This is a genomic window from Marinobacter lutaoensis (assembly GCF_001981305.1).
GTDB classification, from domain to species: Bacteria; Pseudomonadota; Gammaproteobacteria; order Pseudomonadales; family Oleiphilaceae; genus Marinobacter; species Marinobacter lutaoensis.
Window position 1 is genome coordinate 1 of the sequence record NZ_MSCW01000010.1, and the last position, 57,187, is coordinate 57,187.

General features: G+C 64.0%; 52 protein-coding genes and 1 tRNA gene (1 of these 53 cut by a window edge). 18 read left to right on the plus strand and 35 right to left on the minus strand.

Annotated elements, in window-relative coordinates:
• Positions 1-105 precede the first annotated feature (105 nt).
• The 4 genes from BTO32_RS15625 to alaS form a co-directional block, all read right to left on the minus strand.
• Positions 106-196 (minus strand) — tRNA-Ser (locus BTO32_RS15625).
• 125 nt (positions 197-321) lie between these two features.
• Entirely contained in the window at positions 322-519 is a 198-nt protein-coding gene (gene csrA, locus BTO32_RS15630; RefSeq protein WP_076725594.1) for a carbon storage regulator CsrA, read from the minus strand.
• A gap of 191 nt (positions 520-710) precedes the next feature.
• Positions 711-1,946, minus strand: a complete 1,236-nt coding sequence (locus BTO32_RS15635; protein ID WP_076725595.1) for an aspartate kinase — start codon at positions 1,944-1,946, stop codon at positions 711-713.
• A gap of 108 nt (positions 1,947-2,054) precedes the next feature.
• A complete protein-coding gene (gene alaS / locus BTO32_RS15640) occupies positions 2,055-4,685 on the minus strand; it encodes an alanine--tRNA ligase (RefSeq protein WP_076725596.1) in 2,631 nt (876 codons plus the stop codon).
• Between the two features lie 142 nt (positions 4,686-4,827).
• On the opposite strand from alaS, the gene BTO32_RS15645 reads away from it, so the two are divergent.
• A complete protein-coding gene (locus BTO32_RS15645; protein WP_076725597.1) occupies positions 4,828-5,367 on the plus strand; it encodes an RDD family protein in 540 nt (179 codons plus the stop codon).
• Positions 5,368-5,380: 13 nt separating this feature from the next.
• On the opposite strand, the gene lptG is transcribed toward BTO32_RS15645, so the two are convergent.
• Both lptG and lptF read right to left on the minus strand, forming a co-directional pair.
• Positions 5,381-6,442 (minus strand): LPS export ABC transporter permease LptG, encoded by a 1,062-nt coding sequence (gene lptG / locus BTO32_RS15650; RefSeq protein WP_076725598.1) that lies wholly within the window; start codon positions 6,440-6,442, stop codon positions 5,381-5,383.
• A complete protein-coding gene (gene lptF / locus BTO32_RS15655; RefSeq protein WP_076725599.1) occupies positions 6,429-7,535 on the minus strand; it encodes an LPS export ABC transporter permease LptF in 1,107 nt (368 codons plus the stop codon). Before lptF ends, lptG begins: the two co-directional genes overlap by 14 nt.
• Before the next feature lie 219 nt (positions 7,536-7,754).
• On the opposite strand from lptF, the gene BTO32_RS15660 reads away from it, so the two are divergent.
• From BTO32_RS15660 to BTO32_RS15680, 5 genes are all read left to right on the plus strand, one after another.
• The gene (locus tag BTO32_RS15660) at positions 7,755-9,236 is read left to right on the plus strand and encodes a leucyl aminopeptidase (RefSeq protein ID WP_076725600.1); all 1,482 of its coding nucleotides are present in this window, start codon (positions 7,755-7,757) and stop codon (positions 9,234-9,236) included.
• A complete protein-coding gene (locus tag BTO32_RS15665; protein ID WP_076725601.1) occupies positions 9,236-9,709 on the plus strand; it encodes a DNA polymerase III subunit chi in 474 nt (157 codons plus the stop codon). Before BTO32_RS15660 ends, BTO32_RS15665 begins: the two co-directional genes overlap by 1 nt.
• 93 nt (positions 9,710-9,802) lie before the next feature.
• Positions 9,803-12,655 (plus strand): valine--tRNA ligase, encoded by a 2,853-nt coding sequence (locus BTO32_RS15670; protein WP_076725602.1) that lies wholly within the window; start codon positions 9,803-9,805, stop codon positions 12,653-12,655.
• 5 nt (positions 12,656-12,660) lie between these two features.
• Positions 12,661-13,560 (plus strand): ketopantoate reductase family protein, encoded by a 900-nt coding sequence (locus BTO32_RS15675; RefSeq protein WP_076725603.1) that lies wholly within the window; start codon positions 12,661-12,663, stop codon positions 13,558-13,560.
• Positions 13,561-13,569: 9 nt separating this feature from the next.
• Positions 13,570-14,127 carry a cob(I)yrinic acid a,c-diamide adenosyltransferase gene (locus tag BTO32_RS15680; protein WP_076725604.1) on the plus strand — a complete coding sequence of 186 codons (558 nt, stop codon included), beginning with the start codon at positions 13,570-13,572 and terminating at the stop codon, positions 14,125-14,127.
• Between the two features lie 26 nt (positions 14,128-14,153).
• Here the strand turns inward: BTO32_RS15680 and BTO32_RS15685 are convergent, their stop codons facing one another.
• The 4 genes from BTO32_RS15685 to BTO32_RS15700 form a co-directional block, all read right to left on the minus strand.
• Positions 14,154-16,136 (minus strand): methyl-accepting chemotaxis protein, encoded by a 1,983-nt coding sequence (locus tag BTO32_RS15685; RefSeq protein ID WP_217904954.1) that lies wholly within the window; start codon positions 16,134-16,136, stop codon positions 14,154-14,156.
• Between the two features lie 174 nt (positions 16,137-16,310).
• Positions 16,311-17,198, minus strand: coding sequence for a histidine kinase (locus BTO32_RS15690; RefSeq protein ID WP_076725606.1), 888 nt, complete (start codon positions 17,196-17,198; stop codon positions 16,311-16,313).
• A complete protein-coding gene (ampD, locus tag BTO32_RS15695; protein WP_175618682.1) occupies positions 17,198-17,818 on the minus strand; it encodes a 1,6-anhydro-N-acetylmuramyl-L-alanine amidase AmpD in 621 nt (206 codons plus the stop codon). Before ampD ends, BTO32_RS15690 begins: the two co-directional genes overlap by 1 nt.
• A gap of 82 nt (positions 17,819-17,900) precedes the next feature.
• Positions 17,901-20,210: a DUF1631 domain-containing protein gene (locus tag BTO32_RS15700; RefSeq protein ID WP_076725607.1), complete on the minus strand. Its 2,310-nt coding sequence runs from the start codon at positions 20,208-20,210 to the stop codon at positions 17,901-17,903.
• A gap of 229 nt (positions 20,211-20,439) precedes the next feature.
• Between BTO32_RS15700 and nadC the strand changes: the two genes are divergently transcribed.
• Complete coding sequence (nadC, locus tag BTO32_RS15705) at positions 20,440-21,279, plus strand: carboxylating nicotinate-nucleotide diphosphorylase (protein WP_076725608.1); 840 nt, start codon at positions 20,440-20,442, stop codon at positions 21,277-21,279.
• Positions 21,280-21,284: 5 nt separating this feature from the next.
• Here the strand turns inward: nadC and BTO32_RS15710 are convergent, their stop codons facing one another.
• Genes BTO32_RS15710 through BTO32_RS15730 form a run of 5 tightly spaced genes read right to left on the minus strand, consistent with a single transcriptional unit; the run spans position 21,285 to position 25,017 of the window.
• Positions 21,285-21,620, minus strand: a complete 336-nt coding sequence (locus BTO32_RS15710) for a YqcC family protein (protein WP_076725609.1) — start codon at positions 21,618-21,620, stop codon at positions 21,285-21,287.
• A gap of 4 nt (positions 21,621-21,624) precedes the next feature.
• Positions 21,625-22,428: a ParA family protein gene (locus tag BTO32_RS15715; RefSeq protein WP_076725610.1), complete on the minus strand. Its 804-nt coding sequence runs from the start codon at positions 22,426-22,428 to the stop codon at positions 21,625-21,627.
• Between the two features lie 49 nt (positions 22,429-22,477).
• Positions 22,478-23,176 (minus strand): DnaA regulatory inactivator Hda, encoded by a 699-nt coding sequence (gene hda, locus BTO32_RS15720; protein WP_076725611.1) that lies wholly within the window; start codon positions 23,174-23,176, stop codon positions 22,478-22,480.
• On the minus strand, positions 23,173-23,733 hold the full coding sequence (locus tag BTO32_RS15725; protein ID WP_076725612.1) for a CDP-alcohol phosphatidyltransferase family protein: 561 nt from the start codon (positions 23,731-23,733) through the stop codon (positions 23,173-23,175). Before BTO32_RS15725 ends, hda begins: the two co-directional genes overlap by 4 nt.
• 21 nt (positions 23,734-23,754) lie before the next feature.
• Positions 23,755-25,017: a DUF2066 domain-containing protein gene (locus BTO32_RS15730; protein WP_245820365.1), complete on the minus strand. Its 1,263-nt coding sequence runs from the start codon at positions 25,015-25,017 to the stop codon at positions 23,755-23,757.
• Positions 25,018-25,147: 130 nt separating this feature from the next.
• Between BTO32_RS15730 and purM the strand changes: the two genes are divergently transcribed.
• From purM to BTO32_RS15745, 3 genes are all read left to right on the plus strand, one after another.
• The gene (purM, locus tag BTO32_RS15735) at positions 25,148-26,212 is read left to right on the plus strand and encodes a phosphoribosylformylglycinamidine cyclo-ligase (protein WP_076725614.1); all 1,065 of its coding nucleotides are present in this window, start codon (positions 25,148-25,150) and stop codon (positions 26,210-26,212) included.
• Positions 26,209-26,871, plus strand: coding sequence for a phosphoribosylglycinamide formyltransferase (purN, locus tag BTO32_RS15740; protein ID WP_076725615.1), 663 nt, complete (start codon positions 26,209-26,211; stop codon positions 26,869-26,871). Before purM ends, purN begins: the two co-directional genes overlap by 4 nt.
• 72 nt (positions 26,872-26,943) lie before the next feature.
• On the plus strand, positions 26,944-27,678 hold the full coding sequence (locus BTO32_RS15745; RefSeq protein WP_076725616.1) for a DUF3108 domain-containing protein: 735 nt from the start codon (positions 26,944-26,946) through the stop codon (positions 27,676-27,678).
• Here BTO32_RS15745 and BTO32_RS15750 read toward each other — a convergent pair.
• The 4 genes from BTO32_RS15750 to apbC all read right to left on the minus strand — a co-directional run bounded on the left by BTO32_RS15750 (position 27,675) and on the right by apbC (position 31,352).
• The gene (locus BTO32_RS15750; protein ID WP_076725617.1) at positions 27,675-28,943 is read right to left on the minus strand and encodes a valine--pyruvate transaminase; all 1,269 of its coding nucleotides are present in this window, start codon (positions 28,941-28,943) and stop codon (positions 27,675-27,677) included. The two genes, BTO32_RS15745 and BTO32_RS15750, sit on opposite strands and share 4 nt — an antisense overlap.
• Before the next feature lie 60 nt (positions 28,944-29,003).
• A complete protein-coding gene (locus BTO32_RS15755; RefSeq protein ID WP_076725618.1) occupies positions 29,004-29,606 on the minus strand; it encodes a YjaG family protein in 603 nt (200 codons plus the stop codon).
• Positions 29,603-30,169: a dCTP deaminase gene (gene dcd, locus BTO32_RS15760; RefSeq protein WP_076725619.1), complete on the minus strand. Its 567-nt coding sequence runs from the start codon at positions 30,167-30,169 to the stop codon at positions 29,603-29,605. Before dcd ends, BTO32_RS15755 begins: the two co-directional genes overlap by 4 nt.
• Positions 30,170-30,251: 82 nt before the next feature.
• On the minus strand, positions 30,252-31,352 hold the full coding sequence (apbC, locus tag BTO32_RS15765) for an iron-sulfur cluster carrier protein ApbC (RefSeq protein WP_076725620.1): 1,101 nt from the start codon (positions 31,350-31,352) through the stop codon (positions 30,252-30,254).
• A 192-nt stretch (positions 31,353-31,544) separates the two neighbouring features.
• On the opposite strand from apbC, the gene metG reads away from it, so the two are divergent.
• Genes metG through nth form a run of 8 tightly spaced genes read left to right on the plus strand, consistent with a single transcriptional unit; the run spans position 31,545 to position 39,691 of the window.
• Positions 31,545-33,578: a methionine--tRNA ligase gene (gene metG / locus BTO32_RS15770; RefSeq protein ID WP_076725621.1), complete on the plus strand. Its 2,034-nt coding sequence runs from the start codon at positions 31,545-31,547 to the stop codon at positions 33,576-33,578.
• Positions 33,579-33,602: 24 nt separating this feature from the next.
• Positions 33,603-34,184, plus strand: coding sequence for an electron transport complex subunit RsxA (gene rsxA, locus BTO32_RS15775; protein ID WP_076725622.1), 582 nt, complete (start codon positions 33,603-33,605; stop codon positions 34,182-34,184).
• 16 nt (positions 34,185-34,200) lie between these two features.
• Complete coding sequence (rsxB, locus tag BTO32_RS15780) at positions 34,201-34,779, plus strand: electron transport complex subunit RsxB (RefSeq protein WP_076725623.1); 579 nt, start codon at positions 34,201-34,203, stop codon at positions 34,777-34,779.
• A complete protein-coding gene (rsxC, locus tag BTO32_RS15785) occupies positions 34,779-36,581 on the plus strand; it encodes an electron transport complex subunit RsxC (protein WP_076725624.1) in 1,803 nt (600 codons plus the stop codon). The genes rsxB and rsxC overlap by 1 nt, the downstream gene beginning before the upstream one ends.
• A 22-nt stretch (positions 36,582-36,603) precedes the next feature.
• Positions 36,604-37,656, plus strand: coding sequence for an electron transport complex subunit RsxD (gene rsxD / locus BTO32_RS15790; protein ID WP_076725625.1), 1,053 nt, complete (start codon positions 36,604-36,606; stop codon positions 37,654-37,656).
• Between the two features lie 7 nt (positions 37,657-37,663).
• Positions 37,664-38,305: an electron transport complex subunit RsxG gene (gene rsxG, locus BTO32_RS15795; RefSeq protein ID WP_076725626.1), complete on the plus strand. Its 642-nt coding sequence runs from the start codon at positions 37,664-37,666 to the stop codon at positions 38,303-38,305.
• A 2-nt stretch (positions 38,306-38,307) separates the two neighbouring features.
• Positions 38,308-39,027, plus strand: a complete 720-nt coding sequence (locus BTO32_RS15800; RefSeq protein ID WP_076725627.1) for an electron transport complex subunit E — start codon at positions 38,308-38,310, stop codon at positions 39,025-39,027.
• A 25-nt stretch (positions 39,028-39,052) separates the two neighbouring features.
• Positions 39,053-39,691, plus strand: coding sequence for an endonuclease III (gene nth, locus BTO32_RS15805; RefSeq protein ID WP_076725628.1), 639 nt, complete (start codon positions 39,053-39,055; stop codon positions 39,689-39,691).
• A gap of 273 nt (positions 39,692-39,964) precedes the next feature.
• On the opposite strand, the gene BTO32_RS15810 is transcribed toward nth, so the two are convergent.
• The 16 genes from BTO32_RS15810 to dnaE all read right to left on the minus strand — a co-directional run.
• Positions 39,965-40,540, minus strand: a complete 576-nt coding sequence (locus BTO32_RS15810; protein WP_076725629.1) for a chalcone isomerase family protein — start codon at positions 40,538-40,540, stop codon at positions 39,965-39,967.
• Positions 40,541-40,732: 192 nt separating this feature from the next.
• Entirely contained in the window at positions 40,733-41,722 is a 990-nt protein-coding gene (gene rpoS, locus BTO32_RS15815; RefSeq protein ID WP_076725630.1) for an RNA polymerase sigma factor RpoS, read from the minus strand.
• Positions 41,723-41,893: 171 nt separating this feature from the next.
• Positions 41,894-42,676 carry a peptidoglycan DD-metalloendopeptidase family protein gene (locus BTO32_RS15820; RefSeq protein WP_176282638.1) on the minus strand — a complete coding sequence of 261 codons (783 nt, stop codon included), beginning with the start codon at positions 42,674-42,676 and terminating at the stop codon, positions 41,894-41,896.
• Between the two features lie 223 nt (positions 42,677-42,899).
• The gene (locus BTO32_RS15825; RefSeq protein ID WP_076725631.1) at positions 42,900-43,910 is read right to left on the minus strand and encodes a DUF368 domain-containing protein; all 1,011 of its coding nucleotides are present in this window, start codon (positions 43,908-43,910) and stop codon (positions 42,900-42,902) included.
• The gene (locus BTO32_RS15830; protein WP_076725632.1) at positions 43,907-44,563 is read right to left on the minus strand and encodes a protein-L-isoaspartate(D-aspartate) O-methyltransferase; all 657 of its coding nucleotides are present in this window, start codon (positions 44,561-44,563) and stop codon (positions 43,907-43,909) included. The genes BTO32_RS15825 and BTO32_RS15830 overlap by 4 nt, the downstream gene beginning before the upstream one ends.
• Positions 44,560-45,330: a 5'/3'-nucleotidase SurE gene (surE, locus tag BTO32_RS15835; RefSeq protein WP_076725633.1), complete on the minus strand. Its 771-nt coding sequence runs from the start codon at positions 45,328-45,330 to the stop codon at positions 44,560-44,562. The genes BTO32_RS15830 and surE overlap by 4 nt, the downstream gene beginning before the upstream one ends.
• 19 nt (positions 45,331-45,349) lie before the next feature.
• Positions 45,350-46,396, minus strand: a complete 1,047-nt coding sequence (truD, locus tag BTO32_RS15840) for a tRNA pseudouridine(13) synthase TruD (RefSeq protein ID WP_076725634.1) — start codon at positions 46,394-46,396, stop codon at positions 45,350-45,352.
• Positions 46,393-46,872, minus strand: a complete 480-nt coding sequence (ispF, locus tag BTO32_RS15845; RefSeq protein ID WP_076725635.1) for a 2-C-methyl-D-erythritol 2,4-cyclodiphosphate synthase — start codon at positions 46,870-46,872, stop codon at positions 46,393-46,395. The genes truD and ispF overlap by 4 nt, the downstream gene beginning before the upstream one ends.
• Positions 46,873-46,907: 35 nt before the next feature.
• Complete coding sequence (ispD, locus tag BTO32_RS15850) at positions 46,908-47,612, minus strand: 2-C-methyl-D-erythritol 4-phosphate cytidylyltransferase (RefSeq protein WP_076725636.1); 705 nt, start codon at positions 47,610-47,612, stop codon at positions 46,908-46,910.
• A gap of 34 nt (positions 47,613-47,646) precedes the next feature.
• Positions 47,647-47,919, minus strand: coding sequence for an FtsB family cell division protein (locus BTO32_RS15855; RefSeq protein WP_076725637.1), 273 nt, complete (start codon positions 47,917-47,919; stop codon positions 47,647-47,649).
• A 186-nt stretch (positions 47,920-48,105) separates the two neighbouring features.
• Entirely contained in the window at positions 48,106-49,401 is a 1,296-nt protein-coding gene (gene eno, locus BTO32_RS15860; RefSeq protein ID WP_076725638.1) for a phosphopyruvate hydratase, read from the minus strand.
• A gap of 108 nt (positions 49,402-49,509) precedes the next feature.
• Positions 49,510-50,355 carry a 3-deoxy-8-phosphooctulonate synthase gene (gene kdsA / locus BTO32_RS15865; protein WP_076725639.1) on the minus strand — a complete coding sequence of 282 codons (846 nt, stop codon included), beginning with the start codon at positions 50,353-50,355 and terminating at the stop codon, positions 49,510-49,512.
• A 2-nt stretch (positions 50,356-50,357) separates the two neighbouring features.
• The gene (locus BTO32_RS15870) at positions 50,358-51,989 is read right to left on the minus strand and encodes a CTP synthase (protein ID WP_076725640.1); all 1,632 of its coding nucleotides are present in this window, start codon (positions 51,987-51,989) and stop codon (positions 50,358-50,360) included.
• Between the two features lie 88 nt (positions 51,990-52,077).
• Positions 52,078-53,433, minus strand: coding sequence for a tRNA lysidine(34) synthetase TilS (gene tilS, locus BTO32_RS15875; RefSeq protein ID WP_076725641.1), 1,356 nt, complete (start codon positions 53,431-53,433; stop codon positions 52,078-52,080).
• A complete protein-coding gene (gene accA, locus BTO32_RS15880) occupies positions 53,417-54,370 on the minus strand; it encodes an acetyl-CoA carboxylase carboxyl transferase subunit alpha (protein ID WP_076725642.1) in 954 nt (317 codons plus the stop codon). Before accA ends, tilS begins: the two co-directional genes overlap by 17 nt.
• 190 nt (positions 54,371-54,560) lie before the next feature.
• Positions 54,561-57,187, minus strand: the 3' portion of a protein-coding gene (gene dnaE / locus BTO32_RS15885) for a DNA polymerase III subunit alpha (RefSeq protein WP_076725643.1). It continues 856 nt past the right edge of the window; only the last 2,627 of its 3,483 coding nucleotides appear in the window; the start codon falls outside the window, past its right edge — the gene reads right to left on this strand; the stop codon is at positions 54,561-54,563.

Genomic DNA, 57,187 nt, shown 5'->3' on the forward strand with positions numbered 1-57,187 from the left:
CCTGGTTCGTAGCCAGGTACTCTATCCAGCTGAGCTACAGCCGCGCATTCATCACTCTTGCGTTGAGCGCTACCTCAACCGTTCTCACTTCCCCTGATCGGAAAATGGCGGAGAGGGAGGGATTCGAACCCTCGATACGCTAAACGCGTATGGTTCCTTAGCAGGGAACTGGTTTCAGCCACTCACCCACCTCTCCGTGAGAACGGGGCGTATACTACCATAATTTTTCAGTTTTCATAGGGTTGACACGAATTTTTTCGTTTCGGGTTGCCCGGATACAAAAAAGGCCGTTCGGGGTGTTCCTGAACGGCCTTCTTGGCATCAACGGTTGCCCGGTTCCGGCTCCTCGGAGCCCTTTTCCGACTGAATCCGTTGGTAGATTTCCTCGCGATGAACGGCCACATCCTTTGGGGCGTTAACCCCGATACGAACCTGGTTTCCCTTCACCCCCAACACGGTCACGGTGATGTCGTCACCGATCATCAGAGTTTCGCCAACACGGCGGGTCAAAATCAACATATCCCTTACTCCCTATCCAGAGCGTCTACTACCTGTTCCGACAAATGGTGTGTTTGTATATTTCTTATACTTTTTATTTTTATAATGAGATCACCGACAGCCAAAAGACGCACATTCCCTTATACCTGCGAATGCACGCCCCCGGCCAGCGGGCTCACAACCCCACAACAGACCTGCGGATTATCCGCACATCAGGCCTCTTCGGTCCCGTTCCTGTCCAGTTCAAATGCGCTGTGAAGCGCGCGAACGGCAAGTTCGAGATACTTCTCGTCGATCACCACCGAAATCTTGATTTCCGATGTGGAGATCATCTGAATGTTGATGCCCTCTTTCGACAAGGCCTCAAACATTTTCGTGGCCACGCCCGCGTGCGAACGCATGCCGACCCCCACGATGCTGACCTTGGCGATCTTGCTGTCGCCGACCACCTCACCGGCCGACAACTCGTCCGCCACGCCCTGGAGCACTTCCCGGGCACGCTTGAAGTCGTTGCGGTGCACCGTGAAGGTGAAGGCAGTCTTGTTGTCCTCGCCGACATTCTGGACGATCATGTCCACTTCAATGTTGGCATCACTGACCGGCTTGAGGATACGCAGGGCACTGCCCGGGGTATCCGGCACGCCGGAAATGGTCAGTTTGGCTTCATCGCGGTTAAAGGCAATGCCGGAGACGACCGGTTGTTCCATGGTGTCTTCATCCTCAAAAGTGATCAGAGTGCCCTCGCCCTCTTCGAAGCTCGACAGCACCCGTAAAGGAACATTGTACTTACCCGCAAACTCGACGGAGCGAATCTGGAGCACCTTGGAGCCCAGGCTCGCCATTTCCAGCATCTCCTCGAAGGTGATGCGCTCGAGGCGCCGGGCACTGTCCACCACCCGCGGGTCGGTGGTGTAGACACCGTCCACGTCGGTGTAGATCTGGCATTCGTCCGCCTTCAGGGCCGCCGCCAGCGCAACCGCCGTGGTATCGGAACCACCACGCCCCAGGGTGGTGATGTCCCCCTTCTCGTCGATCCCCTGGAACCCGGCCACCACCACCACGCGGCCAGCGTCCAGGTCCGCCCGCATGCGGTGCTCGTCGATGTGCTGGATACGGGCCTTGGTGTGACTGCTGTCGGTCAGGATGCGAACCTGGGAACCGGTGTAAGAACGCGCCTCGCAACCACGCTTATGCAGGGCCATGGCCAGCAACGCAATGGTCACCTGCTCGCCGGTGGACACCAGAACATCCATTTCCCGGGGGGTCGGTTCCTCCATGATTTCCTTGGCAAGCGAAATCAGGCGGTTGGTCTCCCCGCTCATCGCGGATACCACGACCACGATGTCATGACCTTCCTTGCGAAAACGGCACACCTTGTCGGCAACCGCCTCGATACGCTCAATGGTGCCTACCGAAGTACCACCAAATTTCTGAACCAACAGCGCCATGTCTTTGCCAAACTCCGAACCAGGGACTCGCAGCGGAGCCGACGGCTCCGCCAGTCAAAAGAAAACGGGCGGGATTATAAACCCCGGCCCGCTCCCGAAAACAGTTGCTCAAGCAATATTTTTCTCGACCCACTCAGGCACCCCGGCCAGCGCCTCCGCCAACCGGGACGGATCGCTGCCGCCCCCCTGAGCCATGTCCGGGCGACCACCGCCCTTACCATCCACCTGGGCCGCCAGGTGCTTCATGATGTCGCCGGCCTTGATCCGACTGGTCGCGGACTTGGTGACCCCAGCCACCAGGATAACCTTGCCTTCCTCTACCGTGGCCAACACCACCACACCCTCGCCCAGCTTGTTCTTGAGCTGGTCGGCGGTTTCCATCAGGGCCTTGCGATCGGCACCGTCGAGCTGTGCCGCCACCACTTTGAGACCGGCCACGTCCACCGCCGATGCCGCCAGATCGTTGCCCGCGGAACTGGCAAGCCGGGCCTTGAGGGTATCCACCTCCTTCTCCAGCTGGCGATTGCGGTCCAGCAACTGCTGAACCTTCTCCGCCAGAGTGTCCCGGGTGGCCTTCACCAGTTTCCCAGTTTCGCGCAGGGCCCGCTCGGTTTCCTCGACCCAGGCCAGCGCACCCAGGCCGGTAACCGCCTCGATCCGCCGTACGCCGGCGGAAATACCGCTCTCGGAGGTAATCCGGAACAGCCCGATGTCACCGGTACGGGCCACGTGAGTGCCTCCGCACAACTCGATCGAATAGTTGTCGGTGCCCATGGTCAGAACCCGCACGGTATCGCCATACTTCTCTCCGAACAGGGCCATGGCACCTTTCTCCCGGGCCGTGTCGATGTCGGTGATCTCGATCTGCACCGGCGTGTTGGCCAGCACCTGTTCGTTGACTTCACGCTCGATCTCCCGCAGCTGCTCGGGGGTCACCGCCTCGAAGTGGGAAAAGTCGAAGCGCAGCTTGTCCGGATCCACCAGCGAGCCCTTCTGGCTGACATGCTCGCCCAGCACCTTACGCAGCGCGGCATGAAGCAGGTGCGTGGCGGAGTGGTTACGCTTGATGCGCTCGCGGCGGGCATGATCAATGCGGGCATCCACTTCCAGACCCGGAAAGATCTCCCCTTCCAGAACGGTGCCGATATGCAGATGGTTGTCCCCTTCCTTGCGGGTATCGGTCACCTGAAAGCGCCCGCCACTCCAAGTCAGCAACCCGGTATCACCCACTTGGCCGCCGGATTCGGCGTAGAACGGGGTCCGCTCCAGCACCACCACGGCTTCGTCGCCAGCCTGAGCGTTACGCGCCTCGCCGTCCACCAGTACCGCCCGGATGGTCTCGTGGCCGTCGATGCGCTCGTAGCCGGTGAATTCGGTGCGGCCGTCCAGGGACAGCCCGGTGGCGTTGTAGTCGATGCTGAACTTGCTGGCGGCGCGGGCACGCTCACGCTGCTGCTCCATGGCCGCCTCGTAGCCCTCGTAATCCAGGGTCAACCCCCGCTCCCGGGCGATGTCGTTGGTCAGGTCCACCGGGAAGCCGTAGGTGTCGTAGAGGGTGAAAATGGTCTCGCCCGGGATCACCGTACCCTTGAGCTGGGCGATATCCTGCTCCAGCAGGCGCAGGCCCTTGTCCAGAGTCTTGGCGAACTGCTCCTCCTCCTGCAGCAGCACCTTCTCGATCTGCTTCTGGCTGCTGACCAGTTGCGGGTAGGCCTCCCCCATCAGTTTCACCAAAGCGTCGGTGAGCCGGTAGAAGAACGGCTCCCTGGCACCCAGCTTGTTGCCGTGCCGGGCCGCGCGGCGAATGATGCGGCGCAGGACGAAGCCCCGCCCCTCGTTGGACGGCATGACGCCGTCGGCGATGAGGAAGGCACAGGAGCGGATGTGGTCGGCCACCACCCGCAACGAGGCCTCGGTGGTGGGCACACCGCCCAGCACCTCGGAGGCGGCGTTCAGCAGGTCCTGGAATAGGTCGATCTCGTAGTTGCTGTGCACCCCCTGCAGCACCGCCGCGATCCGCTCGAGCCCCATGCCGGTGTCCACCGACGGCTTGGGCAGTTTCAGCATTTCGCCATCCGCGGTGCGGTTGTACTGCATGAACACCACGTTCCAGATTTCGATGTAGCGGTCACCGTCCTCATCCGGGCTGCCGGGCGGGCCACCCGCCACTTCCGGGCCGTGATCGTAGAAAATCTCGGTGCAGGGACCACAAGGGCCGGTATCGCCCATCTGCCAGAAGTTGTCGGAGGCGTAACGGGCGCCCTTGTTGTCACCGATCCGGACAATACGTTCGGCCGGAACACCGATCTCGTCCTTCCAGATGTTGTAGGCCTCGTCGTCCTCGGCATACACGGTGACCCAGAGTTTTTCCTGAGGCAGGTTCAGCCACTGCTCGCCGGTGAGGAAGGTCCAGGCGTAGTGGATGGCTTCGCGCTTGAAGTAGTCCCCGAAGCTGAAGTTGCCCAGCATTTCGAAGAAGGTATGGTGGCGGGCGGTATAGCCCACGTTTTCCAGGTCGTTGTGCTTGCCGCCGGCGCGCACGCATTTCTGGGACGTCGCGGCGCGGGTGTAGTCGCGCGTTTCCCGGCCCAGGAACACGTCCTTGAACTGATTCATGCCCGCGTTGGTGAACAGCAGGGTGGGATCATCGTGGGGCACCAGGGAGCTGCTCGGGACCACGGTGTGGCCCTGCTGGCGGAAATACTCGAGAAATGCTTGTCGCAACTCAGCGGTTTTCATAGACCTTTGATACCTTTCCAGAAACCCGACGGGAGTCGCCCTCGGGTCCGCAATTGAATACGAATACTTACACGGGGGTGCAAATCCGCTACTCTAGCACACGCCGAGAACAGGAAAAACGTGAAACCTCACAGGAGACGCCATGCCCCGACGCTTTCATGACGCCGAGGAACTCTTGCCCCCAGCCACCGTGTTCAAGCGCGCCCTGGCCATCGTCTACGACGGTCTGATCAGCATCGCCGTGCTGCTGGTGGCCACCTGGATCTACACCATGATCGCCGGCTCCCTGACCGGCTGGGACCGGTACGAACAACTGGCAGAAGCCGGCCGGCTGTCCGGTGACCCTGGCCTGACTTTCGTCCTGTTCCTGGTGCTTTACCTATTCTTCGCCTACTTCTGGACCCGCATCGGGCAGACGCTGGGCATGCAGGTCTGGCGCATCCGCATCGAGAACCTGGACGGCACGGCGGTCAGCTGGACCCAGGCACTGATCCGCTATGTCACCGCCTCCGCCGTGGTGTTCCTGGCGATGCTCGGCGGCTACTACCTTGGCGCCGCCACCCTGTTCATTTCCATCCCTGCGATCATCGCCCTGTTCCTGCCCATCAACGGCCTGTCGGTGACCGACCGGATGTCCAACAGCGTGGTGGTTCAGGTCCCCAAGCCCCCCAAGTCAGCCTGAAGGCACGGCGGGCTCAGCCGGCCCGCCGCATCAGCAGCGCCCCCGCCACCGCACTGATCGCAATCGGAATCAGCACCGCCAGCATGGGGTTGAAGCCATAGACCACGCTCATCGGCCCCAGCAGGTCCTGTAGATACTTGAACACCAGCCCGACCAGCAAGCCGGTGAACACCCGAAAGCCCATGGTAACCGAGCGCAGAGGTCCGAAGATGAAGGAAATGGCCACCAGGACCATCACCGCGGTTCCCAATGGCATCAGGGCCTTTTTCCAAAACGCCAGCCAGTAGGGGTCGGCATTCAGGCCCTGCTCGCCCAGGTAGGTGGCGTAGGTATACAGGCCGCTCATGGACAGGTCTTCGGGCTTGACGATCAGGACGCTCAGCACCTGGGGCGACAGGCCGGTGTCCCAGCGCAGCAGAGGGTGAGTTTCCAGGCGCGTGTGGTCCTGCTCAACCACCGTGGTCCGGACATTCTCCAGCAGCCAGTAGTCACGCTGGTAGATGGCCCGCTCGGCAAAACTGCTGGACAGCAGCCGCATGGCGTCATCGAACCGGAACAGGGACACGCCGTGCAACACACCGTTGGGCTGCACGGCGTTCAGGTGCATGAACACATTGCCTTCCCGGTGCCAGACCCCGTACCGGGAGGCCACGTTCTTGCCGGAGCCCAGCGCCACCGCCTTCTCGCTCTGGGCGTAACGCTCCGCCGGCGGCGCCACGTACTCACCCAGAATCACCCCCAGCAACACCACCACCAGAGCCGGTTTCATGGCAGACCAGACAATGCGCCGCAGGGAAACGCCGGCGGCGCGGATGACCGTCAGTTCCGAGGCGCTGGCCATGGCACCGAGGCCGATCAGGCAACCCATGAAGGCGCCCAGCGGCAGGTAATCATAGATTCGCCGGGGTAAGGTCAGAAACACATACCATAGAGCTTGCAGGGTCTGGTACTGATTGCGGGTGTCCTCGAGTTCGCCGATGAAGGCGAAGATCATGTCCAGGGACAACACCACCACCATCACCAGGAGGATGGCGCTGCCCACCGAGCGCATGACGTAACGATCAATCCGGCGCATGACCACCCTCCCGGATCAGGCGGCGCCGGCGCAGCCAGGCCGGCCCGAACTGCAGCCACAGCCCCAGTGCCAAGAACAGCGCGTGCACCCAGAGCATGCCCAGCCATTCCGGCACCTTGCCATCGGCCAGCGCATCCCGGCCGACAATCAGTAACCCCAGATAGGTGATGTAGACCAACATGGCCGGCAACAAATGGAAAAAACGCCCCTGGCGCGGATTGACCCGGCTCAGGCGCACCGCCAGCAGGGTCACGATGGGAACGATCAGCGGCAGCGACAGCCGCCAGTGCAACAGGGCCCGATCCCGGGGATCCTCCGAGGCCCACAGATCGGCGGTGGCGACGCCTTCCTCCAGATCCACCTGGCGGCCACTGCCGCTCTGGATCTTCAGCCCGTAGGCCCCGAACTCGGTAACCTGAAAATCCAGACGTCCGGGCGTGCCGTCGATGCGCGCGCCATTCTCCAGAATCAGAAAGCGGCTGCCGGTCTCCTCGTCGATCAGCTGGGAACCCGACTCCGCGGTAATGATGCTCAGACCCTCCTCCTGGTCTCCGTATTCGGCGATGAACACGCCCTGGAGCCGGCGCTTGTCATCACTGAGGGATTCCGTGTACGTGACCCGCCCGCCGGAGAGCAGATTCTGGAAACGCCCGGGCGCCAGCATTTCGAATTCCGTGGCCCGGGACTGCTCGGCCAGAATCGTCTCCACCTGTTTCATACCCCAGGGCGAGACGTAGAGGCTCATGGCGCCCACCACCAGCATCACCGGCAGACTGCCCAGCAGAGTCTTGGTCAGCAGCTGCCGATCGCTGACCCCGCAGGCCGACAGCACGGTCATCTCGCTTTCCAGATACATCCGGCCATACGCCAGCAGAATGCCGATGAACAGGCCCAGCGGCAGAATCAGTTCCAGGAACCCCGGAAAACGGTAGGCCATGATGGTCAGCAGAACGTCTGCCGAGATCCGGCCTTCCGCCGCGTTGCCCAGATACTTGAGAAAGCGGCCACTCATGAACACCAGCAGCAGGATGCCGGACACCGCAACCATGCTGGTCATGACCTGGCGGACGAGGTAACGGAAAATAATGCTCAAAACGGTCTCTCTGGCCGCATCGTTGGAAACGAATGGAGGAATCCGGAAACAGCGCGTATTCTATGTAACCTTCGCCCTGAATGACAGGGCCCGGGCATGACAATGCCGCCACCATCCGTCGGCGCTTGAATCCACCGGCCTCCACCCCAATGCTGAGGGGAAACGGGCGCCGGTTGCACACCGCCCGGCCGCATCCCAGTACAACCGACAGGAGTTGCCATGAACTTCAGCCTGAGCAGCAAAGCCATTGCCAGCAGCAAAGCCGATTGTCTCGTCGTCGCGGTTCCCGAGGCCGGGGACTGGCCCGAATCCACCCGCCAGGCGGACGCCGCGCTGGACGGGCTGATCACCCGCCTGCACAAGGCCGGAGACATCACCGGCAAAAACGCCAGCACCACCCTGGTGCCCCTGCTGGACGGGCAGCCCTGGGGCCGGCTCCTGGTGGTGGGCACCGGCAAGCCCGGTGACCGCTCCGCCGCCCACTTCCGCAAGGCCGTCACCGCCGCCGTGGGCGCGGTCAAGGACAGCCCCGCCAAAAGCCTGCTGCTGGCCCTGGCGGACACCGACCTCACCCGCGGCGACGAGGCATTCCGGTTGAACGCCATCGGCCGCCTCCTGGAAGAACAGCTCTACAGCTTCACAGAATTCAAGAGCGAGAAACCGGCCCCACGCACGCTCAAGAAAGTGGTGGTTCAGGCGTCCGGAACCGGCAAGGCGCTCAAGGAAGCCTTCAACCTCGGCCTGGCCACCGGCCGTGGCATGAATTACACCCGCGACCTGGGCAATACGCCCCCCAATGTCTGTCACCCGTCCTGGCTGGCCAGCCAGGCCCAGGCGCTGGCCAAGGCGCACGATTGCATCAAGACCGAGGTGCTGGATGAGAAACAGCTGGAAAAACTCGGCATGAACACCATCCTCGCCGTCGGCAAGGGCAGCAAGCAGCCGCCCCGCCTGATCGTGATGGAATATCGCGGCGGCAACGCCAAGGACAAACCCTACGTTCTGGTGGGCAAGGGCATCACCTTTGATACCGGCGGCATCAGCCTCAAGCCCGGCGAAGGCATGGATGAGATGAAATACGACATGGGCGGTGCCGCCAGCGTACTGGGCACCATGAAGGTGCTGGCGGAAACCCAGCCCCGGATCAACGTGATCGGCGTCATCGCCGCTGCGGAAAACATGCCCGATGGCGGCGCCTCCCGCCCGGGCGACATCGTCACGACGTTGTCCGGCCTGACCGTGGAAATCCTCAACACCGACGCCGAGGGCCGGCTGGTGTTGTGCGACGCCCTCACCTACGTCAAAAAATTCGACCCTGCCGCGGTGATCGACATCGCCACCCTCACTGGCGCCTGCATCATCGCCCTGGGCCACCACGCCTCCGGCCTGCTCGCCAACAGCGACGAGCTGGCCGAGGAGTTGCTGGCCGCCGGCGAACGCAGTGGCGACCGGGCCTGGCGCCTACCGCTCTGGGACGAATACCAGAGCCAGCTGGACAGCAACTTCGCCGACCTCGCCAACATCGGCGGCCGGCCGGCCGGCACCATCACCGCCGCCTGCTTCCTGTCCCGCTTCACCAAGGACTACCGCTGGGCGCACCTGGATGTTGCCGGCACCGCCTGGGTATCCGGCAAGGCCAAGGGCGCCACGGGCCGCCCGGTACCGCTGCTGGTGGACTACCTGATGTCCCACGCCGGGTGATGGCCGCCGCATCCTCCGGGACCGGCCAGGAGGCGCGCGACCGGCGCTACTGGTTCCACATCCTGGCCCGGCCCGCCCCCGAGGCCCGTCTCCAGCATGCGGTGAAACTCACCGAGAAGGCCTGGCGCCAGGGCGACCGGGTCGGTATTGCCTGCGACTCCAAGGAGCAGGCCCAGGCCCTGGACGACCTGCTGTGGTCGTTCAGCCCGGAGGCGTTCATCCCCCATGCCATCGTGCCGGAGACGACGACCTGCGCCGAGCCGGTCGGCCTGCTGTTGGGACCGCCGGCGGCGGCGGACTGGGATACCGTCATCGTGCTGTCCTCGGCTCTCCCCGCCGAAGCCGATCGTTTCCGCCGCCTGGCCCTGATCGCCCACAACGACCCGGCCATCCTGAACCAGGCCCGGAGCCACTACCGTCAACTGCGCTCCCTGGGCATCACGCCACAGGTCCACGACCAGAGAAAGCGGTGAACCCGCAAAGGTTCGCCGCACTCCGGTGACCATGTATAATCGGGCGTCCTGTTTTTCCTTGTGAATCCACCAAACGGTCACCAGTACACACCCATGGAAAAAACCTACCAGCCAGAAAAGATCGAGCACCAGTGGTACGAAAACTGGGAAGCCAACGGCTACTTCCGTCCCAGCGGTGAGGGCCAGTCCTACAGCATCGCCATTCCGCCGCCCAACGTGACCGGCAGTCTGCACATGGGCCATGCATTCCAGCACACCATCATGGATACGCTGATCCGGTACCGGCGCATGCAGGGCCGCAATACCCTGTGGACGGTCGGCACCGACCACGCCGGCATCGCCACCCAGATGGTGGTCGAACGCAAGCTGGCCGCCGAGGAAGGCAAGACCCGCCACGATCTCGGGCGCGAGGAATTCATCAAACGCATCTGGGACTGGAAAGAGCACTCCGGCGGCACCATCACCCGCCAGATGCGTCGCCTGGGCAACTCCGTGGACTGGGAGCACGAACGCTTCACCATGGACGATGGTTTTTACAAGGCGGTCCAGGAAGTGTTTATCCGCCTGTATGACGAGGGGCTGGTGTACCGGGGCAAGCGCCTGGTGAACTGGGACCCGAAACTGCACACCGCCATTTCCGACCTGGAAGTCGAGAATAAGGAAGAAAAGGGCTTTTTCTGGCACCTGCGCTACCCGCTCGCGGACGGCGCCAAGACCCAGGACGGCAAGGACTACCTGGTGGTCGCCACCACCCGTCCGGAAACTCTGCTGGGCGACACCGCGGTGGCGGTCCACCCGGACGATGAACGCTACCAGCACCTGATCGGCCAGTCCGTGATTCTGCCGCTGGTCAATCGCCGCATCCCGGTGGTGGCCGACACCCACGCCGACCCGGAAAAAGGCTCCGGCTGCGTCAAGATCACGCCGGCCCATGACTTCAACGACTATGCCGTGGGCAAACGCAACAACCTGCCCATGATCAACGTGATGACTCAGGATGCCACCATCCGTGCCGTCGCCGAGGTCTTCAACGCCGACGGCAGCGTCAACACCGAGATCGACGGCGCCCTGCCGACCGCCTATGCCGGCCTGAGCCGGGAGGACGCCCGGCAGCGGATCGTCGCCGACCTGGACGCGGCCGGCCTGCTGGAACGGGTCGAGGACCACGTGCTGAGCGTGCCCCGGGGCGACCGCTCCGGCCTGATCATCGAGCCCATGCTGACCGATCAGTGGTTCGTGGACGCCAAAACCCTGGCCAAGCCGGCCATTGAGGCGGTCGAGGACGGGCGCATCCGGTTCGTGCCCAAACAGTACGAGAACATGTACTTTGCCTGGATGCGCGACATCCAGGACTGGTGCATTTCCCGCCAGCTGTGGTGGGGGCACCGGATTCCGGCCTGGTACGACGCCGACGGCAACATCTACGTAGGCCGCGATGAAGCCGACGTGCGTGCCAAGTACCAGCTGGCCGAGGACCTGGTGCTGCGCCAGGACGACGACGTGCTGGACACCTGGTTCAGTTCCGCACTCTGGACCTTCGGCACGCTCGGCTGGCCGGAACAGACCGAGCGGCTGAAGACCTTCCATCCCACCGACGTGCTGGTCACCGGCTTCGACATCATCTTCTTTTGGGTGGCCCGGATGATCATGATGACCATGCACTTTGTGAAGGACGAGAATGGCACGCCGCAGGTGCCGTTCAAGACCGTGTACGTCACCGGACTGATCCGGGACGAGCACGGTGACAAAATGTCCAAGTCCAAGGGCAACGTGATCGACCCGCTGGATATGATCGACGGCATTTCCCTGGACGAGCTGCTGGAGAAACGCACCGGCAACCTGATGCAGCCCCAGCTGGCCGAAAAAATCGCCAAACGGACCCGCAAGGAATTCCCCGAGGGCATCGCCGCCCACGGCACCGATGCTCTGCGCTTCACCCTCGCCGCCATGGCCACCACCGGCCGCGACATCAACTGGGACATGAAGCGCCTGGAGGGCTACCGGAACTTCTGCAACAAGCTCTGGAACGCGGCCCGCTACGTTCTGATGAACACCGAAGGTGAGGACTGTGGCAGCCAGGGCGAGCCGGTGACCCTGTCCCTGGCGGACCGCTGGATCATCGGCGAGCTGCAGCACTGCGAGCAAGAGGTGATCCGTCACCTCGACCAGTTCCGTTTCGACCTGGCCGCCCAGGCCCTGTATGAGTTCATCTGGAACGAATACTGCGACTGGTACCTGGAACTGTCCAAGCCTGTCCTGAACGATGACACGGCCAGCGCCGAGGCCAAGCGGGGCACCCGCCGCACCCTGGTGCGGGTACTGGAGACCGTGCTGCGGCTGGCACACCCGATCATGCCATTCATTACCGAGGAAATCTGGCAGCGCGTTGCACCGCTGGCCGGCCGCCAGGGCCCGAGCCTGATGCTCCAGCCCTACCCGCAACCGAACCCCGAAGTCCAGGACGACGGCGCCCGCGCCGACATCGAGTGGCTCAAGGGGGTCATCGTCGCGGTGCGCAACATCCGGGGCGAAATGAACATCTCGCCGGGCAAACCCATCCCGGTGCTGCTCAGCAACGGCGATGCCGACGACCGTCGTCGGATGCAGGAGAACCGTCAGTACCTGATCTCCCTCGCCAAACTGGACAGCCTGGACTGGTTCGAGGGCGACAAGGCGCCCATGTCGGCCACCCAGCTGGTGGGAGACATGGAAGTACGGGTGCCGATGGCCGGGCTGATCGACAAGGAGGCCGAGCTCAAGCGCCTGGACAAGGAACTGGAGCGCCTGCGCAAAGAGATCGCCCGTCTCGAGGGCAAACTGGGCAACGAGAACTTCACCGCCAAGGCACCGGCCGACGTGGTGGAGAAGGAGCAGGCCAAACTGCGGGACGCCCAGAACAGCCTGGCACGCCTGAGCCAGCAACGGGCCGACATCGAGGCCATGTAAGGCCCATGATCGGGCTTCTGGGTGCCGGTGCTCTCGGGCGGCTCTGGGCCGCCCGACTGCCGGTCGGGCAAGTGGTCTACCTACCCCGACCAGGGCAACCGGCGCCCACGCTGGCCTACACCCTGGAAGTTCCCGGGGGGCAGAGCCTCCGCACCCGCGTGCCGGCACTCTCCACCCCCGGCGACCTGTCGCTGCTGCTGGTCACCACCAAGGCCGGCGATGCCCTTCCCGCACTCGACCACTGGCTGCCGCGGCTGGCCCCGTCCGTGCCCGTGGTGCTGTTCCAGAATGGCCTAGGCAGTCAGCAAGCCATAGCCGAGCGCCATGCCGACCGCCCCATCCTCGCCGCCAGTACCACCGAAGGCGCCAACCGGCCAACCCCGGACCGGGTGGTGCATGCCGGGCGCGGCGACACCTGGCTGGGTGCCCTGACCCCCGCCGCGCGGTGCCGGCTCGACGCCGTCGCGGCTCAGCTGGCAGCCGCCGGGCTGCGGCTGGAAACCACCGATGACATTCTGGAACGGCTCTGGTGGAAACTTGTGGTCAACGCCGGCATCAACCCATTCACCGCCCTGCTCGACTGCCCCAACGGTGCGCTTCTGCAGGCCCCGCTCTTTCTCGAACACATCGACCCCCTGTGCCGGGAGCTGGCCGCGCTGATGGCAGCCGAAGGCATTGGTCAGCCCCGTCCGGAGGCGCTGCGGGCACGCATCGAGGCAGTGGCCCGAAACACCGCCGCCAACACGTCGTCGATGCGCAGTGACGTGCGCCAGGGCCGACGTACCGAGATCGATTACATCAATGGCTATCTGGTCCGGGTCGGGCTCCGCCACGGCATCGCCACCCCGGTGAACCGGATGTTGACCGAAAAGGTCAGACAACTGACGTCAAATAGACAGGAATAGGAACACGTGATGGGCAACCGCCTCTCGAAAATCTATACCCGGACCGGCGACGACGGCTCCACCGGGCTCGCCGACGGCAACCGCATCGCCAAAAACGCCCAGCGGGTGGACGCCATGGGTACAGTGGACGAACTCAACTGCCACATCGGCCTGCTGATCGAACACCTGCCGGCGGACGACCCGCTGCTGGCATGCCTGCGCCGCATCCAGCATCATCTGTTCGACCTCGGCGGGGAGCTTGCCATTCCCGGCAGTCAGATCATCGGCGAGGCCCACATCCGCTGGCTTGAGCAGACCCTGGACGAGCACAACGCCGACCTGCCCCCGCTGAAAAACTTCATCCTGCCTGGAGGCTCGCCCGCGGCCGCCCAGTGCCATCTGGCGCGGGCGGTATGCCGGCGGGCGGAACGGGGGGTGGTGGCGCTCGGACACGAGGACCCCATCAACACCGCCTCGCGCCGCTATCTGAACCGACTGTCCGACCTGCTGTTTGTGCTGGCCCGGGTACTGGCGCGCCGTTCCGGGGCCCGGGAAATTCTCTGGGAACAACAAACATCCGGCCTCTAGGACCGGATACGGGCAGGCCGGCGCGATCAGACCTTGAAGGCCTGAACCAGACGTTGCAGTGACGCCGTCAGCTCCGACATCTCCCGCGATGCCGCCAGGGTCTCGTCAGCATTGGCCGCGGTGTGTTGTCCCAGCTCACCGATCTGCTCGACGTTGGCATTGACGTTTTTGGCCACGGCGGACTGCTCCTCGGCCGCCTGGGCAATCTGATGGCTCATGTCAACGATGGTGTTGATACTGCCGGCGATGCGGTCCAGGGCTTCGGTCACGGCCGAGGACTTCTGTACGGTGGTCTCGGTGACATCGCGGCTGTTGGTCATGGCCGTGACGGCATCCTTCACCCCGCTCTGCAGCCGGGAAATCATGCCCTCAATCTCCTCCGTGGACTTGTGCGTCCGCTGCGACAGGGAGCGTACCTCGTCCGCGACCACCGCGAAGCCCCGGCCCTGCTCCCCGGCCCGGGCCGCCTCGATGGCCGCGTTCAGCGCCAGCAGGTTGGTCTGCTCGGCGATGGCTTTGATCTCCACCAGCACCTGGCTGATGTTGTCGCTGTCCTGATTGACCCGGTTGATTACCTCCATGGCGGCGGAGATCTCCGTCGACAGCCGGTTGATGGTGGCCACAGTATCCGACACCACGCCGCGCCCGGTCTCGGTGTCCTGCTCTGCCACCCGGGCACTGTCCGCCACCCGGTGCGCACTTTCCGTGACCTCGTGCACCGCCTCCACCATCTGGTTCATGGCTTCGTTGATCTGGCCGGTTTCGTCCATCTGCCGCTGCACCGCATCGGAGTTGGCAGCCGCAGTGTCCTTGACCCGGGTCGCCTGCTGCCCCACGTCGGCAGTGGTCCGGCTGACCGAACGGATCAGCTCCGCGATGCGGTCGGTCATATTGTTGAATTCCACCGTCAGCGCGCCCAGCTCATCACGGTTGCTGAGCTGAATGTGGGTGGTCATGTCCCCACCCGCCACGCGACGCGCGGCCTGGGTGAAGTTGTGGATCGCCGTCCGTACGGACATGAAGAAACCGATGTAAAGGTAGACCACCACGATCAGCACCGCCACCAGGGCAATGACGATCCAGCGCCGCTGCTCCACCTCCTGGTCGAGCCGTGAGTCCAAGTTTGACTTCACCACCGTGAAAATGGCGTCGGTCAGGGTATCGAAATGGGCCAGCTGGCGGTTGACCAAAGCCTCGTAGTCCTGCCAGGGCATCTCCAGGCGCATCGGAGTAATCACGTTCACATCCAGGGCCTCGCGAACGCTCGGCAGGCTGTCGTTCACCCGCTCGATGCTGCCCGCCGCCTCCTGAGTGAGACGCGGTGAGGCTTCGGTGGCAACGGTGATGGCCGGCGTCAGCAGCGAGCTTTCATTGGTGAGCTGGTCATAGATCTCGTTCAGGCTTTCACTCAGGGCATACCCCACCTGCCCTTCCACCAGGGCGAACATACCGTAGGAGCGGGCCCGGCCCAGGGCATCCCGCGCTTCCGGCAGCGACTGCCGGACCAGACCGATCAGCAGCTGGTTCTCCCGCGAGGCGTCCTGACCCAGACCGGAAATTTCGATGGTGGCGGGCAGCAGGGCCACCACCTTCTGGACAAACTCCTGATAGTACTTGAACTGCGGGTCGATGTTACCTTGATAGCTGTCGTTGGCCTGCAGCCGGGCCCATTCCTCGCTGACGGCTCGCACCTGGGCGGCCCAGGTGCCGGAGCTGTCAAAGGACTGCTTCGCCGAAAGCAGGTCCGAGAACAGGGCATCGATCCGCCCCGCCCGCTCCTTGGCCCGTTCCAGCAGCGCCTGCTGCTCCCGCACCACTCCCGGGGCGCGGTAGTCCCGGTAATCCATGGCGGCGACCACCAGGCGCTCCACCTGCCGGAGCTGGTCCAGCCCTTCCACCCCACGGGTCATGGCGGCCACCGAGCGGTTCAGTTCGGAAATCACCAGCCAGGACAGGCCGCTGATGGGCAGGAGGAACAGCACGCTGATGAGGCCGAACTTGACGAGCATTGGCAGCCGGTTCATCAAGGCAATGGCGGGATGGATGAGTTGTTTCACGGATGCCCTCACAGCAGACAGACAAGGAGTCGTTGTTTTTGTGTCTAGTTATGTATTGTGTCGTCTAAGACGCTAAAAACTTAAGGCTTGTTTCTTGGCAATATGTAAATTTTTATGTGCGCCGGATCATATTTGGCCGGCTATGACCAGCAGCGCGAGCAGACAAAGCCAGACCAGCATGGTCCGGTTGAGCAGGTCCCGTATCGCCGACAGGCTGTTGCCGCCAAAGCGCGGCCATTCGTCCGGATGCAGCCGGGAAAAGCGGTCAGGGTCGAGGGCATAGCCGGTCAACGCGCCATTGGCCGATACCATAAGCACCTCGGCCAGCCGCGCCCGCCCTGACACCAGTGCCCGGCGCGCCACCTTGAGCCACCCGGCCAGGTCCCCGGCAATACCGAACGTCAGGGACACCAGCCGGGCCGGCAACCAGGCGGCGTACTCCGCCAGCCGGGCAAACCGGGGCCGGGCCGCAGCCTGGGGCCAGTGTTCGGCCAGCGCCACCAGGCCTCGCGCCAGAATGGCCGCAGGCAACCCGGCCACCACGAACCAGAACGCCACCAGGAAAAAGCGCTGAAACACGGTCACCAGCATCGCCTTGCAGAGTGACAGGTGCATGGCTTCCGGCGACACCGCCGCGCCCCGCTCCCCGGGCGGCAGCCGGTCACGGACATGGTGCCAGGCCGCCTGCATGTCGCCCCGCGCCCAGGCCTCGGCGTAGGCGTCAAGAGCCGGCCGCCAGCCCGGTGTCCCCATCAGCAACAGCAGCACCAGAACCTCCAGGGGATAGACCGCCAGCGACAGCCCGGCACGCCGCATCAGATATTCCAAGGCGCCGGCAGCAACAGCGGGCACCAGGATCAGCAACAGGCCGCGGCCGATGCCGTGCTCGCGCCCCGGACGGCTTACCCGGCCCCATTGGAACCAGGCCCGCCAGACCGGCTCCGACACGCCCCGATTGACCGCGTCGAGGCGGCGGCGAATCAGGTAGGCCAGCAGGAACACCACCAGCACCATCAGGCGAGCTCCTGGGCGTCATCGCCGGTCATCCGGGCCAGCTGATGACGGAAATGGGACCAGTCAAAGGCAGGGCCCGGGTCGGTTTTCCGGCCCGGAGCAATGTCCGAATGCCCCGCGATGCGGGACACGTCAATGCCCGGCCATGCCGCCATGATCAGCGCCGCCAGCTCGGCCAGGCGGTGGTACTGGGTGTCCGTATACGGGGTATCGTCGGTCCCTTCCAGCTCAATGCCGATGGAAAAGTCGTTGCACTCCTCCCGGCCCTGGAAACAGGAGCGGCCCGCATGCCAGGCCCGGTCCAGCAGGCTCACGAACTGAACCACCTCGCCGTCCCGCCGGATCAAGGCGTGGGCCGAGACCCGCAGGTCGGCGATGGTACGGAAGTAGGGGTGCGCGTCGGGATCGAGACGATTGCAGAAGAACGCCTCGATGGCGGAACCGCCGAATTCACCCGGTGGCAGGCTGATGTTGTGGATCACCAACAGGCTGATTTCCTCGCCCTCGGGCCGGGGCCCGAAATTGGGTGACGGACACCAGCGGGCGCCCGGCAGGCGCCCCGTGCCCCGGAGTCTGGAGAGGGTATCGTCGGGCCAGGCAGCCCTGCCGGAAACGGGGATCGATTCAATCAAGGTGGACCTTTCGCACCAGTCGCTTGCGGAGGCCCTGATTGAATCACAAAGCGCCGCCGGTTGCCATGACTCAGTCCCGGCGGCTGTTGCGGAGATTATCGATGATGGATTCCAGCGCCCGGTCGAAGATCAGGCCATCATCCAGCAGCGTGATCTCACCGGTCGCCATGGCCGAAGCCAGCTCCTCCCGGTGGTATTCGGCCACCTTGGCACCGCTGCGGTTGACGAAGATGTATTTGCCGGTGGCCTTGATGAAGGCCGCCAGCTTACAGCGGGCTTTGCTGTCCGCACGGACCAGCTCGATCCAGGAGCCGACCCTGAGCGCATCGGCCCGCTCCAGCCACTCCGGCCCCACCTGAGGCGCCCGTTCGGCGGAGGATTCCGGGGCTTCCGCCACCGCCTCCCCTACCCCGGCCTGGACGGCATCCTCGGCAGTTTCCAGCCCCTTCCCCACCTCCACGGAGGGTTCACCGGACTCGACCGGCGCGGCCACCGGTGCCTCGGCGGTCTCAGGCGGCGTCCGCTCCGGTGGCCTGTCAGGGAACTCCGCCGGGGGCTCCGGATCGGGGGCCACCGGCGTGGCGGTGACCAGGCGCTGGAACACGTCGACATGGGCCAGCTCCAGGTCACGGATGGCGGCGTCGGTCGCGAACGGGTCCCAGGAAATGTCCTGCAAGGCCCGGCGCAGCTCATCGACAATAGTGGGAATGGCCCGCAACAGCTCGCTGCGCGTGTCCTCGGTGACCGGCTGGGGGTCGACGCTCCATACCACCCGCTCGGTCAGCGCCCGGGCGTTCCGCCACGACTCGCTGTCATCCCCCTCCCGCAGCAGAATCCACTGCAGATAACGGTTCCAGGCTTCGTTCAGCAACGCCTTCACCGGCTCCGGGATCTCCCGCCCCTGGCAGCACTCCGTCAGCCACTCCCGGGCGGTCTGGGCCGCGCGCTCCTGGCGGGCCCGACCTTCCTCGGCGTCCCGCAGGCGCTGTTCGACCAGTTCGCGACGGCGGCGGTCGAGATCCATAAAATGGCTGAAGTCTTTCAACAGCTCATCAAACAGAGCCACATCGTCGGTGAACTCACCCAGCGCACGGTTCACCACCGCCTGGATCTTGTCCCTGAGCGGATCACGCTGGCCGGGCGCCTTTTCGGTCCAGCCAATCGCCGCCGACGCCAGCTCGTTCAGAAGCTTGCGCACCGGGTGACCGCCCCGGTTGAAAAAGTTGCGGTCGGCCAGGGCCACCTTCAGCACCGGAATCTGCAGGCGCCCGATCAGGGCCTTCATCACCGGGTGCAGTTGGCGGTCTTCCAGGATGAAATCGAACAGCATGGACACCAGATTGATGACGTCGCTGTCCATCTGAGCGACCTGAAATACTTGGCCTTCGGGATTGCGGAGGGCCGACTGCAACTGCTCGCCCAGGGGCACCACCTGGTTCGGCGCCCAGTCGTTTACCCGGTGCTGGGCCTGGTTCAGGCGCTCCAGCAAGCCCGACGTATCCAGAGTGCCCGCGCCATTGGCAGCACCGGCCATGACACCCCGGGCTTCACCGCCCTGGCGCAGCAGCGCGGTCAGCTCCGAGAAAGTGGGCGGGCCCCCCGCGTCCGAACCACTGGCACCCGTCAGGTCGTCACCGCCATTCCCGGAGCCGCCGTCGGTTCCCGACATGGCCCGGGTGACCACCGGAATCGGCGGGCGCTTCATGTCCGGCAGGATTCCCTCGGCGATGAGGGTCCGGTTGGCGTCCTGGTAGAATTCGCCCAGCCGGTCCACCAGCAGCCGGTCAAACAGCTTCAGAACCACCAGCTTGGCACGGATGTCAATGTCCAGGTCACCGCAGGCCTCGGCAATGCCGCCACAAATGATCTCGGGACTCAGAGGCATCTGGCTGTCCGCCAGCTCCAGGCTGGGCACCAGGTGGTTGACCCGGGCGGTGAGAAGGCGGATGGCCTGGGCGTGGCGGTTCCGGAGCTTGGCGATCAGGCCGTCAATGGCCACCTGCTGTTCCAGCTCGGCGTGGTCCACCAGGGTCAGGCTGTCCTGGTCGATGCGTTCGAGGTCGCCAGCGTTCGGGCGTGGGTTGAAACGGCCCATGTCGTTGAAGGCCCGGGAGACGTACTGCAGAACGGAGACGGCCATGGCCGAGCGTCGTAAGCGCAGCTCGCGCATGGCGTCGAAGTACGCGGTCTGATCCAGATTGCTGGCGGCCCGATCGGCGAGTTCGAACAAGGTGTCGTCCGCCCGGTCGAATACATCGGCCATCACCGCCTTGAGAGTTTGCCCCGAGGCATCACGCAAGCGTACCAGCGCCGGCGGGAGCGTCACCCGCCCGACAGGTTTCCAGCCGGTAAAACTGACGACCTTGCTATCGTGCACCATTCGGTTGCTCCGGAGTCGATGTACATCGGAATGACAAATGCCCGTCACTGTATGCTACGGCCAATCCACGTCAGCTTGTGTCAGGTTTTGTCACCTTTTGTGTCGAAACGACCTGGTTCACACTTTAGGATGGCTTCAGGGACGCGACCGGCCATTTGGCGAACGGCCGACGGCACTATAAAATCCCCCGCCAATCCGAGGACTTCAGCCATCAACCGGACACGACGCCATGCTGCCAGCCGAATTGCTTCGCCAATCCCGAATCGAATCCGTTGCTCAGAGCCTGCGCGAGGACATTGGCGAAGGTGACATTACCGCCCGCCTGATCCCCGCCGACAAACAGGCCTCGGGGCGGGTGATTACCCGGGAACCGGCAGTGGTGGCAGGCCGGGCCTGGGTGGACGAGGTGTTCCGTCAGGTGGACCCGGCGGTGCGGCTGGACTGGCGGGTCAACGATGGCGACCGGGTCGAGGCCAACCAGGTGCTGTTCACCCTGGCGGGTTCGGCGCGCAGCCTGCTCACCGCCGAACGGACCGCCCTGAACTGGTTGCAAACACTGTCCGGCGTCGCCACCCGCTGCGCTGACTACGCCGCTCGGGTGGCCCACACCCAAGTCCGTCTGCTCGATACCCGCAAGACCCTGCCCGGGCTGAGGTTGGCTGAGAAGTACGCCGTTACCTGCGGCGGCTGCCACAATCACCGCATCGGCCTCTGGGATGCCTTCCTGATCAAGGAAAACCACATCGCCGCCTGCGGCTCCATCGCCGCCGCCGTCGCCGAAGCCCGCCGCATCGCCCCGGGCCGGCCGGTGGAAGTGGAAACCGAAAACCTGGACGAGCTGGATCAGGCCCTGGCCGCGGGCGCGGACATCATCATGCTCGATGAGTTCTCCCTGGAGGACATGCGGACGGCAGTGCAACGGGTGGCCGGACGGGCCCGGCTGGAAGCCTCCGGCGGCATCAGCGACCAGACCCTGGTGGCGGTGGCGGAAACCGGTGTCGACTTTATCTCGATCGGGGCGCTGACCAAGCATGTTCGCGCCATCGACCTGTCCATGCGACTGGACTGATCGCGTCAGGAGCCGCTCAGCAATCGGTCCATAACTTCCAGCTCCCGGATCAGAGCGCGCCCCGACTCCGGGCGGCCACGGAAGTGTTCCTCCGCCATCGGCGCGATGCCGGACACCTCGGGCAACCGGTGACCGCCCTCGATCAGCACCTTCATGCGATCGACGAACACGAACTGCAGCCACTGGGTGAAGGCCATGGTGTCCAGGCAGAACGGCTTATCGCTCCGGAACGCTTCCGCTGGCGGCGGTTCGCTTTCCCAGGCCCCCAGCCGACGCAGTTCAATTTCAATTCTCAGCAGGCTGTCGGCCACCCGGGCCACGCGCGAATCGGACTCGGTCATTCCATCACACCCGGTCGTTCAAGGGTTCCAGCGCCACCGGCTCACCATGCAGCACCCGGAACAGGTCTTCGTACTGGCGGGTCAGGGGATGATTGGGAGCCAGATGAATCAGGGGTTTTCGGTTCTGGTGCGATTCCTTCATCTTCACCGAGCTGGAGAGACGCACCGGCAGCACCGGCAACCCCTCATCGGTCAACTCCTGCACCAGCTGCCGGGGCAGACTGGCCCGCGGCTGAAACTGGTTGGCGATGATGCCCTCGACCACCAGTTCGTCGTTGTGATCCTCCTGCAGCTCGCGGATTTCACCCAGAATGCTGTACAGGGCCTGGCGGGAGAAGTCATCACAGTCGAACGGAATCAGGCAGCGCTGCGCGGCGATCAGGGCGGAACGGGTATAAAAATTAAGCGCCGGCGCCGTATCGATGTAGATTTCGTCAAAACTGTCGCTGAGTTTTTTCAGGGCTTCCCGAAGCTTGTAGATCTTATGCTTGGCCTCCAGCTTGCGCTCGAGGAAATCCAGCTCCGGGCTGGACGGCATAACAAACAGGTTGTCGAACGGCGAAGCGTGCACAAATTCGTCCGGGCGACGATTGAACACGCTGAAGGACACCGTTTGCTCCAGCAGGTCGGCCACCGTGTCCTTCAGCTCCGAGGCCGGCCGCCCCAACAGGTAGTGGGTGGAATTACCCTGGGGATCCAGGTCCAGGACCAGGGTACGCTGGCCTCGCGCGGCGCTGATCGCCGCCAGGTTGCAGGCAATACTGGATTTGCCCACGCCTCCCTTCTGGTTGAAGACAACCCGTCTCATACCGCCTCTCCCCTTGATGACCGATCCCGTGGTTGTACCACAGCCGGCGTCACCATCCCATGACCGTCTTGACGAACGGGATCGTCAGCCGCCGCTGAGCCTGCAGGGAATTCTCATCCAGCACGTCCAGCATGGCAAGCAGATCTCCCAGCCGGCGGGGCGCCCGGCGCATGATAAAGGACGCAACGTCGTCCCCCATAACCAGCCCCCGCTGCTCCGCCCTCGCCTGCAGAATGGTCTGCCGGTCGCTGTCCCGGTAAATGCCCAGTTGCAGCGTCAGACCATGGCTCAGCCGGGACACCAGATCCGGCAGCCGGAACCCCGCCGACGCCGGCACGTTGGCGAGACTGACCATCAGCAGATGGCCCGCGTCCTGAACCCGGTTGTACAGATGGAACACGGCCTCTTCCCAGGCCGTGTCACCGGCCACCCGGTCCAGATCATCCAGGCACACCAGGTTCTGGCTCTCCAGACCGGCCAGGACACCAGGGCCGAAGGGCTGCACCTCGGCGATGCTGAAGCAAACAGCGGACCGGCCCTGCCCCTCCATGTGGTGGCAGGCGGCCTGCAGCAGATGGCTCTTGCCGGTATCGGACGCGCCGCAGACGGCCACCACCGGCACGCCCAGGGGCTGATCGCAGACAGCGCGCAGGCGCCGGGCAACATCTTGATTGCGATGTCCGTGGAAGTTGTCGAAGCGGGCATCGTCTCGCAGCTTGACGCCCAGCACCAGTTGGGAGGTGGTCATGATCCCTTTGCCCTCCAGGCTTTCATGCCCCAGACCACCACGTAGTGACCACCACTGACCACGGCCGATACCGCGACCAGGACGATGCCCACATCCAGGACCCAGGGCTGCATCGGCAGCCCGGCCTGCAAGGTGATGATGGCCAGGACCACCAGTATCTGGATGAAGGTGTTGAGTTTACCGGGAATGCTCGGCTGCATCTCGAAGCGACCGATGCCGTAATGGTAGGCCAAGGCACCGCCCACAATCAGCAGGTCACGCCCGAGCACGAGCAGAAACAGCCACACCGGCAGTACCGACGTCAGTGTCAGCATCAGATAGGAGGTGATCAGAAGGGCCTTGTCCGCCAGCGGATCCGCCACCGCCCCCAGACGGGAGCGCCAGTTGAACTGGCGCGCCAGGTAACCGTCGCAGGCATCGGTGGCAGCGGCGATAAAGAAAATACCCAGCGCCGGGCGGTATTGTTCGAGCCACAGCGCCGCCGCGAAGGGAATAATCAGGAAAATTCGCAGGAACGTCAGGGCGTTGGGAATCCAGCGCCAGCGTCGCGATGTCACGGGCTCCCCTCCGCTGTGGCGTCACGCATCCTGGTCATCGTCGGTTTTCGGAGCTGTCTGCCAGCGGTAATACAACACCTGATACAGCGACTCGAAGGCCTGCTCCGCATCTTCGGCATCTCCGGCGGGCAGGGCCTGGTACCCGAACGCCTCCACGTCACCCGTGGAGCCGGTGGCGCCTTCGGACACTGGCCCAGCCACCGCCGGCGAGGTTTCAGACGCCGCATCCGGTGCCGCCGGCAGGGCAACAGGCTCGCCGGTCACCGGCACAAACCTGGGATCGAGGGCGATGTACTCCTTGAGCTGCGCCAACTCTCCGGTGAACGTTGCCCGCAGGGTCAGCTGGTCACCCCGGACCCGGGCGGCCCCCACCGACCGAACCGGCGTGAGCCCCTCCAGCACACGACTGGCTTCGGCGTAATCCACCAGACCGGTGATGCCCTGAAGCACGATCTCGACCTGGGGCAAGGCCCCCACATCGCCGGCCGCCACCGCGTAACGGCGGGCAAAGCGGTCTGCCCAGCGATCGACCAGGGCCTGCACCAGGGCCTCGGGGGAGGCAGCCGTCACCGCTTCCTCGCCGCCGCCCAGCCCCATGCCGTCAAAGACCCAGCCGGCACGCCACTGGTCACCGTCCCGGCCGATCCGGACCAAGGCCATGGCATCATGGGGAAGGTCCGAGGCCGCGCTCCGCACCCGGTCGGTGAACTGGCCCCAGATTTCTGACAGCAGGCGCCGGTCCCCCTGGAACGAGGCCGGAGGAAGCGCAATGGGTAGGCCACGATCACGGGCCACCCGGTTCAGTTCGGTCCGCCAATCGTCCGCCGCGTCCTCGCCGACCCGGGCCTGGGTCAGCAGCCGGCGCGCGCCGCGATCCTCCACCGCGGCCCAGACCAGCGTCAGGGGACGGTTGGCCCCCCACACCGGCGCCTCGATCGAAGCCAGCGCCTGATTCACCGCCACCGCCCCGAAGGTCATCTGCAACCGGTTCTGCCCATCCTCGCCGCGCAGGAACTGATAGGCCTGCAACAGGGACTCGGCCTTGCCCAGCACTTCCTGTACGCCCTCCCGCGCCAGCACGTCGGTGCTGCCGGAAATCCGCACCAGCACCCGGCGCAGCCCCTCGACGTACCCATCCTGGAGCTCGGCGGGAGAAGAACCGGCCACCGGCACCTCCACCGAGTAGAGCCCGGAAACGGTCACCGCCTGCACGGCCGTCGGGAAAAACGCCATCGCCAACAACAAAACGGCCGCCCGGACGGCAGCCTGTATTACCCGCGCCACGTTGTGTCCTGATACTGGCATGAATCACCCTGGTGTTCGCATGGATGGCGCATAGGATACACCATGGCCTATACCGTGAGTAGCTGTTAAAATCCGCGCCCTGTCCCACTGGCCAACGGTTACCAACACCATGAGCGAACAGAAGCCCTCTCTGACCTACCGCGACGCTGGCGTCGACATTGATGCTGGCAACGAACTCGTCAACCGCATCAAGGATACCGCCGCCCGCACCCGCCGCCCGGAAGTCCTCGGGGGGCTCGGAGGCTTCGGCGCCATGGTGTCGATTCCCGCGGGCTACCAGGAACCGGTCTTGGTGTCCGGAACCGACGGCGTGGGAACCAAGCTGCGACTGGCCATGCAGCTGGGCAAGCACGACAGCATTGGCATCGACCTGGTGGCCATGTGCGTGAACGATCTGGTGGTTGGTGGCGCCGAGCCGCTGTTTTTCCTGGACTACTACGCCACCGGCAAGCTGAACGTGGACGTGGCGGCCCAGGTGGTCGCCGGGATCGGTGAGGGCTGCGAACAGGCCGGGTGCGCCCTGGTGGGAGGCGAAACCGCCGAAATGCCAGGCATGTACGAAGGTGAGGACTACGACCTGGCAGGCTTCTGCGTGGGCGTGGCCGAGCGCAGCCGGATCATTGACGGCAGCCGGGTCCAGGCGGGCGACACCCTGCTGGCCCTGGGCTCCTCCGGCCCCCACTCCAACGGCTACTCCCTGATTCGCAAGATTCTGGACGTCAGCGGCGCGGACCTGGATCAGCCCCTCGGCGACACCACCCTGGCCGACGCCCTGATGGCGCCGACCCGCATTTACGTCAAGAACCTGCTCCAGTTGATCCGCGAGGTGGATGTCCGGGCCCTGGCCCACATTACCGGCGGCGGCCTGCCCGAAAACATTCCCCGGGTTCTGCCCCAGGGTACGGTGGCGGCGATCGACACCGCCAGCTGGGAGCTGCCGCCGGTGTTCCAGTGGCTCCGGGATGCCGGCGGTGTCGCCATGGAGGAAATGTATCGCACCTTCAACTGCGGTATCGGCATGATCGTCTGCGTGCCCGCGAATCAGAAGGAGCTGGCCCTGGACACGCTCCGGGCAATGGGTGAGCACGCCTGGCAGGTTGGCGTCATCGAAAGCGCCGACCGGCCCGAGGCCGACCCCGTGGTCCGTTACGCGCCGGGGATTCTCGCCGCATGAAAGCCGAGAAAGCGCCCCTGCCCCGCATCCTGGTGCTCGCCTCCGGCAGCGGCACCAACGTCCAGGCACTGATCGACGCCACCCGGGAACGAGACTTCCCGGGCCGGATCGTAGCCGTTGGCAGCAACCGGCCCAAGGCCTTCGCCCTGGAGCGGGCGGCCCAGGCCAACATCGAAACCTTCGTGGTCGACCACACCCAGTACGACTCCCGGGAAGCTTTCGATGCCGCCCTGATGGCCGAGATCCGCCGCTACAACCCGGACGTTTTGCTGCTGGCCGGCTTCATGCGCATTCTCACCGACGATTTCGTTCGGGCGTTCCGGGGCATTCTGCTCAACATCCACCCGTCGCTGCTGCCCAAGTACACCGGCCTGAACACCCATCAGCGCGCCCTGGAGGCTGGCGACCCGGTCCATGGCACCTCGGTTCATTTCGTGACCGAGGAGCTGGATGGCGGCCCGGTCATCGCCCAGGCGGAAGTGAAGGTGTCGCTGGAGGACACCCCGGAATCCCTGGCCGAAAAGGTCAAGGCGAAAGAGCACATCCTCTACCCCATCGTTGTGCGCTGGTTCTGCGAGGGCCGTATCCAGCTTGGCAGTGACTACATCCTGTTCGACGGCGAACTGCTGAAGGCGCCGCTGCGCCTGACGGACGACTGAACGGATTGTCATCCACGATAGGCCCCGCCTTGGCTACACTGGGGCCTATCGTGACCGTTCAGGGGCCCCGCCATGCCACACCTCACCCGCCCTACCGCCCGCACCCCGCACCACCTTGGCTTCTGGTGCCTGCTGCTGGGCAGTCTGCTGTTGCTGCCGGCGCTGTCCCGGGCACAATCGCCGGAACCGCCGACACCGTTCCGGGCCAGCTATACCGCCAAACTCGACAAGGGGCTGGCCCTGAACGGTGACGCCCGTCGCTCCCTCACTCCCCAGGGCAACGGCGTGTGGCTCTACCGAACGGAGGTTAACTCCTTCATCGCGAACATCAACGAATCGCTGGTGCTGAGATGGGACAACGGCCGGGTCGTTCCCCTACGCTATCGCTACCGGCTGTCCGGAATGCTGGTGAAAGACCGGGAACAGGCCATCGACTTCGACTGGGATGCCGGCGTCGCCACCGGTCAGTACCGGGGCAAATCCTTCGAACTGCCGCTGCGGGAGGGGGCCCTGGACCCCCTGGGCTATCAGCTGCAACTGCGCCAGGACATCCGTGCGGGCCGGCGCGACATGCGCTATCAGGTGATCGACGGCGGCGACTATGACGAGGATGTGTTCGCCGTCGTGGGCGAGGACGGCGATCGGCACCTGCTGAAAGCCGAGAAGGTACGCAGCCCGGACGCCAAGCGGCGGACCTACCTGTGGTTCGATCCGGACCAGGCCTTTCTTCTGGTGCGACTGCTGCAGGTGGAGCCGGACGGCAGCCGCTACGAACTGACCCTGAGCGAGGCCGAACTGGGTGACTAACGGGCCTCGGCCCAGACTGCCTTGACCTCGTCCGCAATCACCCGCAACCCCTCGGCCACCCGCTCGTCGTCCTGGGAGTAGGTTACCCGTAGGCACTCGTGGCGGTGCCGCCAGCCGTCTTCCGGCAACCCCGGGAAGAAATAGTGCCCGGACACCACCAACACGCCCCGGGCTTTGAGCCGTTGGTACAGTTCCAGGCTGGAGATGGGCAGCCCGGGGAACCACAGCCACAGGAACATGGCCCCTTCCGGCTTGTGGATGTACCAGCGGCAATCGGCATCGGCCATGGCGTCATGGAACACCGCCACCGCCCGCTGCATCTTGGCCTGGTAGAACGGGCACACCACGTTGCGGCTGAGGGAAAGGATCTCGCCGGACCGCACCAGCGGCTCCGCCAGCATCGCACCGAAACTCCCGGTCGCCAGGTTCATGATCGCGTTGATGCCCGACAATGCCCGGATCACCGGCGCCGAGGCGATGACGATACCGGTACGAACGGCGGGCAGACCCAGCTTGGACAGACTGAGGCACAAAATCATCTGCTCGTCCCAACTGGGGCGGGCATCCACGAACAGCAGGTTCGGGAACGGCGTGCCGTAGGCCCCATCGACGATCAGCGGAATGTCATGCTCCCTGGCCAGCGTTGCCAGCCGGGCCAGTTCGTCGTCGGTCACCACGTTACCGGTTGGATTGGTCGGCCGGGACACGCAAATGGCACCGGTCTCGCCGGTCACCTCGACCGCATCGAAGTCCACCCGGTACTTGAACTCGTGGGCGTCGGTGAAGGAAATCTCGGGCTGCACCGCCCGGAACAGGTCCGGCTCGATCCCCGTGTCGGCGTAACCGATGTACTCGGGCGCCAGCGGCAGCAGGATGTGCTTGCGCTGGCCGTTGCCGTAATCGCCGCCGAACATGTTGAACAGCATGAAGAAGGCCGCCTGGCTGCCGTTGGTGAGGGCGATGTTGTCCGGTGTCAGGCCCCAGCCGTATTCCCGGTTCAGCATGGCCGCCAGGGCGGCAATGAACTGTTTCTCGCCCTGGGGCGGGTCGTAGATCCCCACCAGGCGCCGCAGCCCCTCGTCGCTGCCACCGATGTCCGCCAGGATCTCCCGTACCCGCTGGTGCACTTCCGGGATGTGACCCGGATTACCGCCGCCCATCATGATCAGGTCATCGCCGGAGGCCATGGCGTTGCCCAGATCGTCCATCAGCGACGTGATGCCGGCATCGGCGGTGAATTTACGGCCAAAGGCAGAGAGTTTCATGACATTCTTCCCTTCAACAACGGGGTAACGGAATCCGGCACGGGCCGGGCGAGCGCCGGATCAGGCGTCCAGGGCGATGCCCAGGTTACTGACGCCGTCGTTCGCCGCTTCGGCCCGCAGGGCCGCCACGAAGTCTTCATCGGGCACGCGCTGGCGCCGCAGAGACAAGACCAGTTCCCGCTGGAACCGCTTGTCCTCCTTCATCAGGGGGTGGTGATCCAGCAGCCGGACCAGTTCGTCTTCGTCCAGATCCTCGCCGTCCGAGACTTCGACAAACTGCATGATCGTGGCGGTGGCCAGGCGGGAGGCTTCCGTGGCCCGGTGACGCTCGGGATTGAGCCGGCACAGCAGCGCCTGTTCCAGCAGCTGGCAGAAATCGAACGCTGGATATACGCCGTAGGCGTCGTAGGCTTCCACGTTCGGCGACAGATTTTCCAGCTTCGCCAGCATCTGCGGCAGAGCCGCCTCCGCGCCGCCCCGTTTCTGCAACAGTGCCCAGGACAGGTCCAGCAACTGGCGCATCTTGGCGGCGGTTTTCAGGCCAACCGCGTCGGCAAACAACGCGTAATTCGGAAACGCCCGTTCCGCGAGGGCGAGCAGGAAGGCATACTCCCGCCATCCATGCAGCTGGGCAACGGCTTTCAGGAACTGGTTGGCGTTCATGTCCGCGGCAGGGTCACGCCGGTCTGACCCAGGTACTTGCCCCCCCGGTCCTTGTAGCTGGTCTCGCAGACTTCATCGGATTCAAAGAACAGCATCTGCGCCACGCCCTCGTTGGCGTAGATTTTGGCCGGCAGGTTGGTGGTGTTGGAAAATTCCAGGGTCACCTGCCCCTCCCACTCCGGCTCCAGCGGCGTGACGTTGACGATGATGCCGCAGCGGGCGTAGGTGCTTTTGCCCAGGCAGATGGTCAGCACGTTGCGCGGAATGCGGAAGTATTCCACGGTCCGAGCCAGGGCGAAGGAGTTGGGCGGGATGATGCAGACATCTCCCACGAAGTCGACAAAGCTGTTCTCGTCGAAATTTTTCGGGTCGACGGTGGCGCTGTGCACGTTGGTGAAGATCTTGAACTCGTTGCTGCAACGAACGTCGTAACCGTAGCTGGAAGTGCCGTAGGAAATGACCCGGCCCTTCTCGGTCTCACGGACCTGTCCGGCCTCGAACGGCTCGATCATGTCGTACTGCTCGGACATGCGGCGAATCCACTTGTCGGATTTGATGCTCATCGATGAAGTCTCGTAACCACAGAAAAATTGGTGCGTAGTTTACCCGTTACCGCCCGGGCTGTCGAAGCCCGGGCGGCGGCGTTCAGTGGCCGGTCACCGACACGCTGGCGATGGAACCGGACAGGTTACGTTCGCGGGTGGACAGGATCGCCCCCATGCGGCGGGCGATGTCCCGATAACGACGGGCCACCTCGGAATCGGGCTCGGCCACCACCGAGGGCGTACCGCTATCGGTCTGTTCCCGGATGGTCAGATGCAAGGGCAGCTGTCCCAGCAGTTCGGTCTGGTACTCCTCGGCGATCCGCTCGCCCCCGCCATGGCCGAACAGCGGTTCCTCGTGACCGCACTGGCTACAGATGTGCACGCTCATGTTTTCCACCACGCCGAGCACCGGAATGTCCACTTTACGGAACATTTCGATGCCTTTTTTGGCATCCAGCAGGGCGATGTCCTGGGGCGTGGTGACAATCACCGCCCCGGTGACCGGCACTTTCTGAGCCAGGGTCAACTGGATGTCGCCGGTGCCCGGCGGCAGGTCCACCACCAGGTAGTCGAGCTCGTCCCACAGGGTCTGCTGCAGCAGTTGCAGCACGGCGCCGCTGACCATCGGGCCGCGCCAGATCATGGGTGTTTTCTCGGTCACCACGAACGCCATCGAGTTGGCTTGCAGCCCATGTGCCCGCATCGGTACGAAATACTTGTTCTCCCGGGTGTCCGGACGCTTGCCCTCGGGCACGCCCAGCATCATGCCAATGCTCGGGCCGTGGATGTCGGCATCCAGGATGCCGACCCGCGCGCCTTCGGCCTGCAGCGCCAGCGCCAGGTTGACCGCGGTGGTGGACTTGCCGACGCCGCCCTTGCCGGACGCCACGGCAATGATGTTCTTCACGCCCGGCACCGAGGGCAGCGCCTTGGCCACCTTGGCCGCAAAGATCCGCTGGCCGACCTGGACCTCGACGCCGGTCACCCCGGCCACGTCCTCCAGGGCGTGGCTCACGATCTGCCGAAGGGCGCCGGCAATGCCCTGGGACGGATAAGGCAGCTCCACGGACAGCGTGACCTGGCCGGCGGCGTCGGCGACCAGGGATTTGACGGCGCCAAGCTCGAACAGATCCTTGCCCAGGTACGGGTCTCGGTATTCTCGGACGGCGGCTTCCAGCGCCGGCTGGGAAATCTGGGTCATCATGCTCTCCGGAATAAGCTCATAAACACGGAAACAGGCGTTTCAGGTGAAAAATTGCTGGTTGGAAGGTATCATCTGTGCCCGTTTCTGACCATATGGGGCCGCCACCTGCGTCTGTCAATCCAGGTCCCCGGTTCCGGCTCCGTAGTTTCGTTTTCCCAAGCCCTATCGACAGAAGGTTCGGACATCACCATGACGCAAGCGAGCAAGCCACAGCGCGACATTCTGGTCACCAGCGCCCTGCCCTACGCCAACGGCCCGATCCACCTGGGTCACCTGCTGGAGTACATCCAGACCGATATCTGGGTGCGGTACCAGAAGATGCGTGGCGAAAACTGCTACTACGTTTGCGCCGACGATGCCCACGGCACCGCCATCATGCTGCGTGCCGAGCGCGAGGGGATCACCCCGGAACAGCTGATCGACCGGATCCGCCAGGAACACCAGGACGACTTTGCCGGTTTCCACATTCGGTTCGACAACTATTACTCCACCCACTCCGAGGAGAACCGCCAGCTTTCGGAGTACATTTACCGCCAGCTGCAGGAAAACGGGCGCATCGCCACCCGCAGGATCACCCAGTTCTTCGATCCGGAAAAAGAAATGTTTCTGGCCGATCGTTTCATCAAGGGGACCTGTCCCAAGTGCAAGGCGGAAGACCAGTACGGTGACAACTGCGAGGTTTGCGGCGCCACCTACACCCCGGCGGAGCTGATCAACCCCCGTTCCGCCGTATCCGGCGCCACCCCGGTGAAAAAGGAATCCGAGCACTATTTCTTCAAGCTGCCGGACTTCCAGGACTTCCTGGCGAAGTGGACCCGCAGCGGCACCCTTCAGCCGCAGGTGGCCAACAAGCTGGCCGAGTGGCTGGACGCCGGCCTGCAGGAGTGGGACATCAGTCGCGACGCGCCCTACTTCGGTTTCGAGATCCCGGACGCCCCCGGCAAGTATTTCTACGTCTGGCTGGACGCGCCCATCGGTTATCTGGCCAGCTTCAAGAACCTGTGTAACCGGGAAAACATCGACTTCGAGCATTTCTGGAAGGCCGACTCCACCGCCGAGGTCTACCACTTCATCGGCAAGGACATCATCAACTTCCACGCCCTGTTCTGGCCGTCCATGCTGCACGATGCCGGCTTCCGCACGCCCACGGCGGTATGGGCGCACGGCTTCGTCACCGTCAACGGCAAGAAGATGTCCAAGTCCCGGGGCACCTTCATCATGGCCCGGACTTACCTGGAGCACCTGGATCCGGAGTATCTGCGCTACTACTTTGCCGCCAAGCTCACCGCCAGCGTGGACGACATGGACCTCAATCTCGAGGACTTCGCCGCCCGCGTCAACAGCGACCTGGTGGGCAAGGTGGTGAACATCGCCAGCCGCTGCGCCGGCTTCATCAACAAGCGTTTCGACGGTCGGCTGGGCCAGGTGACCGAACACGACCGGCTGCGTGAATTCATCGAGGCGGGCCGGCAGATCGAAGAATTCTACGAAGCCCGGGAATTCGGTCGCGCCATGCGCCGGATCATGGAGCTGGCGGATGTCGCCAACCAGTACGTCAACGACGAACAGCCCTGGGTGGTTGCCAAGCAGGAGGGCCAGGACGACCGGCTCCAGGCCATCTGCACCAACGCCCTCAACATGTTCCGCCTGATCATGACCTACCTGGCGCCGGTGCTGCCGAACACCGCAGCCGCGTCCGAAGCCTTCCTGAACAGTCCGCTGGACTGGAACGGACGGGCGCAACTGCTGGAAGAGCACACCATCAACCCGTTCAAACCGCTGATGAGCCGGGTGGACATGGCCCAGATCGAGAACATGCTGGAGGCCTCCCGGGAGGCCCAGCCGGCGCCGGCCACCCCGGCCCGGGAACCCGCCGCCGATCTGGAACCGATCGCCGAGGAAATCGAGTTCCCCGACTTCGCCAAGGTGGACCTGCGGGTTGCCCGCATCGTCCGGGCCGAACACGTCGAGGGTGCGGACAAACTTCTTCGCCTCACCCTTGACGTGGGACATGGCGAACGCAACGTGTTTGCTGGTATCAAGTCCGCCTACAAACCGGAGGATCTGGAAGGCCGGCTGACCGTAATGGTCGCCAACCTGAAACCCCGGAAGATGAAGTTCGGTCTGTCCGAGGGCATGGTGCTGGCCGCCGGCCCCGGCGGCAAGGACATTTTCCTTCTGTCCCCGGATTCCGGCGCCACCCCCGGCATGCGGGTGATGTAAACAGCGCGAGGTAGAGCGAGGCCGATGACCGAGTACCTGCTGATTCTGGTCAGCACCATCCTGGTGAACAATTTCGTTCTGGTGCAGTTCCTGGGGCTGTGCCCGTTCATGGGCGTATCCGGGAAACTGGAGACGGCCATGGGCATGTCCCTGGCCACCACCTTCGTGCTGACCCTGTCATCGGTATGCAGCTACCTCGCCTACACCTACCTGCTGGCGCCCCTGGGGCTGACTTACCTGAAGACCATCACCTTCATTCTGGTGATCGCCGTGGTGGTCCAGTTCACCGAAATGGTGGTGCGCAAGACCAGCCCGCTGCTGTACCGGGTCCTGGGCATCTTCCTGCCACTGATCACCACCAACTGCGCCGTGCTCGGAGTGGCCCTGCTCAACCTGAACAAGGGCAACAACTTCATCGAGTCCGTCCTGTACGGTTTCGGCGCGGCGATCGGGTTCTCCATGGTGCTGGTGCTGTTCGCCGCCATGCGCGAGCGGATCGCCGTCGCCGATGTCCCCGTGGCCTTCCGGGGCGCTGCCATCGGCATGGTTACCGCCGGCCTGATGGCCCTGGCCTTCCTTGGCTTCACCGGCCTGGTCACTGTCTGACGGAGAATAGGTTGTTATGTGGACCGGCATCCTGCTTGCCATAGTCGTGCTGTTGGCCCTGGCCATCGTATTTGGCGGTGTCCTCGGCTACGCCTCGGAACGCTTCCGGGTCGAGGGCAACCCCCTGGTGGACCAGATCGACGCGCTGCTGCCGCAGACCCAGTGCGGCCAGTGCGGTTTCCCTGGCTGCCGTCCCTACGCTGAAGCAATCGCCGGGGGGGAAGCGATCAACAAGTGCCCACCGGGCGGCGAAAGCACCATCAAAGCCCTGGCCGACCTGCTGGACGTGGAACCCCAGCCGCTGGATGCGGAGCATGGCGTCGAACAGGCCAAGCGCGTGGCGGTGATCCGGGAAGACGAATGCATTGGCTGCACCAAGTGCATCCAGGCCTGCCCGGTGGACGCCATCCTCGGCGCCGCCAAGCACATGCACACCGTGATCGAATCCGAGTGCACCGGCTGCGATCTGTGCGTGGAACCCTGTCCCGTGGACTGCATCGACATGGTGACCCTCGAACCCGACATCCGCACCTGGACCTGGACGCCGCCCAGCCCCAACCTCATCGCGACCGATCGCCAGGGAGTCCGAGCCTGATGACCCAGCTGTGGGATTTCGCCGGCGGAATCCACCCGCCCGAGAACAAACAACAGTCCACGTCCCGCCCGATTCGTCCGGCGGGAATCCCGGAACGCCTGATCATCCCGCTCCAGCAGCACATTGGTCAGCGCGCCGAGCCGGTGGTCCAGGTCGGCGACCGGGTGCTCAAGGGTCAGAAAATCGCCGACGTCCGCTCCGGACTCGGCGTTCCCGTGCATGCGCCCACCTCCGGCATCGTTGAATCCATCGGCGAGCACCCGGTCCCCCACCCGTCCGGTCTGGCCGATCTTTGCGTGTTCCTGCGCCCCGACGGCGAAGACCAGTGGCGGCCACGCTCGCCGGTCCGTGACTACCGGGAGCTGGATCGGGACACGGTTCTCGGTCTCATCCGCGAGGCCGGCATCGCCGGTATGGGGGGCGCCGGTTTCCCGACCAACGTCAAGCTGTCCCCGCCCAGGGACCGCAAGGTGCATACCCTGATTCTCAACGGCGCCGAGTGTGAGCCCTACATCACCGCCGACGACATGACCATGCGGGAGCGGGCGGACGACGTGGTGGCCGGACTGAAGGTCATGGCCTGGCTGCTGCGCCCCGAGCGCTGCGTGATCGGCATCGAGGACAACAAACCCGAGGCCGCCGAGGCCATGCGCAAGGCTTGCGAGGGCACCCAGACCGAGGTGGTGGTGATTCCCACCAAGTATCCGTCCGGCGGAGAAAAGCAGCTGATCCGCATCCTCACGGGCCTGGAAGTGCCCAGTGGCGGAATTCCCGCCGACATCGGTGTCATGTGCCAGAACATCGGGACCGCCGTGGCCGTGGCGCGGGCCGTGTTCAACGACGAACCCCTGATTTCCCGGGTGGTGACCCTGACCGGGGGCGCTCTGCGTGAACCGGGCAATGTCGATGCCTTGATCGGCACCCCCATGTCCTACCTTCTGGAACGGGCCGGCTGGCGGCCGGAACAGGTCGGCCGGCTGGTGCTGGGGGGGCCGATGATGGGCTTTACCCTGCCCGACACCGAAGTGCCGGTGACCAAGACCAGCAACTGCGTGATTGCCGCCACCGCCACTGAGCTGCCGGCACCGCCGCCCCAGCAACCGTGTATCCGCTGCGGCCAGTGCGCCGAGGTCTGCCCCATGGAACTGCTGCCGCAGCAGTTGTTCTGGCACGCTCGGGCTGAGGAGTTCGACAAGGCAGAACACCTCAACCTGTTCGACTGTATCGAATGCGGTGCCTGCGCCTACGTCTGCCCCAGTGCCATTCCGCTGGTCCAGTACTACCGCTTCGCCAAAGGCGAGATCCGCGTGCAGCGTGCGGAGCAGGCCAAGGCCGACCGCGCCCGGGAGCGCTTCGAGGCGCGTCAGGCCAGGCTGGAACGGGAACAGCAGGAGAAGGAACAGAAGCGCCGGGAACGGGCCAAGGCGGCTGCCGAGGCCCAGGCCCGCAAACGCGCCGAGGCGGAACAGGCCACCGCCCGGGACGACGCCGGCGAGGTGGACGAGCGGGCCGCCAAGGCCGCCCTGGTGCGACAGGCCCTGGAACGCAAGAAAGCCCGGACCGGTGCTCCCGCGGCAGCCGAACCGCCGGACCTGGAAGCCCTGGAAAAACAGTGGCTCCAGGCCCGGGCCAAGCTGGACACCATGCAGGGCCTGCTGGCGGAAGCCAAGGCCAAGCAGGCCGACAACGTCGATAAACTGGAACGGGCCGTGGCCAAGAACCAGGAGCGGGTTCAGCGGGCCGAACAGGCGTTAAACGACGCCAGACAGTCGTTGCAGAATCCGTCCCAGACCACCCATTAACCGAGTTCAGGCCAGACGATCCATGGCATTCGTACAACAGTCCTCTCCTCACACGCATCGTGCCCGCCCGACCTCGCGGGTCATGCTCTGGGTGATCCTGGCAACCCTGCCGGGGCTGCTCGCCCAAACGCTGTTTTTTGGCTGGGGCAACCTGATCAACGTCCTGTGGTGCGTGGGCCTCGCGGTTGTGGCAGAAGCCGCCGTGCTGTGGCTGAGGAAAAAACCGCTGTCGGTTTTCCTCAGGGACAACACCGCCGCCGTGACCGGCCTGCTGCTGGGCCTGTCCCTGCCGCCCCTCGCCCCCTGGTGGGTCTCCGCGGTGGCCGTGGTGACCGCCATCGTCATCGCCAAACAGCTCTATGGCGGTCTGGGCTCCAATCCCTTTAACCCGGCCATGGCCGGCTACGCCCTGGTCCTGATCTCGTTTCCGGTGGCCATGACCACCAACTGGCCCGAAGCGGCCATGCTGTTTCAGGGGGCGCCGGACTTTGCCGACACTCTGGCCCGAATTTTTTCCGGCACCCAGACCGCAATCGACGGCTGGACCATGGCCACACCACTGGACGAATACAAGCACAAGGTGGCCACCCACACCGCCGCCGAGATTCTCCGGCATCCCACCTTTGGCGAAGGTATCGCCCGGGGCTGGGAATGGGTCAATGCCGCCTTTCTGGCCGGCGGGTTATGCCTGCTGGCCCTGCGCATCATGACCTGGCACATCCCGGTCAGTTTTCTGGCGGGGCTCGGGCTCATGAGCCTGGCGTTTGGCAGCAACCCCGACCAGCACGCGCCCCTGTCCCTGCATCTGCTGGCCGGCGGCACCATGCTGGGCGCCTTTTTTATCGCCACCGATCCGGTGACGGCCGCCACCAGCCATCAGGGTAAACTGATCTATGGCGCTGGTATCGGCATTCTGGTGTACCTCATCCGTACCTGGGGCAACTATCCGGACGCCGTTGCCTTCAGCGTACTTCTGATGAACTTCGCCGTGCCGTTCATCGACTACTACACGCCGCCCCGAACCTTCGGCCACCACAAGGCCCGGCGGGGTTTGCCGAGCAGGAACCGGGGGTAAGTACGTCATGGCCGCACTCGCTCAATCGATTCGCCGCAGCGCCATCGGGCTCGGTCTGTTCGCCATCTTCACCGGCGGCTCCATCGCCCTGACGCAGGCACTGACCCACGAACGCATCCAGGCGCAGGCCGCCCGGGCCGAGGCTCGGGCACTGTTCGAAATCATTCCGGAAAACCGGATCGACAACGACCTGCTGCGGGATACCGTCACGCTGCCGGCGGGCGCCCCCTTGCCCACCCCGGGCCCCGTTACCGGCTGGGTAGCACGCCGCGACGGCGAGCCGGTGGGACTGATCCTCCCAGTGGTGGCACCGGACGGCTACTCCGGCGCCATCCGCCTGCTGGTGGGTCTGGATCCCGACGGCACGGTGCTGGGGGTCCGGGTAACCAGCCACAAGGAAACACCGGGGTTGGGTGATCGCATCGAGACCAAGAAATCCAACTGGGTCCACGCCTTCGAGGGGCGTTCCCTGGACAACACCGAACGCCCCCGCTGGAACGTAAAAAAGGACGGCGGTGACTTCGATCAGTTCACCGGTGCCACCATTACCCCCCGCGCGGTCGTCAAGGCGGTGGCCAGGACCCTGGTGTACTATCGTCAACACCGCGAGGAAATCCTTCGACGGCTGCACGTAGAGGAGCGTTCCTGACCATGGCCAGCAAAACATCCGCCGACATCATCCGAGACGGCCTGTGGAACAACAACCCGGCGCTGGTGCAGGTGCTCGGCCTGTGTCCATTGCTGGCGGTGACCAGTACCGTGGTCAATGCCCTCGGCCTCGGACTGGCCACGCTGATGGTGCTGATGGGCTCCAATCTGGCGGTGTCGCTGATTCGCAATTTCGTCAGCGAATCGGTGCGGCTGCCCGCATTCGTGATGATCATTGCGTCGTTTGTCACCTGCGCCGAGCTCCTGATGCAGGCCTTTACCTATGAGCTGTATCAGATCCTCGGCATCTTCATTCCCCTGATCGTGACCAACTGCGCCATCCTGGGCCGTGCCGATGCCTTCGCCTCCAAAAACGCGCCGGGCCCCGCTCTACTCGACGGTGCCATGATGGGACTGGGCTTCCTGCTGGTGCTGGTCACCCTCGGCGGCCTCCGGGAACTGGTCGGCCAGGGCACGCTGTTCGCCGACATGCAGCTGCTGTTCGGCCCCGCCGCCGCCCGCTGGGTGATCCGCCCCTTTGAACACTACCCCGACATGCTGTTCATGGTACTGCCGCCCGGCGCCTTTATGGGGCTGGGCCTGCTGATCGCCCTGAAAAACGCCATCGACACACACCTGCAGGAAAAACGGAAAGCCGTGGCGACGCAGGAGCCCGTGACCAGCGGCAGCAAGAGGGTCCGGGTAACCGGCCACGTTTCCTGAACCGACAGACACCGATGGAAACCGGATGAACAGACAGAAGCGGACCGAGATTTTCCGGCGGCTGCGGGAGGCCAACCCGAAGCCGACCACCGAGCTGAACTATTCCACCCCGTTTGAACTTCTGGTGGCGGTCATCCTCTCCGCCCAGGCAACCGATGTTGGCGTCAACAAGGCCACGGCCCGGCTGTTTCCCGTCGCCAACACCCCCGAAGCCATCCTGGCGCTGGGGGTCGATGGTCTGAAGGAATACATCAAGACCATCGGGCTCTACAACAGCAAGGCCGAGAACATCATCAAGACCTGCCGGATCCTGATCGAAAAACACGGAGGCCAGGTTCCGGACAACCGGAAAGATCTGGAAGCCTTGCCCGGGGTCGGCCGGAAGACCGCGAACGTGGTGCTCAACACCGCCTTCGGGCAACCCACCATGGCCGTGGACACCCACATTTTCCGGGTTGCCAACCGTACCGGCATCGCGCCGGGCAAGAACGTTCTGGAGGTGGAACAGCGGCTGCTGCGCCTGGTTCCCAGGGAATTCCTCCAGGACGCCCACCACTGGCTGATCCTCCATGGTCGTTACACCTGCACCGCCCGCAAGCCGAAATGCGGTGCCTGCATCATCGAGGATCTTTGCGAATTCAAGGACAAGCGGGACTATCTCTGAACCCGCCGGTCGTCAGCGTAACCGTCTCCGGTGCGCATCCGTTCCCATCGCGCTCGAGCGGCCCCTCAGCCACGCGTCTATGACCAAGGCGAGCCAGACAGAGCGCACCACTTAGGAGCATGGTGATCATGGTCAACAGCCAGACCGTTCGCCTCTTGATGCTTCCCGATACCGGCCACTCCGGCCGTGCCGGATCCAGACGTACCGGTGTTTCCGGACGACGCAAGGGCGTATAGCCGGCGAAGTGTCCTTCGCCGGCTGCGTTCCGTCCTGTCAGCGTTTGCCAAGCATTTTCTGCTTGAGGTCCTTCTGAGCCGGCTTGTCGGACAACCAGATGCCGAACAGGGCCTTCTTGAAGGCCAGGTCGCCTACGGTATCCTTGTACTCACCGTTCTTCAGGACCCGAACCCCCTGCCCCGGCAGATACACCAGATCGAACACATCGCCTTCCTTGATTTCTTCCTGGAACACGGCCATGAAGCGGTCGATGTCATCCTGAATCGGTGCGGTGTTGCCATGGGTGGAAGCCTCGAATCCGTCCATGGTGGCCTCCGTCATCCGCTCGCTGGTGATCATGCCCGAGATGATGTGCAGCGTGATCGCCTGGGGTTCATCGGCGTTGATCACCGCCTCCCCATCATTAACGCTCTCGGGAACATAGAGCCCCCCGACGTACAGGTCCATGAACCACTTGGAGCGGGTGCCGGCACCGTTGAGCTTTAGCTCGGTGCCCATCGCCTGATAGGTATCCGGGACCTCCACGCCATCCACGGTCAGGGCGGAGGCCGGCGCGGACAGAGCCGCGGTCAGCATCAGACTGGCAAAGCCTGCAGATAGAGCCTTCTTCATAGTCCTTTCCTTTTCCTTATTATTCACGTGTTCATTCGTCACCGGGGTCGACGCCCGACCCGCCCGGTCCAGGCATTCTAGCAGCGGCCGGGCAGCCCGGAGCGCCACCTGGTTCTCATTTGCAGGGGATTAAAACAGAAAAGCCGGCCCGTTGCATGGGCCGGCTTGTCGCTGCCGGGCGTCAGGACAGCACTACTTGAACAGCAGGCTTCCCGACAGCCCTTCCTTCTCCAGGATTTCCCGAAGCCGACGCAGCGCCTCAACCTGGATCTGTCGTACCCGCTCACGGGTCAGGCCGATTTCCTGACCGACCTCCTCCAACGTGCTCACGGGGTAACCGCGCAGACCAAAGCGACGAGACAGGACCTCCTGTTGTTTGTCGCTGAGCTGGTCAATCCACTTCTCCAGGCAGGAGCACATGTTGTTATCCTGCAAGACATCCGCCGGGTCACTGGCGCCTTCATCGGCGACCGTATCCATCAGCGACTTGTCACCACCGGAACCGATCGGGGTGTCCATGGAAGCCACCCGCTCGTTCAGGCCGAGCAGTCGCTTAACGTCTTCCACCGGCTTGTCCACCACCCGGGCGATTTCCTCCGCCGACGGTTCGTGGTCCAGTTTCTGGGTCAGTTCCCGGGAGGCCCTCAGATACAGATTCAGTTCCTTGACCACGTGAATTGGCAGGCGAATGGTGCGGGTCTGATTCATGATGGCCCGCTCAATGGTCTGCCGAATCCACCAGGTGGCGTAGGTGGAAAAACGGAACCCCCGCTCCGGATCGAACTTCTCAACCGCGCGGATCAGCCCCAGATTGCCTTCCTCGATCAGGTCCAGAAGGGTCAGCCCACGGTTGACGTACCGGCGGGCGATCTTGACCACCAGACGCAGGTTGCTTTCGATCATGCGCTTGCGCCCGGCTTCCTCGCCCTTGCGGGCCAGTCGCGCGAAGTAAACTTCTTCCTCGGGGGTCAGAAGGGGGGAAAACCCGATTTCGTTGAGATATAGCTGGGTGGCGTCCAGCTGTTTCTGGTTGGTGAGATACCGTCCCTGGGTGGAGAAATCCTCTTCCTCGGTCATATCCGTCGCATCCTTGTCGACTTTGTCTTCAGCGATAGCCTGCTCCTCAGTGTCGTCAAGATCCTCGGCACGATCAACGATGATATCTTCTTGCTCGTCAGACATGTCTATTGCCCCGCCTCTCAAAATCCTGCATTGAAGCCCGTTACTTCTTGTTGTTGCGGACACTGTCAGTCTTGCCACCTGGCCTTGCCGGGAGAATGCCGGAACATCGTCCCGGGCCGATGGTCATTGTTGTTCTTTGATTGATTCGAGCGTTCTCGGCTGCCGGGTGGATCAGCGGGGGGGAAGGTAATGGAGGGGGTCGACGGGGTTGCCATTTTTCCGGATTTCAAAATGCAACATGGGCCGCTCCGCTCCGCTGCTTCCTAGCTCCGCAATCACCTGTCCGGCTGTTACGTCCTCCCCTTCCTGCACCAGAATCTTCCGGTTGTGGGCATAAGCACTCAAATAGTGCTCATTATGGTTCACGATAATCAGGTTACCGTATCCAAGCAACCCATTGCCGGCGTACACCACGTTACCGCTGGCTGCGGCCCGGACCGCGTCGCCGGCCTGTCCGGCAATGTCGATGCCCTTGTTGACTTTTCCGGATGTGGAATATCCTGCAATTACAGTGCCACCATGGGGCCAGCGCCAGTTGATCCCCGCCACGGTCTGATTACGATCCGGCAGCGGCTGGTCGCGCCCGGCGGCCCGGGTCACCTTGGGCCGGGGCGCGCTCTTTGGCGTCTGCACCGGCGCCCGGGGCCGTGTTGTGGGCGCGGCGGCGACCTTCGGCTGAGAACCATTGTCACGGGCGGATGTGACAGTTCCACGACGGTCCAGGCGCAACACCTGCCCCACCCGGATGGTCCAGGGCGGGCCGATGCCGTTGGCGCTACCCAACTCGCGGTAGTCCCGGCCATAGCGCCAGGCAATGCTGTACAGGGTTTCACCGGGCTTGACCACGTGCCGGCCCCAGTAAACCGGAGGATTGTAAAGGTCGTCCTGATAGATGGCGGGGGAGTTGCAGCCGCCGAGCCACACCAGAACGATGACGGGAAGCAGCCCCTTCAGGGAACGAGAGCGGGTAAAGGCACCGGAAGGGAACCGCGGGAAGGCCGAGAGGACGGCATGGATGAACCCACGAAAGCTGCTCACAGGAATAAGAATTCTGCTGTTATAGTGAATCCGTATAAAACGGACGAAAAGCCGAGAGGCTTTCTCAAGTTTTTAGAGTAACTTGCTAATTTATTGCATATTTTCTGGACTAATCCAAGTTACTCGGGCGTTACCCTTGTTACCTTGGGGAACACTCATTTTGTGCGCAAGGTAACACTTTCCGTTCGCCCAACCGCTCGATCACCAATACCGTGAGCAACCCGAGAATCGCCAGAGCCAAGGCCGGGAGTACCTGGGGATCCAGACCGGTCACCGCCTGGTAATGGCTTGGCCACAAGTTCGCTTCCTGCAACGGCACCGACTCCCCGGCCCGATTGGTACGCCAGCTGAGGACTTCCCGCCAGGGCCAGACCTTGTTCAGGGAACCCACCATGAAACCGGTCAGCAACGCCAGCACCAGATCGTGACAATGTCGAAAGGCCCAGGTAATCAGCCGCGCCACGGACAGCAGCCCCAGCACGCAGCCAGTCATGAACAGCGCCAGCAGCACCAGTTCTCCATCCCGGATGGCCGCCAACACCGGGGCATACATGCCGATGATGACCAGAATGAAGCTGCCGGAAATGCCGGGCAGGATCATGGCGCAGATGGCCAGCGCCCCCGCCGCCAGAAACGTCAGGGGCGACGGGGCAAGGGCACCGGCGGGCAACGACGTGATCCACCAGGCCGCCCCGGCCCCAGCCAGCAGTGGCCACAGCAGGGCCGGACGCAAACGGCGCACCTGACGCCCCACGTGCCATACGGACGCCAGAATCAGGCCGAAGAAAAAGCTCCAGACCAGAACCGGCTGGCTCTTCAGAGCCAGAGTGATGACCGACGCCAGGGACACGATACTGCACAGAATGCCAGCCACCAGGCTCAGGAGAAAACGGCCATCGCACGCTTGCCAGAAGGCCCTGACGTGCCCTTTCAGCAGATGCCGGAAAATGGCCACAGGCACCGCGTTAACGGCCGCCAGCAGGCGAAAATAGATGCCTGTGATGAAGGCAATGGTCCCCCCTGAAACCCCCGGCACGATATCCGCCGCGCCCATGGCGATCCCCCGGGCAAACACCCCCGACAGCCGCTGGCCGCGCGCCTCCTGACGGTCTTGTAGGCTCTCGCCCGCCCGCGTCTCGGGTCCCGTCATCGCACCACACCTCCGAGCAGGGGCACAAACATGACCGGCTCCAGCTCCCGACGCTCGTACCGGTCGCCACGGCGCACCACCTCCACCAGTACCTGGGACGATTCTCCCACCGGCGCGATCAACACCCCGTTGTCCGCCAGCTGCTCCAGCAGGGCGGCGGGTACGTCGTTGGGCGCCGCGGTCACCAGAATTCCGTCGAACGGCCCCTGTTCCGGCCAGCCCATGCCACCGTCGGCATGCTTGAGCATGACGTTGCGCAGGCCCAGTTGCCGCAACCGTTCCCGGGCCTTGTCCTGCAGGGGCTTGATCCGTTCGACGCTATACACCTCCCGGACCAGCTGGGCCAGCACGGCCGTCTGGTAACCGGAACCGGTTCCCAGCTCCAATACACGCCCCGGTTCGTGCCGCAGCAGCAATTCGGTCATGCGTGCCACAATGTAAGGCTGTGACAGGGTCTGGCCATAGCCGATCGGTAACGCCGTATCCTCATAGGCCCGATGGGCCAGGGCTTCGTCCACAAAAATGTGACGGGGTACCTGGCCAATCACCTCCAGCACCCGCTCCGACTCGATCCCCGCCTCACGCAGTCGCTGCACCAGCCGCATCCGGGTCCGGCGCGAGGTCATGCCAATTCCCTGAAGTTCGGCGCTCATCGGTAGCCTCCCCCCGGCTGGGGCATGGCTTCCACCCAATCCCGCAGCGGCACCAGGGCCTCGTGGCGGGTCATGTCGATGTGCACCGGGGTAATGGAGACATAGCCTTCCCGCACAGCATGGAAGTCCGTGCCGGGGCCGGCATCGCCGCCTTCGCCGGCGGCGCCGATCCAATACCGCTGCCGGCCCCGGGGGCAGGTCATGGGTACCGCACCCTCGGCCCGCTCGCGATGGCCAAGTCGGGTGACCCGGAACCCCGCCAGCGCATCCCAGGGAACGTCCGGCACGTTGACATTGAGAATGGAACGGGGGCCAAGATTGAGCGGCCGGTCCTGCTCCAGCAGCAGGCGAACCACCCGGGCCGCGGTGTCATAGTGGCCATGCCCCTGGTTGACGAGAGACACGGCAATGGCGGGCAGTCCAAGATGGCGGCCTTCGGTGGCGGCGGCGACGGTGCCGGAATAGATGATGTCGTCACCGAGATTGGCGTGGGTATTGATGCCGGACACCACGCGATCGAACGGCTCGTCGAACAGCCCGTTGACCGCCAAGTGCACGCAGTCCGTCGGTGTGCCGTCCACCGACTGGAACCCGTTCGGATGGCGCTCGACCGTGAGCGGCCGGTTCAGGGTCAATGCATTGCTCGCACCGCTGTGGTCCCGGTCCGGGGCCACCACTTCCAGCTCCCCCAGGCCCTGCAACCCCTCATGGAGGGCGATCAGACCTGGCGAATGCACGCCATCGTCGTTCGATAACAGAATTCGCACCGTGTTCTCCGCTAGCCTTTTATTCGTTATGTCGGCCGAGGCTCATGTCCTCGAGCTCAAAAATATCACTTAAAAGGGTCGTGGCATACTGACCGGGCCGCAGCCGAAATTCGACCTCCAGAGCAGCGTCCTCCCGCCACCGCCACGCCAGGGCCTCGGGCCGGACGACCAGCGGGCGCCGTTCAGGCGCCATGCGGGTGGCCGAGAACAGCCGCTCGAACCCGGGGTGGCGGGCCACCACCGCCCGCTCCAGCTCGCCCTGAGGGCCCTCGGCCAGGGTACCGCCGTCGCCCCATAACGGGCCGGTCGGCGCCCGTTCGGGCGGCGCCGGCTCACCCTCCAGGCACCGGTCCCAGTGGCCGGCCTCGACCCGGGCCGCCAGAACCTCGTTGAACAGCCAGGCCCGGGCGGCGGAGAAGTACATCACTCGCTCGGAATGGGTTTTGTCCCGCCGGTTTCGCGACGAACCGCGGCGACGTTTCAAGGCATCGGGGTCCAGCGCCAGCGCCCGGGTCAGGTTGCTGCCTTGATGACCAAATCGCTGAGGGCCGAAGTAGTTGGGTGCCCCCCGCCGGCCCAGGGTATTCAGGGCCTCTTCTATGGCCGCGCGATCGCCCTCAATATCCCGCAGCACGATGACAAAGCGGTTGCCGGCATGCTCACCACGACGCAGTTTGCGAACCGCCCGCCCCTGGGCAAGCACCGGCCAGTGTGAGGCCACGGCCGCCACCAAGTCCGGGTCTTCCCCCTCCCGCCCGGGACGGTGCAGGCTGAACCACTGGCGGGTGACCGCATGCCGGTCCTTGAGGCCGCAGAAGCCGATATCGAGCGGTCGGCAGCCGGCGATACGAGCCAGCTGGCGGGCCACATACTCGGTGTTGTCGCCGGTTTTCTCCAGGTACAGGCATACGTGTTCGCCGGCGTGACCCATCAGCGTATCGCGGTCCAGTGTCTCGTCGACCCGAAAATCCTCGGGGTGGGTCTTCAGCCGGGCACGGGTCACCCGGCCCTGTGCGGTCGGCCAGCACAGCCGCCAGGGTGTATCACGCTCCTGATGATCGGTCACGAAACGATGGGCTCCAGTAGACAGACGGCCTGGCAGGCGATGCCTTCCTTTCGGCCGGTAAATCCCAGGCGCTCGGTGGTGGTGGCCTTGACGCTGACACAGGCAACCGGCAGCCCCAGGTCGGCGGCGATGTTCCGGCGCATGGCGTCAATGTGAGGGGCCATTTTCGGAGCCTGGGCAATCAGGGTGCTGTCGACATTGACCACCCGATAGCCGGCCTCGGTCACTCGGGCGACGACCCGTCGCAGCAGGTCACGGCTGTCCGCGCCCGCCCACTGGTCGCTGGTATCCGGAAACAGATGCCCGATGTCACCCAGCGCCGCGGCCCCGAGCAGCGCATCGGCCAGGGCATGCAGCAACACATCCCCGTCGGAGTGCGCCACCAGGCCCCGGTCGTGCGGAATCCTGACGCCTCCGAGAATCACCGCGTCGCCGTCGCCAAAGGCGTGGACATCAAAGCCCTGGCCAATTCTCATGCTGCCTCCCGTCGATTGCTTGGAAATGGATGCCATCAGAGCCGGCCGAGGATGAATTCTGCCAGGGCCAGATCCGAGGGAACCGTAATTTTAATGTTATCCGGCCGTCCTTCCACCAGCACCGGCCGGTAACCGGACAATTCCATCGCCGACGCCTCGTCAGTAATCGCGCGCCCGGCCGCCAGGTGGTCCTCCAGGGCCCGGGTCAGTGCCCCGAGCCGGAACATCTGCGGGGTCAGGGCGCGCCACAGTCGGCTGCGGTCAACCGTCACCTCCACTTCGGGAAGGTGATCCGTGACCGCGGCCTGCTTGAGCGTATCCGCCACGGGTGCGGCAAGCAGGCCACCCACCGGATGATCGGCCAGGGTGTCCATCAGGCGCCGGAGATCCTCCCGGTGCACGCACGGCCGGGCGGCATCGTGAACCAAAACCCAGTCGCTGGCGGCAGCCTGCCCAGCCAACGCCCGCAACGCCGACAGCACCGATTCCGCCCGTTCACCGCCGCCGGTGCAGGTTTGTATCCGCGCGTCCCGGGCTGAATGGCAGTCGGGCCACCAACGGTCCCGGGCATGCAGGGCCACCATGCAGCCGGCAAACGGGGCGTGGTCGAGAAGTCGGGACAGGGTGATGTCGAGAATGGAGCGAGCACCAATTTCCAGGTACTGCTTGGGGCGCTCGGCCCCCATGCGCTGGCCAATACCGGCAGCCGGCACGACCAGCCAGTAATTGGCAGAGGTCATGATGCGTAAAGACAAACGGTCATGGACGGGGCCGTCAGTGATCCAGGACCAGGAAGAAGGTTTCGTCCTTCCGGATCAGCCCCAGGTTCATTCGTGCCCTTTCCTCCACCGCGCTCTCTTCGTTGCGAAGGTTCCGGACCTCAGCGTAGAGGCGTTCGTTGCGCGCGGCCAGGTCGGCGTTTTCGGCCCGCTGCTCGGCGATGGCCTGGCGCAGGGACCAAACCTGCGCAAAGCTGCCCTCCCCGACCCACAGGCGCACCTGCAGCAGGAGTATCAGCACGACCAACAGTACCCAAAGGGTTTTCATGTGCAATCCATAGCCCCGGCAAACGAACCAAAAAGCAACGGTGGATGTTGAGTATAGACCTTAGAGTAGATTAGCAACAAATCCATCTAACTGCTTGTGCAAAAAGGCCACCGGCTCCGGAGCAATCGCCGGAGCCGGTGGCCTGGCTCGCTTGCCGCCCGCCGGCGGTCAAGCCACGGGCAGGACTCAGCCTTGTCCTTTGATTTCACTCAGGCCGCGGTACGGCGCCTGGCCGTCCAGGGCTTCCTCGATACGCAGCAGCTGGTTGTACTTGGCCACCCGATCGGAACGGCACAGGGAACCGGTCTTGATCTGCCCGGCGCAAGTGGCCACAGCCAAGTCGGCAATGGTGGTATCCTCGGTTTCCCCGGAACGGTGCGAGATCACCGCAGTGTAGCCGGCCTCCTGGGCCATGCGGATGGCATCCAGGGTTTCGCTCAGGCTGCCAATCTGGTTGAACTTGATCAGGATGGAGTTGGCGATGCCCTTCTCGATACCCTGCTTGAGGATCCGGGTGTTGGTGACGAACAGATCATCACCCACCAGCTGTACCTTGCTACCCAGCTTGTCGGTGAGCACTTTCCAGCCGTCCCAGTCGCTCTCGTCCATACCGTCCTCGATGGAAACGATGGGGTAGCGCTCGCACAGGCCGGCGAGGTAGTCCGCGAAGCCTTCGGAATCGAACGTCTTGCCTTCACCGGAGAGCTGGTACTGCCCGTCCTTGTAGAACTCGGACGAGGCGCAATCCAGGGCCAGGGTAACGTCCTTGCCCAGCTCATAGCCGGCGGTTTCGACGGCTTCCTTGATGGCCGCCAGCGCCGCCTCGTTGGAGGGCAGGTTCGGTGCGAAACCGCCTTCGTCGCCCACGGCGGTGTTCAGTCCTTGGGCCTTAAGCACTTTTTTCAGGCTGTGGAAGATCTCCGCACCCATGCGCAGGGCTTCGGCGAAGCTCTTGGCGGAAACCGGCTGAACCATGAATTCCTGGATGTCGACGTTGTTGTCCGCGTGCTCACCCCCGTTGAGGATGTTCATCATCGGCACCGGCATGGAGAACTTGCCGGGGGTACCGTTGATGTCGGCGATGTGCTCGTACAGCGGCTTGCCCAAGGAGGCGGCGGCGGCTTTGGCAGCGGCCAGGGAGACCGCCAGGATGGCATTGGCACCCAGGTTCGCCTTGTTCTCGGTACCGTCGAGTTCGATCATGATCTGATCCAGCGCCCGCTGGTCGGACGCATCCTTGCCCACCAGAGCCTCGCGGATGGTGGTATTGACGGCGTTCACCGCCTTGGTGACGCCCTTGCCCAGATAGCGGCTGGCATCACCGTCCCGCAGTTCCAGCGCTTCCCGGGAACCGGTGGACGCTCCGGACGGCGCGCAGGCCCGGCCCAGGGTGCCGTCTTCCAGGATCACGTCCGCTTCCACCGTCGGGTTACCGCGGGAATCCAGGACCTCACGGGCTTTGATGTTGGCGATCTTGGTCATTCTTATGGGTCTCCAGAGTGTCAGTACTCAAACGTTTGGCTGTAACGTCAATCCAGCGCACGCGGGTGGGGCCTTGCGATCCCCCTCTGTTAACACAAACACCGCCTATCAGGCGGTGTCGATGGGCTTGAAGCTCTTGACCAGGTCATCCAGGGCTTTGACCCGGGCCAGGAACGGCTCAAGCTGGCTCAGCCTCAGGGCGCAGGGCCCGTCGCACTTGGCCTGATCGGGATCGGGATGCGCTTCCAGGAACAGGCCCGCCAGCCCCTGGGACATGCCCGCCAGTGCCAGGTCCGTGACCTGGGCGCGACGGCCGCCGGCGGAGTCGGAGCGGGCTCCAGGCATCTGCAGTGAGTGGGTTACATCGAAAAACACCGGCACGTTCATCTGCTTCATGATGCCGAAGCCCAGCATGTCGACCACCAGATTGTTGTAGCCGAAACTGGTGCCACGCTCGCACAGGATGACCTTGTCGTTACCGGCCTCCTCGCACTTCTTGATGATGTGGCGCATCTCCTGCGGTGCCAGGAACTGGGCCTTCTTGATGTTGATCACAGCGCCGGTGCGGGCCATGGCCACCACCAGGTCGGTCTGTCGGCTCAGGAACGCGGGCAACTGGATGATGTCGCACACTTGCGCCACCGGCTCGGCCTGGTAAGGCTCGTGCACGTCGGTGATCAGCGGCACCCCAAACTTGTCCTTGATGTCCGCCAGGATCTGCAGACCCTTTTCCAGGCCCGGCCCGCGGAAAGAGTGCACCGAGGACCGGTTGGCCTTGTCATAGGAGGCTTTGAAGACGTAGGGAATGCCCAGGCGGCCACACACGTCGACATAGGCTTCGGCGACCTCGAACGCCAGCTCCCGGGATTCCAGCACGTTCATGCCACCAAACAGCACGAACGGCTTCTCGTTGCCGATGTCGATACCGGCCACGGTCAGATTGCTTTGTGCCATGCTCAGACTCCTTTCTTCTTGTGTGCCAGCGCGGCTTCAACGAAACCCTGGAACAGCGGATGCCCGTCCCGGGGCGTGGAAGTGAACTCCGGGTGGAACTGGCAGGCCACAAACCAAGGATGGTCCGGCGCTTCCACCACCTCCACCAGACGACCGTCGCTGGAGCGGCCGGACACTTTCAGGCCCGCGGCCTCGAGCTGGGGCACGAAACGATTGTTGACCTCATAGCGATGACGGTGGCGCTCGCGGATAACCTTGCGGCCATAGCAGCGGGCGATGGTGGAATCCTCGTCCAGCACGCAGTCCTGGCCACCCAGTCGCATGGTGCCGCCCAGGTCGGAGTCCTCACTACGCTGTTCGCGCTCGCCGCTGGCATCAACCCATTCGGTGATCAGGCCGACCACCGGCTCCGGCGTGTGGCGGCGGAATTCGGTACTGTGGGCGTCTTTCAGGCCGGCCACGTTACGGGCGTACTCGATCACCGCCACCTGCATGCCCAAGCAGATACCCAGATAGGGAATCTTGTTCTCGCGGGCATACTGGACCGTGCGGATCTTGCCTTCCACGCCCCGCTCGCCAAAACCGCCGGGCACCAGAATGGCGTCGGCGGAAGCCAGCACGCCCACGCCGTCACGCTCGATGTCCTCGGAGTCGATGTAGTGGATATTGACCTTGGTACGGGTCTTGATGCCAGCGTGCAGCAGCGCCTCGATCAGGGACTTGTAGGCGTCCAGCAGCTCCATGTACTTGCCGACCATGGCGATGGTGACTTCCTGCTCCGGGTTCATCAAGGCGTCCACCACCGCGTCCCATTCCGACAGGTCTGCCGGGCGGGCATCCAGATTGAAACGCTCGATCACCAGTTGGTCCAGCCCCTGCTCGTGCAGCATCCGCGGAATCGCGTAGATGCTACGGGCATCCTGCAGGGGAATGACCGCCCGTTCCTCGACGTTGGTGAACAGGGCGATCTTGCGACGGGAACTGGCGTCGACCTCGTGCTCGGAACGGCACAGCAGGATGTCCGGCTGCAGGCCGATGGAGCGCATTTCCTTCACCGAATGCTGGGTCGGCTTGGTCTTGATCTCGCCGGCGGTGGCAATGTAGGGCACCAGGGTCAGGTGCATGAACAGCGCGCGCTGCGGCCCTACCTCGACCTTGAGCTGACGGCAGGCCTCCAGGAACGGCAACGACTCGATGTCGCCCACGGTGCCACCGATCTCGATCAGAGCCACGTCGGCGCCGGCGGCGCCTTCCACCACCCGCCGCTTGATTTCGTCGGTGATATGGGGAATCACCTGAACGGTACCGCCCAGGTAATCACCACGACGCTCCTTGCGAATCACTTCCTCGTAGACGCGTCCGGTGGTGAAGTTATTGCGGCGCCCCATCGGGGTGCGGATGAAGCGCTCATAGTGGCCCAGGTCCAGGTCCGTTTCCGCGCCGTCCTCGGTGACGAATACTTCACCGTGCTGGAACGGACTCATGGTGCCGGGATCCACGTTGATGTAGGGGTCCAGCTTGAGAATGGTGACCTTCAGGCCGCGCGCCTCGAGGATGGCTGCCAGGGAGGCAGACGCAATACCTTTCCCCAAGGAAGACACAACACCGCCGGTGACGAAAATATAACGCGTCATGCAGATTCCGTGATTATCTGATTCGGTGAAGGAGGGAGATTGTTCATCTCAAGATGGGACGCCAGACTACCAGAAAGCCCCCCCTGACTCAATCACAATCCCGTTCCACAATCAGCCGCCAGCCGGCCACTGGGGCGCTCCCCGAGTATTGTCCATGGCACCATAAATCGCCAATTCCGATCAGTGTCCAGCCCCCCGCTTCCTGCCTGAAAACCAGCGGAATCCTGGCCCTTTCCCAAGGCGGTACCCCTTGCTCCTGCAACCATTTCTTGACCGGCCTGACAGGACGGTCGGGGGCCGGCCGGAAGCGCTCACCCCCCTGCCTCGTAGATACTCGTATTGCCGGAGCCTCGCCCTGCCGTTCCACCGTGGGATATAGGCCCACACGCCACTCGCCCCACGCCAGGACCCGCCCCGGCGTCACTGCCATCGGCGCCGTCGGTAACGGTGGCCGTTGCGGCACCAGATACAGATGCCGTCGGTAACGCCGCACGGCAAAGCCTTTGCCGAGCAGTTCAGGCTCCCGGTCGGCCCCGGCCCCGCACAACTCCGCCACCACTTGGGACCAGTCCGAACGCGGGGGTAACGGGTAGCCTCCGCGCCGAATCCACCAGCGCACCAAGTTCTGTTGTTCCAGCGGCGACAGTCCGGCCAGGGCCGTCAATGCCAGCCGACCCGAATCATCGCCGCATGACTGCCAGTGGATTTCCGCCAGCCGGTCGTTGAGCCAGGCACTGTCCGCGCAGGCTGTGGCGGTGTGCGCCAGACGACGGTTGAGGCCCGGCCAGCGCGGTTTCAGAACCGGCAGCACAGTATGGCGCAGGAAGTTACGATCAAAACCCGGATCGGTGTTGCTGGGGTCCTCCACCCAGCGCAATCCGGCGCGGGTGGCCCACTGAACCAGCTGGGCACGATCGAAATCCAGCAGCGGCCGGAACAGCCTGCCCCGGCCCAGAGGGCGGTACCGGGGCATGCCGGCCAGCCCGCGCACCCCGGTGCCGCGCAACAGGCGAAACAGGACGGTCTCTGCCTGATCATCGGCATGGTGCGCCATCAGCAACAGATCCCCCGGAGCCAGCAGCGACTCAAACACTTCGTAACGGGCATGCCGGGCCGCCTCCTCCAGGCCAGACGGACCGCCCCCGGCCATCCGCTCGGCCACGGCGACGCGCCGGACCGTCAGTTCGACACCCAGCGTTTGGCACAGCTCCCGACAGAACGACTCGGTTTCACCGGCATTGGGCTGCAGCTGATGATTGACGTGAATGGCTTTCGGGCGGGCGGCACCGGCGTGGCCGTGGCACGCCAGATGCAGCAACAGTGTGGAGTCCAGGCCGCCGCTGACGGCAACCCAAAGACGCCGGTGTTCCGGGAGGGACCTGACCGCGACGCACAATGCTTCCGGCCAGGCAAAACCAGACGCGGGCTCAGCGCCCGCCGTCATAACGGGTCAGCCGCTCGTAGCGCCGGGACACCAGCTCGTCCACCGGCAGCCGGGACAGTTCCGCAACGCCGCCGGCGAGCACCTCGTGCAACGCCTCCGCCATGGCCTGCGGGTTGCGGTGGGCACCGCCCAGCGGTTCTTCGATGACCGTGTCGGCGATCCCCAGCTCCTTCAGGCGATCGGCGGTTACGCCCATGGCCTCGGCGGCCTGGGCGGCGTATTCGGCACTCTTCCAGAGGATCGAGGCGCACCCCTCCGGCGAGATCACCGCGTAGGTGGAGTATTGCAGCATATTGAGCTGATCGCACACGCCGATCGCCAGGGCACCACCGGAGCCGCCCTCGCCAATCACCGTGGAGATGATGGGCGTGCGCAGCCGCGACATCACCGCCAGGTTGTAGGCGATGGCCTCGCTCTGGCCACGCTCTTCGGCGCCAATCCCCGGGTACGCGCCCGGGGTATCGATGAAGGTGAGGATGGGCATTTTGAAGCGCTCGGCCATTTCCATCAGGCGCAGGGCCTTACGGTAACCCTCGGGCCTGGGCATGCCGAAGTTGCGCTTGACCTTGTCCCGGACCTCGCGCCCCTTCTGGTGGCCGATCACCATGACCGGCTTGCCGTCCAGGCGCGCGGTGCCACCAACGATGGACAGGTCGTCGGCGTAGCGGCGATCTCCGTGCAACTCGTCAAAGTCATCGAAGATCATCTCGATGTAGTCGAGCGTGTAGGGCCTGCGGGGGTGGCGGGCCAGCCGGGCGATGTCCCAGGGCTGGAGATTGGAGAAGATGCTCTCCGTCAAGCTGACGCTTTTTTTCTTGAGACGGTTGATCTCGTCGGTGATGTTGATATCGGTGTCGTTGCCCACCATGCGAAGCTCTTCGATCTTGGCTTCCAGGTCGGCGATCGGCTGTTCGAAATCCAGGTAGTTAGGGTTCATGATGTTCCAATCATTTGATTGCCTGGCGGCACGGGTGCCGCCGTAACCAGAATTTGGGACAAAGATAGCAGCGCCCGAAGTCCGGCTAAAGCGGACATTGGTATGAGGCCGGTTTCTGACAAAACCGTAATCCTCCAGCCTCGAATGCCCGCGCGTCCGGCCCCACCCCGGTTCGCCGAAAACCGTTCACCTAATCATAGACCAGTTCCACGGATTGATCGCCCACCAGGTAGCGGAGCTCCAGCAGCAGCTTGTCATCCGGCTGCACCCGCCAGGACTCGCCCAGCTCGATCCGTGTGCTGGCCTGCGGGCTGGTGTATTCGATCCAGACCGGGCTGCCCTGGCTGCGGAATGGGGCCAGCACCTCTCCGAGCTTGTCCAGCAGGCCGTTCTGCAGCTGATCGGAGTGCAGGCACAACTTCAGGCCCCGGCTGAAGGTCTGCCGCGCCGTGGCCACGTCCATGACCGAGTTGACCCGCATCTTCAGCTGTCCCGAGTAATCGTCGTGGCTGACCACGCCCTCCACCACAATGACCTGGTCCGACTGCAGCAGCTCCCGGTTCTCGAAGAAAGCTTCCGAGAACAAGGTGGCCTCGATCCGGGCGCTGCGGTCATCCAGAGTGATGAAACACATAGTGGAACCGGTCTTGGTTTTCATGGTGCGTTGCGCCACCACCAAACCGGCCACCCGCTGCGGCGACTTGGACGGTTTCAGGTCGGCGATGGCAGAGCGGACGAACCGGCGCACCTCCGGCTCGTATTCATCGAAGGGGTGCCCGGTCAGGTACAAGCCCAGGGTATCCTTCTCACCCTTGAGGCGCTCCTTCTCCGGCCACTCCCGGACGTGCGCAACGTCGGCGTAGGGGTCGTCGCCGTCACCGCCGGCCAGCATGTCGCCAAACATGTCGACCATCCCGGCGGCAGCGTTCCGGGATTGCTGGTCCGCCTGCTGGATGGCCTTGTCGATGCAGGCCATCATCTGCGCCCGGCCGGGACCGAGCTTGTCCATGGCTCCGGCACGAATCAAGGCTTCCAGGGCCCGCTTGTTGACCTTGCGCAGGTCGACACGGCAGCAGAAGTCGAACATGTCCTTGAACGGCCCACCGGCCTTACGGGCGGTGACAATACTGTCAATGGGCCCTTCCCCCAGGCCCTTGATCGCGCCAAGACCGTAGACAATCTGCCCGTCATCGTTGACGGTAAAGGTGTATTCGGAGGTGTTGACGTCCGGCAGCACCAGGTCGAGCTTCATGCTGCGGCATTCCTCGACCAGGGTCACCACCTTGTCGGTGTTCTGCATATCGGCGGTGAGTACCGCCGCCATGAATTCGGCCGGGTAATGGGCCTTGAGCCAGAGCGTCTGGTAGGACACCAGCGCGTAGGCCGCGGAGTGGGACTTGTTGAAACCGTAACCGGCGAACTTCTCCACCAGGTCGAAGATGTTCTCGGCCAGGTGCCGGTCAATGCCATTGTTCTCGCAGCCATCGAGGAATACCGCCTTCTGCTTGGCCATTTCCTCGGGTTTTTTCTTGCCCATGGCACGCCGCAGCATGTCGGCGCCGCCGAGCGTATAGCCGGCCATCACCTGGGCAATCTGCATGACCTGCTCCTGGTACAGAATGACCCCGTAGGTGGGCTCCAGGATCGGCTTCAGCCCTTCGTACTGGTAATCCGGGTGTGGATACGACAGGGGCTGGCGACCATGTTTCCGGTCAATGAAGTCGTCCACCATCCCCGACTGCAGCGGCCCCGGGCGGAACAGGGCCACCAGGGCGATCATGTCTTCCAGGGAATCCGGCTGCAGGCGGCGGATCAGGTCCTTCATACCTCGGGATTCCAGCTGGAACACCGCCGTGGTCTCGGCGCGCTTGAGCATGTCGAACGAGGCTTTGTCGTCCAGTGGGATGGCACTGATATCCAAAGGCGGTTCGCCCCGTTTTTCACGGCGTGGGTTGATCATGTTCAGAGCCCACTTGATGATGGTCAGCGTGCGCAGCCCCAGAAAGTCGAACTTGACCAGCCCCGCCTCTTCCACATCGCCCTTGTCGAACTGGGTGACCAAGCTGCCCCCCTCGTCGTCACAGTACAGCGGCGAGAAGTCGGTAATCTTGGTCGGGGCGATGACCACGCCACCGGCGTGCTTGCCGGCGTTCCGGCACACCCCCTCCAGTTTCAGGGCCATTTCCCAGATTTCCTGGGCCTCTTCGTCCTGCTCCAGGAATTCCTTAAGCTGGGGCTCCTGCTCCAGGGCCTTGTTCAGGGTCATGCCCACTTCGAACGGAATCAGCTTGGACAGCTTGTCCGCCAGACCGTAGGACTTGCCCTGCACCCGCGCCACGTCGCGCACCACCGCCTTGGCGGCCATGGTACCGAAGGTGATGATCTGGGACACCGCCTCGCGACCGTACTTGCGGGCGGTGTACTCGATGACCCGGTCCCGCCCCTCCATGCAGAAGTCCACGTCGAAGTCGGGCATGGACACCCGCTCCGGGTTCAGGAAGCGCTCGAACAGCAAGTCGTACTGCAGCGGGTCCAGATCGGTGATCAGCAGCGCGTAGGCCACCAGCGAGCCGGCCCCGGAACCCCGGCCCGGCCCCACCGGAATGCCGTTGTTCTTGGCCCACTGGATAAAGTCCATCACGATCAAGAAGTAGCCCGGAAAGCCCATCTGGGTGATGATGTCCAGCTCGAAGTTCAGGCGATCGTAATACACCGCCCGTTTCGTCTCGTACTCCGGGTCGTCCTTGCTGAGAATGGTTGCCAGACGCTTCTCCAACCCCTCCTCGGAGACCTGACGAAAATATTCGTCCATGGTCA

Excerpts from the sequence above, each read along its gene's own strand:
- BTO32_RS15700 (WP_076725607.1), bottom strand. The coding sequence starts at position 20,210 with ATGGTGCACGATAGCAAGGTCGTCAGTTTTACCGGCTGGAAACCTGTC.
- BTO32_RS15715 (WP_076725610.1), bottom strand. The coding sequence starts at position 22,428 with ATGAGACGGGTTGTCTTCAACCAGAAGGGAGGCGTGGGCAAATCCAGT.
- rsxB (WP_076725623.1), top strand. The coding sequence starts at position 34,201 with ATGTGGACCGGCATCCTGCTTGCCATAGTCGTGCTGTTGGCCCTGGCC.
- BTO32_RS15675 (WP_076725603.1), top strand. The coding sequence starts at position 12,661 with ATGATCGGGCTTCTGGGTGCCGGTGCTCTCGGGCGGCTCTGGGCCGCC.
- BTO32_RS15665 (WP_076725601.1), top strand. The coding sequence starts at position 9,236 with ATGGCCGCCGCATCCTCCGGGACCGGCCAGGAGGCGCGCGACCGGCGC.
- hda (WP_076725611.1), bottom strand. The coding sequence starts at position 23,176 with ATGACCACCTCCCAACTGGTGCTGGGCGTCAAGCTGCGAGACGATGCC.
- ispF (WP_076725635.1), bottom strand. The coding sequence starts at position 46,872 with ATGAGAATTGGCCAGGGCTTTGATGTCCACGCCTTTGGCGACGGCGAC.
- rsxD (WP_076725625.1), top strand. The coding sequence starts at position 36,604 with ATGGCATTCGTACAACAGTCCTCTCCTCACACGCATCGTGCCCGCCCG.
- apbC (WP_076725620.1), bottom strand. The coding sequence starts at position 31,352 with ATGACCCAGATTTCCCAGCCGGCGCTGGAAGCCGCCGTCCGAGAATAC.
- kdsA (WP_076725639.1), bottom strand. The coding sequence starts at position 50,355 with ATGGCACAAAGCAATCTGACCGTGGCCGGTATCGACATCGGCAACGAG.
- rsxA (WP_076725622.1), top strand. The coding sequence starts at position 33,603 with ATGACCGAGTACCTGCTGATTCTGGTCAGCACCATCCTGGTGAACAAT.
- BTO32_RS15800 (WP_076725627.1), top strand. The coding sequence starts at position 38,308 with ATGGCCAGCAAAACATCCGCCGACATCATCCGAGACGGCCTGTGGAAC.
- lptG (WP_076725598.1), bottom strand. The coding sequence starts at position 6,442 with ATGCGCCGGATTGATCGTTACGTCATGCGCTCGGTGGGCAGCGCCATC.
- BTO32_RS15830 (WP_076725632.1), bottom strand. The coding sequence starts at position 44,563 with ATGAGCGCCGAACTTCAGGGAATTGGCATGACCTCGCGCCGGACCCGG.
- BTO32_RS15755 (WP_076725618.1), bottom strand. The coding sequence starts at position 29,606 with ATGAACGCCAACCAGTTCCTGAAAGCCGTTGCCCAGCTGCATGGATGG.
- rpoS (WP_076725630.1), bottom strand. The coding sequence starts at position 41,722 with ATGTCTGACGAGCAAGAAGATATCATCGTTGATCGTGCCGAGGATCTT.
- dcd (WP_076725619.1), bottom strand. The coding sequence starts at position 30,169 with ATGAGCATCAAATCCGACAAGTGGATTCGCCGCATGTCCGAGCAGTAC.
- ispD (WP_076725636.1), bottom strand. The coding sequence starts at position 47,612 with ATGACCTCTGCCAATTACTGGCTGGTCGTGCCGGCTGCCGGTATTGGC.
- metG (WP_076725621.1), top strand. The coding sequence starts at position 31,545 with ATGACGCAAGCGAGCAAGCCACAGCGCGACATTCTGGTCACCAGCGCC.
- csrA (WP_076725594.1), bottom strand. The coding sequence starts at position 519 with ATGTTGATTTTGACCCGCCGTGTTGGCGAAACTCTGATGATCGGTGAC.
- alaS (WP_076725596.1), bottom strand. The coding sequence starts at position 4,685 with ATGAAAACCGCTGAGTTGCGACAAGCATTTCTCGAGTATTTCCGCCAG.
- rsxC (WP_076725624.1), top strand. The coding sequence starts at position 34,779 with ATGACCCAGCTGTGGGATTTCGCCGGCGGAATCCACCCGCCCGAGAAC.
- BTO32_RS15690 (WP_076725606.1), bottom strand. The coding sequence starts at position 17,198 with ATGGTGCTGGTGGTGTTCCTGCTGGCCTACCTGATTCGCCGCCGCCTC.
- BTO32_RS15750 (WP_076725617.1), bottom strand. The coding sequence starts at position 28,943 with ATGAAACTCTCTGCCTTTGGCCGTAAATTCACCGCCGATGCCGGCATC.
- BTO32_RS15680 (WP_076725604.1), top strand. The coding sequence starts at position 13,570 with ATGGGCAACCGCCTCTCGAAAATCTATACCCGGACCGGCGACGACGGC.
- purN (WP_076725615.1), top strand. The coding sequence starts at position 26,209 with ATGAAAGCCGAGAAAGCGCCCCTGCCCCGCATCCTGGTGCTCGCCTCC.
- BTO32_RS15645 (WP_076725597.1), top strand. The coding sequence starts at position 4,828 with ATGCCCCGACGCTTTCATGACGCCGAGGAACTCTTGCCCCCAGCCACC.
- BTO32_RS15870 (WP_076725640.1), bottom strand. The coding sequence starts at position 51,989 with ATGACGCGTTATATTTTCGTCACCGGCGGTGTTGTGTCTTCCTTGGGG.
- nadC (WP_076725608.1), top strand. The coding sequence starts at position 20,440 with ATGCTGCCAGCCGAATTGCTTCGCCAATCCCGAATCGAATCCGTTGCT.
- rsxG (WP_076725626.1), top strand. The coding sequence starts at position 37,664 with ATGGCCGCACTCGCTCAATCGATTCGCCGCAGCGCCATCGGGCTCGGT.
- tilS (WP_076725641.1), bottom strand. The coding sequence starts at position 53,433 with ATGACGGCGGGCGCTGAGCCCGCGTCTGGTTTTGCCTGGCCGGAAGCA.
- purM (WP_076725614.1), top strand. The coding sequence starts at position 25,148 with ATGAGCGAACAGAAGCCCTCTCTGACCTACCGCGACGCTGGCGTCGAC.
- BTO32_RS15710 (WP_076725609.1), bottom strand. The coding sequence starts at position 21,620 with ATGACCGAGTCCGATTCGCGCGTGGCCCGGGTGGCCGACAGCCTGCTG.
- BTO32_RS15685 (WP_217904954.1), bottom strand. The coding sequence starts at position 16,136 with ATGCTCGTCAAGTTCGGCCTCATCAGCGTGCTGTTCCTCCTGCCCATC.
- BTO32_RS15855 (WP_076725637.1), bottom strand. The coding sequence starts at position 47,919 with ATGAAAACCCTTTGGGTACTGTTGGTCGTGCTGATACTCCTGCTGCAG.
- BTO32_RS15660 (WP_076725600.1), top strand. The coding sequence starts at position 7,755 with ATGAACTTCAGCCTGAGCAGCAAAGCCATTGCCAGCAGCAAAGCCGAT.
- BTO32_RS15635 (WP_076725595.1), bottom strand. The coding sequence starts at position 1,946 with ATGGCGCTGTTGGTTCAGAAATTTGGTGGTACTTCGGTAGGCACCATT.
- nth (WP_076725628.1), top strand. The coding sequence starts at position 39,053 with ATGAACAGACAGAAGCGGACCGAGATTTTCCGGCGGCTGCGGGAGGCC.
- BTO32_RS15825 (WP_076725631.1), bottom strand. The coding sequence starts at position 43,910 with ATGACGGGACCCGAGACGCGGGCGGGCGAGAGCCTACAAGACCGTCAG.
- BTO32_RS15745 (WP_076725616.1), top strand. The coding sequence starts at position 26,944 with ATGCCACACCTCACCCGCCCTACCGCCCGCACCCCGCACCACCTTGGC.
- accA (WP_076725642.1), bottom strand. The coding sequence starts at position 54,370 with ATGAACCCTAACTACCTGGATTTCGAACAGCCGATCGCCGACCTGGAA.
- BTO32_RS15670 (WP_076725602.1), top strand. The coding sequence starts at position 9,803 with ATGGAAAAAACCTACCAGCCAGAAAAGATCGAGCACCAGTGGTACGAA.
- eno (WP_076725638.1), bottom strand. The coding sequence starts at position 49,401 with ATGACCAAGATCGCCAACATCAAAGCCCGTGAGGTCCTGGATTCCCGC.
- BTO32_RS15810 (WP_076725629.1), bottom strand. The coding sequence starts at position 40,540 with ATGAAGAAGGCTCTATCTGCAGGCTTTGCCAGTCTGATGCTGACCGCG.